54 protein-coding genes and 1 pseudogene (2 of these 55 only partly in view) are annotated in these 55,672 nt (G+C 63.6%); 24 read left to right on the top strand and 31 right to left on the bottom strand.

The window, feature by feature from the left end:
* Positions 1–336, top strand: partial view of a DUF4383 domain-containing protein gene (locus ANI01nite_RS03805; protein WP_073707006.1) — the 3' portion only. It extends 132 nt beyond the left edge of the window; 336 of the gene's 468 nt are visible here — the last part of the coding sequence; its start codon lies off the left edge, out of view; its stop codon occupies positions 334–336.
* A gap of 63 nt (positions 337–399) precedes the next feature.
* Here the strand turns inward: ANI01nite_RS03805 and ANI01nite_RS03800 are convergent, their stop codons facing one another.
* The 5 genes from ANI01nite_RS03800 to ANI01nite_RS03780 all read right to left on the bottom strand — a co-directional run bounded on the left by ANI01nite_RS03800 (position 400) and on the right by ANI01nite_RS03780 (position 4,707).
* A complete protein-coding gene (locus ANI01nite_RS03800) occupies positions 400–789 on the bottom strand; it encodes a DUF4193 family protein (protein ID WP_141356146.1) in 390 nt (129 codons plus the stop codon).
* 159 nt (positions 790–948) lie between these two features.
* Entirely contained in the window at positions 949–1,503 is a 555-nt protein-coding gene (locus ANI01nite_RS03795) for a type 1 glutamine amidotransferase domain-containing protein (RefSeq protein WP_141356144.1), read from the bottom strand.
* Positions 1,504–1,633: 130 nt separating this feature from the next.
* The gene (locus ANI01nite_RS03790; protein WP_141356142.1) at positions 1,634–3,175 is read right to left on the bottom strand and encodes a tripartite tricarboxylate transporter permease; all 1,542 of its coding nucleotides are present in this window, start codon (positions 3,173–3,175) and stop codon (positions 1,634–1,636) included.
* Entirely contained in the window at positions 3,176–3,742 is a 567-nt protein-coding gene (locus ANI01nite_RS03785) for a tripartite tricarboxylate transporter TctB family protein (RefSeq protein WP_141356140.1), read from the bottom strand.
* A complete protein-coding gene (locus ANI01nite_RS03780) occupies positions 3,739–4,707 on the bottom strand; it encodes a Bug family tripartite tricarboxylate transporter substrate binding protein (RefSeq protein WP_255314391.1) in 969 nt (322 codons plus the stop codon). The genes ANI01nite_RS03785 and ANI01nite_RS03780 overlap by 4 nt, the downstream gene beginning before the upstream one ends.
* A 236-nt stretch (positions 4,708–4,943) precedes the next feature.
* Between ANI01nite_RS03780 and ANI01nite_RS03775 the strand changes: the two genes are divergently transcribed.
* The 4 genes from ANI01nite_RS03775 to ANI01nite_RS03760 all read left to right on the top strand — a co-directional run bounded on the left by ANI01nite_RS03775 (position 4,944) and on the right by ANI01nite_RS03760 (position 9,589).
* The gene (locus ANI01nite_RS03775) at positions 4,944–6,518 is read left to right on the top strand and encodes a sensor histidine kinase (RefSeq protein ID WP_170214559.1); all 1,575 of its coding nucleotides are present in this window, start codon (positions 4,944–4,946) and stop codon (positions 6,516–6,518) included.
* Positions 6,511–7,275 (top strand): response regulator, encoded by a 765-nt coding sequence (locus tag ANI01nite_RS03770; RefSeq protein WP_141356134.1) that lies wholly within the window; start codon positions 6,511–6,513, stop codon positions 7,273–7,275. The genes ANI01nite_RS03775 and ANI01nite_RS03770 overlap by 8 nt, the downstream gene beginning before the upstream one ends.
* A gap of 96 nt (positions 7,276–7,371) precedes the next feature.
* Positions 7,372–8,859 carry an FAD-dependent tricarballylate dehydrogenase TcuA gene (gene tcuA, locus ANI01nite_RS03765; RefSeq protein ID WP_141356132.1) on the top strand — a complete coding sequence of 496 codons (1,488 nt, stop codon included), beginning with the start codon at positions 7,372–7,374 and terminating at the stop codon, positions 8,857–8,859.
* 88 nt (positions 8,860–8,947) lie between these two features.
* Positions 8,948–9,589, top strand: a complete 642-nt coding sequence (locus tag ANI01nite_RS03760; protein ID WP_255314390.1) for a GntR family transcriptional regulator — start codon at positions 8,948–8,950, stop codon at positions 9,587–9,589.
* Here ANI01nite_RS03760 and pstS read toward each other — a convergent pair.
* Positions 9,586–10,725 carry a phosphate ABC transporter substrate-binding protein PstS gene (pstS, locus tag ANI01nite_RS03755; RefSeq protein WP_255314389.1) on the bottom strand — a complete coding sequence of 380 codons (1,140 nt, stop codon included), beginning with the start codon at positions 10,723–10,725 and terminating at the stop codon, positions 9,586–9,588. The two genes, ANI01nite_RS03760 and pstS, sit on opposite strands and share 4 nt — an antisense overlap.
* A 179-nt stretch (positions 10,726–10,904) precedes the next feature.
* Here pstS and ANI01nite_RS03750 point away from each other — a divergent pair, with 179 nt between their 5' ends.
* From ANI01nite_RS03750 to ANI01nite_RS03735, 4 genes are read left to right on the top strand one after another with little or no spacing between them, the layout of a single operon-like run.
* A complete protein-coding gene (locus ANI01nite_RS03750) occupies positions 10,905–11,621 on the top strand; it encodes an ATP-binding cassette domain-containing protein (protein WP_141356130.1) in 717 nt (238 codons plus the stop codon).
* Entirely contained in the window at positions 11,618–12,292 is a 675-nt protein-coding gene (locus ANI01nite_RS03745; protein WP_141356128.1) for an ATP-binding cassette domain-containing protein, read from the top strand. Before ANI01nite_RS03750 ends, ANI01nite_RS03745 begins: the two co-directional genes overlap by 4 nt.
* 41 nt (positions 12,293–12,333) lie before the next feature.
* Positions 12,334–13,854, top strand: a complete 1,521-nt coding sequence (locus tag ANI01nite_RS03740) for an ABC transporter substrate-binding protein (protein WP_141356126.1) — start codon at positions 12,334–12,336, stop codon at positions 13,852–13,854.
* A gap of 14 nt (positions 13,855–13,868) precedes the next feature.
* The gene (locus ANI01nite_RS03735; RefSeq protein ID WP_141356124.1) at positions 13,869–15,674 is read left to right on the top strand and encodes an ABC transporter permease subunit; all 1,806 of its coding nucleotides are present in this window, start codon (positions 13,869–13,871) and stop codon (positions 15,672–15,674) included.
* Positions 15,675–15,683: 9 nt separating this feature from the next.
* On the opposite strand, the gene ANI01nite_RS03730 is transcribed toward ANI01nite_RS03735, so the two are convergent.
* Genes ANI01nite_RS03730 through arsB form a run of 3 tightly spaced genes read right to left on the bottom strand, consistent with a single transcriptional unit; the run spans position 15,684 to position 18,644 of the window.
* Complete coding sequence (locus ANI01nite_RS03730; protein WP_141356122.1) at positions 15,684–17,120, bottom strand: FAD-dependent oxidoreductase; 1,437 nt, start codon at positions 17,118–17,120, stop codon at positions 15,684–15,686.
* A 43-nt stretch (positions 17,121–17,163) separates the two neighbouring features.
* Positions 17,164–17,577 carry an arsenate reductase ArsC gene (locus ANI01nite_RS03725; protein ID WP_141356120.1) on the bottom strand — a complete coding sequence of 138 codons (414 nt, stop codon included), beginning with the start codon at positions 17,575–17,577 and terminating at the stop codon, positions 17,164–17,166.
* Positions 17,578–17,588: 11 nt separating this feature from the next.
* The gene (gene arsB / locus ANI01nite_RS03720) at positions 17,589–18,644 is read right to left on the bottom strand and encodes an ACR3 family arsenite efflux transporter (protein WP_255314388.1); all 1,056 of its coding nucleotides are present in this window, start codon (positions 18,642–18,644) and stop codon (positions 17,589–17,591) included.
* Between the two features lie 142 nt (positions 18,645–18,786).
* Between arsB and ANI01nite_RS03715 the strand changes: the two genes are divergently transcribed.
* Positions 18,787–19,161 carry an ArsR/SmtB family transcription factor gene (locus ANI01nite_RS03715; RefSeq protein ID WP_141356116.1) on the top strand — a complete coding sequence of 125 codons (375 nt, stop codon included), beginning with the start codon at positions 18,787–18,789 and terminating at the stop codon, positions 19,159–19,161.
* A gap of 45 nt (positions 19,162–19,206) precedes the next feature.
* Here the strand turns inward: ANI01nite_RS03715 and ANI01nite_RS03710 are convergent, their stop codons facing one another.
* Both ANI01nite_RS03710 and ANI01nite_RS03705 read right to left on the bottom strand, forming a co-directional pair.
* Positions 19,207–19,422, bottom strand: coding sequence for a CDGSH iron-sulfur domain-containing protein (locus ANI01nite_RS03710; protein ID WP_141356114.1), 216 nt, complete (start codon positions 19,420–19,422; stop codon positions 19,207–19,209).
* Entirely contained in the window at positions 19,419–20,447 is a 1,029-nt protein-coding gene (locus ANI01nite_RS03705) for an iron-containing redox enzyme family protein (protein WP_066142415.1), read from the bottom strand. Before ANI01nite_RS03705 ends, ANI01nite_RS03710 begins: the two co-directional genes overlap by 4 nt.
* A 303-nt stretch (positions 20,448–20,750) precedes the next feature.
* Between ANI01nite_RS03705 and ANI01nite_RS03700 the strand changes: the two genes are divergently transcribed.
* Positions 20,751–21,191, top strand: a complete 441-nt coding sequence (locus tag ANI01nite_RS03700; protein ID WP_141356113.1) for a hypothetical protein — start codon at positions 20,751–20,753, stop codon at positions 21,189–21,191.
* A 44-nt stretch (positions 21,192–21,235) separates the two neighbouring features.
* Here ANI01nite_RS03700 and ANI01nite_RS03695 read toward each other — a convergent pair whose 3' ends face one another.
* Positions 21,236–22,198, bottom strand: a complete 963-nt coding sequence (locus ANI01nite_RS03695; RefSeq protein ID WP_141356111.1) for a cation diffusion facilitator family transporter — start codon at positions 22,196–22,198, stop codon at positions 21,236–21,238.
* Positions 22,195–22,695, bottom strand: coding sequence for a transporter substrate-binding domain-containing protein (locus ANI01nite_RS03690; RefSeq protein ID WP_255314387.1), 501 nt, complete (start codon positions 22,693–22,695; stop codon positions 22,195–22,197). Before ANI01nite_RS03690 ends, ANI01nite_RS03695 begins: the two co-directional genes overlap by 4 nt.
* Before the next feature lie 59 nt (positions 22,696–22,754).
* On the opposite strand from ANI01nite_RS03690, the gene ANI01nite_RS03685 reads away from it, so the two are divergent.
* Both ANI01nite_RS03685 and ANI01nite_RS03680 read left to right on the top strand, forming a co-directional pair.
* Complete coding sequence (locus tag ANI01nite_RS03685; RefSeq protein ID WP_141356109.1) at positions 22,755–23,114, top strand: hypothetical protein; 360 nt, start codon at positions 22,755–22,757, stop codon at positions 23,112–23,114.
* A gap of 94 nt (positions 23,115–23,208) precedes the next feature.
* Complete coding sequence (locus tag ANI01nite_RS03680) at positions 23,209–24,435, top strand: MFS transporter (RefSeq protein ID WP_255314386.1); 1,227 nt, start codon at positions 23,209–23,211, stop codon at positions 24,433–24,435.
* Between the two features lie 88 nt (positions 24,436–24,523).
* Here ANI01nite_RS03680 and ANI01nite_RS03675 read toward each other — a convergent pair whose 3' ends face one another.
* Together ANI01nite_RS03675 and ANI01nite_RS03670 are read right to left on the bottom strand one after the other, a co-directional pair.
* Positions 24,524–25,567, bottom strand: a complete 1,044-nt coding sequence (locus tag ANI01nite_RS03675) for a hemolysin family protein (RefSeq protein ID WP_141356107.1) — start codon at positions 25,565–25,567, stop codon at positions 24,524–24,526.
* Complete coding sequence (locus tag ANI01nite_RS03670; protein WP_141356105.1) at positions 25,564–26,910, bottom strand: hemolysin family protein; 1,347 nt, start codon at positions 26,908–26,910, stop codon at positions 25,564–25,566. The genes ANI01nite_RS03675 and ANI01nite_RS03670 overlap by 4 nt, the downstream gene beginning before the upstream one ends.
* A 351-nt stretch (positions 26,911–27,261) precedes the next feature.
* On the opposite strand from ANI01nite_RS03670, the pseudogene glsA reads away from it, so the two are divergent.
* Positions 27,262–28,459 (top strand): annotated as a pseudogene (gene glsA / locus ANI01nite_RS03665) (glutaminase A).
* A gap of 10 nt (positions 28,460–28,469) precedes the next feature.
* Here glsA and ANI01nite_RS03660 read toward each other — a convergent pair.
* A complete protein-coding gene (locus ANI01nite_RS03660; RefSeq protein WP_170214557.1) occupies positions 28,470–30,356 on the bottom strand; it encodes a glycerophosphoryl diester phosphodiesterase membrane domain-containing protein in 1,887 nt (628 codons plus the stop codon).
* Positions 30,357–30,641: 285 nt separating this feature from the next.
* Here ANI01nite_RS03660 and ANI01nite_RS03655 point away from each other — a divergent pair, with 285 nt between their 5' ends.
* A complete protein-coding gene (locus ANI01nite_RS03655; RefSeq protein WP_141356101.1) occupies positions 30,642–31,808 on the top strand; it encodes a YkvI family membrane protein in 1,167 nt (388 codons plus the stop codon).
* 247 nt (positions 31,809–32,055) lie between these two features.
* Here the strand turns inward: ANI01nite_RS03655 and ANI01nite_RS03650 are convergent, their stop codons facing one another.
* On the bottom strand, positions 32,056–32,550 hold the full coding sequence (locus tag ANI01nite_RS03650; RefSeq protein WP_255314385.1) for a pyridoxamine 5'-phosphate oxidase family protein: 495 nt from the start codon (positions 32,548–32,550) through the stop codon (positions 32,056–32,058).
* 612 nt (positions 32,551–33,162) lie between these two features.
* Between ANI01nite_RS03650 and ANI01nite_RS03645 the strand changes: the two genes are divergently transcribed.
* Positions 33,163–33,423 (top strand): GlsB/YeaQ/YmgE family stress response membrane protein, encoded by a 261-nt coding sequence (locus tag ANI01nite_RS03645; RefSeq protein ID WP_066142438.1) that lies wholly within the window; start codon positions 33,163–33,165, stop codon positions 33,421–33,423.
* Between the two features lie 88 nt (positions 33,424–33,511).
* Here ANI01nite_RS03645 and ANI01nite_RS03640 read toward each other — a convergent pair whose 3' ends face one another.
* Positions 33,512–33,811, bottom strand: coding sequence for a hypothetical protein (locus ANI01nite_RS03640; protein WP_141356099.1), 300 nt, complete (start codon positions 33,809–33,811; stop codon positions 33,512–33,514).
* A gap of 248 nt (positions 33,812–34,059) precedes the next feature.
* Positions 34,060–34,608, bottom strand: a complete 549-nt coding sequence (locus ANI01nite_RS03635) for a MarR family winged helix-turn-helix transcriptional regulator (protein WP_141356097.1) — start codon at positions 34,606–34,608, stop codon at positions 34,060–34,062.
* 175 nt (positions 34,609–34,783) lie between these two features.
* Here ANI01nite_RS03635 and ANI01nite_RS03630 point away from each other — a divergent pair, with 175 nt between their 5' ends.
* Complete coding sequence (locus tag ANI01nite_RS03630; protein ID WP_141356095.1) at positions 34,784–35,263, top strand: hypothetical protein; 480 nt, start codon at positions 34,784–34,786, stop codon at positions 35,261–35,263.
* 134 nt (positions 35,264–35,397) lie between these two features.
* Positions 35,398–35,880 (top strand): hypothetical protein, encoded by a 483-nt coding sequence (locus ANI01nite_RS03625; protein WP_141356093.1) that lies wholly within the window; start codon positions 35,398–35,400, stop codon positions 35,878–35,880.
* A gap of 401 nt (positions 35,881–36,281) precedes the next feature.
* Here the strand turns inward: ANI01nite_RS03625 and ANI01nite_RS03620 are convergent, their stop codons facing one another.
* From ANI01nite_RS03620 to ANI01nite_RS03595, 6 genes are all read right to left on the bottom strand, one after another.
* Positions 36,282–37,775 (bottom strand): aminobutyraldehyde dehydrogenase, encoded by a 1,494-nt coding sequence (locus ANI01nite_RS03620; protein WP_141356091.1) that lies wholly within the window; start codon positions 37,773–37,775, stop codon positions 36,282–36,284.
* A gap of 16 nt (positions 37,776–37,791) precedes the next feature.
* The gene (dapA, locus tag ANI01nite_RS03615; RefSeq protein ID WP_141356089.1) at positions 37,792–38,694 is read right to left on the bottom strand and encodes a 4-hydroxy-tetrahydrodipicolinate synthase; all 903 of its coding nucleotides are present in this window, start codon (positions 38,692–38,694) and stop codon (positions 37,792–37,794) included.
* 233 nt (positions 38,695–38,927) lie between these two features.
* A complete protein-coding gene (locus tag ANI01nite_RS03610; RefSeq protein WP_141356087.1) occupies positions 38,928–39,617 on the bottom strand; it encodes a GntR family transcriptional regulator in 690 nt (229 codons plus the stop codon).
* 97 nt (positions 39,618–39,714) lie between these two features.
* Positions 39,715–41,202, bottom strand: a complete 1,488-nt coding sequence (locus ANI01nite_RS03605) for an alanine/glycine:cation symporter family protein (RefSeq protein WP_141356085.1) — start codon at positions 41,200–41,202, stop codon at positions 39,715–39,717.
* A gap of 97 nt (positions 41,203–41,299) precedes the next feature.
* A complete protein-coding gene (locus ANI01nite_RS03600) occupies positions 41,300–42,697 on the bottom strand; it encodes a flavin monoamine oxidase family protein (RefSeq protein ID WP_141356083.1) in 1,398 nt (465 codons plus the stop codon).
* Positions 42,698–43,197: 500 nt separating this feature from the next.
* Positions 43,198–43,674: a hypothetical protein gene (locus ANI01nite_RS03595; protein WP_141356081.1), complete on the bottom strand. Its 477-nt coding sequence runs from the start codon at positions 43,672–43,674 to the stop codon at positions 43,198–43,200.
* A 279-nt stretch (positions 43,675–43,953) separates the two neighbouring features.
* Between ANI01nite_RS03595 and ANI01nite_RS03590 the strand changes: the two genes are divergently transcribed.
* On the top strand, positions 43,954–44,871 hold the full coding sequence (locus ANI01nite_RS03590; RefSeq protein WP_141356079.1) for an LLM class flavin-dependent oxidoreductase: 918 nt from the start codon (positions 43,954–43,956) through the stop codon (positions 44,869–44,871).
* 42 nt (positions 44,872–44,913) lie between these two features.
* Here the strand turns inward: ANI01nite_RS03590 and ANI01nite_RS03585 are convergent, their stop codons facing one another.
* Positions 44,914–45,615: a FadR/GntR family transcriptional regulator gene (locus ANI01nite_RS03585; RefSeq protein WP_141356077.1), complete on the bottom strand. Its 702-nt coding sequence runs from the start codon at positions 45,613–45,615 to the stop codon at positions 44,914–44,916.
* A 168-nt stretch (positions 45,616–45,783) separates the two neighbouring features.
* Here ANI01nite_RS03585 and ANI01nite_RS03580 point away from each other — a divergent pair, with 168 nt between their 5' ends.
* From ANI01nite_RS03580 to ANI01nite_RS03565, 4 genes are read left to right on the top strand one after another with little or no spacing between them, the layout of a single operon-like run.
* Complete coding sequence (locus ANI01nite_RS03580) at positions 45,784–47,232, top strand: four-carbon acid sugar kinase family protein (protein ID WP_141356075.1); 1,449 nt, start codon at positions 45,784–45,786, stop codon at positions 47,230–47,232.
* Between the two features lie 28 nt (positions 47,233–47,260).
* Positions 47,261–48,154: an NAD(P)-dependent oxidoreductase gene (locus ANI01nite_RS03575; protein ID WP_141356073.1), complete on the top strand. Its 894-nt coding sequence runs from the start codon at positions 47,261–47,263 to the stop codon at positions 48,152–48,154.
* A 58-nt stretch (positions 48,155–48,212) separates the two neighbouring features.
* Positions 48,213–49,598: a GntP family transporter gene (locus ANI01nite_RS03570; RefSeq protein WP_141356071.1), complete on the top strand. Its 1,386-nt coding sequence runs from the start codon at positions 48,213–48,215 to the stop codon at positions 49,596–49,598.
* A 7-nt stretch (positions 49,599–49,605) separates the two neighbouring features.
* Entirely contained in the window at positions 49,606–50,445 is an 840-nt protein-coding gene (locus ANI01nite_RS03565; RefSeq protein WP_141356069.1) for a class II fructose-bisphosphate aldolase, read from the top strand.
* Between the two features lie 99 nt (positions 50,446–50,544).
* Here ANI01nite_RS03565 and ANI01nite_RS03560 read toward each other — a convergent pair whose 3' ends face one another.
* Entirely contained in the window at positions 50,545–50,739 is a 195-nt protein-coding gene (locus ANI01nite_RS03560; RefSeq protein ID WP_141356067.1) for a hypothetical protein, read from the bottom strand.
* 179 nt (positions 50,740–50,918) lie between these two features.
* Positions 50,919–52,142: an amidohydrolase family protein gene (locus ANI01nite_RS03555; protein ID WP_141356065.1), complete on the bottom strand. Its 1,224-nt coding sequence runs from the start codon at positions 52,140–52,142 to the stop codon at positions 50,919–50,921.
* A 689-nt stretch (positions 52,143–52,831) separates the two neighbouring features.
* Here ANI01nite_RS03555 and ANI01nite_RS03545 point away from each other — a divergent pair.
* On the top strand, positions 52,832–53,881 hold the full coding sequence (locus ANI01nite_RS03545) for a YeiH family protein (RefSeq protein WP_141356061.1): 1,050 nt from the start codon (positions 52,832–52,834) through the stop codon (positions 53,879–53,881).
* A 138-nt stretch (positions 53,882–54,019) separates the two neighbouring features.
* Here the strand turns inward: ANI01nite_RS03545 and ANI01nite_RS03540 are convergent, their stop codons facing one another.
* From ANI01nite_RS03540 to ANI01nite_RS03530, 3 genes are all read right to left on the bottom strand, one after another.
* Entirely contained in the window at positions 54,020–55,096 is a 1,077-nt protein-coding gene (locus ANI01nite_RS03540) for a M14 family zinc carboxypeptidase (RefSeq protein WP_255314382.1), read from the bottom strand.
* A 77-nt stretch (positions 55,097–55,173) separates the two neighbouring features.
* Positions 55,174–55,668 (bottom strand): hypothetical protein, encoded by a 495-nt coding sequence (locus tag ANI01nite_RS03535; RefSeq protein WP_141356059.1) that lies wholly within the window; start codon positions 55,666–55,668, stop codon positions 55,174–55,176.
* On the bottom strand, positions 55,661–55,672 hold the 3' end of the coding sequence (locus ANI01nite_RS03530; RefSeq protein ID WP_141356057.1) for a sodium/proline symporter. It continues 1,536 nt past the right edge of the window; 12 of the gene's 1,548 nt are visible here — the last part of the coding sequence; the start codon falls outside the window, past its right edge; its stop codon occupies positions 55,661–55,663. The genes ANI01nite_RS03535 and ANI01nite_RS03530 overlap by 8 nt, the downstream gene beginning before the upstream one ends.

Below are 55,672 nucleotides of genomic sequence, written 5' to 3'. Positions count from 1 at the left end.
CTCTCAGGTGCCGGCCACCACTCCGAGGCCAAGCTGCTGGGAATCTTCCAGGTCTCGTACCTGCACAATGCCGTGCATCTGCTCTTCGGTGTCGCCGGCTACCTGATGGCTCGGACCGTGCCTGCTGCCCGCAGCTACCTCATCGGCGGCGGAATCATCTACCTGGTCTTGTGGGTCTACGGGCTGGTCATTGATTTCGACAGTGCCGCCAACTTCATTCCCCTGAATGATGCAGATAACTGGCTGCATCTCGGGCTCGGTGCGCTCATGATTGCCTTGGGATTGTTCCTCTCCCGCAAGGCGGCCGGACAGCCTCGGGACCCGTACGCGGCATGACCAGACGATGAATTGCCGAAGCGGGCACCCCGGCATGCGGGGTGCCCGCTTCGTCAATGCAGTTCATGGCAAAGCCCTCAGCGCCTTCGCTACACGCAACGGTTCGAAAAGCCGAGACCGCCAGACACCGGGAATCCCAGGAATCCAAGCGAGTTCGCTGTCGCCGTCGCGGCAGATGACGCCTAGGCCAGTCTTCTGCACGGCTTGGCTGCGATGGCGGATAGTGAAGCAGCTGGCGCAGAGGAACTCATCCGCTGCTTGCGGAAGGACTTCAACGCTCAGCTCTTCCTCGACGATGGCGCCAGGGAGCTCCACGCCATCGGAAAGGTCGGTTTCTTCAAGCTCGGCCGCAACGCTCTTCGCGTCGGGGGCATCGGCTTGTTGCACGTCCTTGAGCGTCTTCTCGGACGCCGCGGCGAAATCCGGACGAACCTCGTCATAATCTGCAGCCATGTTCCTGCCTCCACAGGTGGGAAAATACGCGACAACCACAACGTAGTGGCGTGCCCTTCGATCGCCAAAGCCGTGGATGGCGGGCTTTGGTCCCAGCGCAGCGAAGCCGCCGTCCGGAAGGCTGGCTTCGACGGCGGCTTGGCCGGCTGGCGGCAATTGCTAGGAGCTGAGCTCCTCGGCAATGGCACTGCTGAACGCGTCGAGGTCGTCCGGATTACGCGAGGTAATCAGCACGTAGCCGTTCGCCGGGCAGCGGAAAACCTGTTCGTCCTTCCAGGTGCCGCCGGCATTGACCACATCGGTCTTGATCGAGGTGTACGAGGTCAAGGTCTTGTCCTTGGCCAATCCGGTTTCCACCAGCAGCCATGGCCCATGGCAGATGGAAGCGATCGGCCGGCCTGAACCGGCAAAGGACTTGGCAATGCGCTGGGCGTCGGCGTCCAAGCGGAGGTTGTCGGCATTCAGCGTTCCGCCGGGGATCAGCAGCAGGTCGAAATCCTGCTCGTCCACTGCCGCCAGTGCTTCGCTGGCTTCGAAGACCTCCCCCAGATCCCAATCGCCAACCAGCGACTTGACCTGGCCGGCCTCTGGGGCCGCGATCACCACCTCAGCACCGGCTTGGCGCAAGTGCTCCACTGGCTTCTTCAGCTCATCCTGCTCGACTCCGCGGTTGGAAACTACCGCAAGGACTTTCTTGCCTGCTAGATCTGGCATATTCATGCTCCTTTCATCGACCACTGCCCACTGTGCTTTGCGCAACCAACGAAGGCAAGCCGCACTCAGGAAGCATCAAGCTGCCGGCTGCGAATGGGGGACGTTGCCTGCTGCGCAGGGCATAGGATGCTCAGGCGTTGGCCGGCTGGCCCTGCTCCTCGGCCAGGGCTTTGGCCTTCTTCTTCTCGCGCATGTGCTTGATGCCGGTGAATGCAAGGGCCAGCGCGAGGACGGTGTAGAGGATGACCGTGATGGAGCTGTCCACCAGGATTCCAATATCGCCTTCTGACACGGTCAGCGCACGGCGCAGCTCGGTTTCGGCCAGCGGTCCGAGGATCACCGCGATCAGTACCGGTGCCAGCGGGATCTCGTAGCGGCGCATCACGAAGCCAAGCAGTCCCACGCCCAGCAGGATCCACAGATCCAGCAGCGCGGCGCTGATCGCGTAGACGCCGAGGACTGAGAGCACGGTAATGCCCGCGTACAGGTAGTGGCGCGGGACCAGCAGCAGCTTGGCCCATAGCACCGCGAACTGCATGTTCATGACCAGCAGGATCACCAGTCCGATGAACAGCGAGGCCAGCAGCGTCCACACCATGGGGCCGCTGCGCTCGAACAGCAGCGGGCCCGGCTGCATGCCGTACTGCTGGAAAGCAGCGATCATGATCGCTGCGGTAGCGCTGGTTGGCAGGCCCAGAGCGAGCAGGGCGCCCATGGCGGTGCCAGCGGTGGCGTTGGCGGCGGCTTCCGGGGCGGCGACGCCTCGGATGGAGCCCATCTGCCCGAATTCGATATCTCCGCGGCGCTGAGCCAGGCGCTTCTCGGTACCGTAGGCCAGGAAGGTCGGAACCTCGGAGCCGCCGGCTGGAATGATGCCGAAGGGCAGGCCGAAGGCGGTTCCGCGCAGCCATGCTGGCAGGGCCTTCTTGATGTCGTGCCGGTGCAGGCGCGGGCGACCGCTCGGCTTGATCTTGTCGGCTTCCGGATCGCGGTGGATCCGCGAGGCAATATGCAGCACTTCGCCCAAGGCCAGCAGACCCACGGTGATCACCACAATGGAGATACCGTCAAAGAGCTGCGGCAGGCCCAGGGTGTAGCGGATGGTTCCCGAAGGGCCGTCCACGCCAACCATGGCCAAGACCAGCCCTATGCCCAGGGCCACCAAGCCCTTGACGATGGAATCGGAAACTACCGAGGAGATGGCCAGGAAGGCGAAGACCGCCAGGGCAAAGTATTCGGCCGGGCCGAATGCGGTGGCCAGTTTCACCAGGGTCGGGGCGAAGAACACCACGACGGTGGTAGCCAGCAGGCCGCCCATGAACGCTCCAACAGCCGCGGTTGCCAGGGCCTTGGCGGCCAAACCGTTACGGGCCATCCGGTGCCCTTCGAAGGTCGAGGCGATGGCCGAGGAATTGCCTGGCGTATTGAGCAGGATGCCTGAGGTGGAATCGCCGAACAGGCCACCGTAGTAGACACCGGCGAACATGATGAATGCGGCGGTGGGATCCAGCGAGAAGGTAATAGGCAACAGTAGTGCCACGGCCATCGCCGAGCCCAGGCCTGGCAGCACGCCCACGGCGGTGCCCAGCAGGGCGCCGAGCAGCACCCACAGCAAGTTCATTGGGGTCAGTGCGTTTGAGAATCCCTCAAGCAGCAGATTGATCTGTTCCATCTAGAGCAGTCCTTCCAAGAATCCCGAAGGCAGGTTCAATCCCAGTCCTGCGTTGAATGCCAGCTGGATGACCGAGGAGAAGAGCAAGGCGATGCTCACGTCCATCAGTGCTTTCTTGCTGCCCAGCGCGCGGGCAACGATCCAGAACAGTGCCGCTGCGCTGATGATCCAGCCTGCGTAAGGCAGGACCAGGATGAAGACGATGACGCCGGCAATCACCATGCCCATGGTTTTCCAGTCCGACTGGGTCTTGTACTGCTTTGCCGTTTCAACCTTTACGGCTGCGCCACCACGCGGTGCGCGGAGGATCTGGATGGTGTGGGCAATGACCACGCCATAGAGCAGAATGCACACGATGGTTGGGAAGAACTGCGGTCCGGGGACCGACTTGCCCAATACCTCCATGGTGGCGGTCTGCCAGGTCAGGAAGAGCGCGAGCAGCAGCACCAGTGCCGGTACGATCAGTTCGCTGCGCCCGCTGAAGAAGCCCGGAGCAGAGTTGTGCGCACGGCGGGTGCCGGTAGCGTTGCTGGTGCCCTGCGTTGATTGGGGTGCTTGAATGCTCATAGTCCCAGTCCCTTGATGATTTGTGCCGTGACTTCGATTTCGCTGTCCACGTACTCTTCGAATTCCTTGCCGATCATGAAGCTGTCGGTCCAGTTGTTGCGTTCCAGTGCATCTTTCCACTGCTCGGATTCGTGGATTTCATGGACCATCTCCACGAAGACTTGCTTGTCCTCTTCTGTGATGCCCGGGGCGGCGGAGAAGCCGCGCCAGTTCGCCATAACTGCATCGACACCCTGTTCCTTGAAGGTGGGAATGTCTACGCTTGGCAAGCGTTCTTCGGAGGAAATGGCTAGCGCACGCAGATTTCCGGCTTCAATCTGATCGGCTACCTCGTTGTAGCCCGACATGCCGCCGGCGGTGGTGCCTGCAAGCATGGAAGTCAGGGCCTCGCCGCCGCCAGAGTAGGCGATGTAATTGGCCTTGGCAGGATCTATCCCCACTTCCTGGGCTACCTTGCCAGTGAGCAGGTGGTCGATGGATCCTAGCGAACCGCCGGCAATCGAGGTTCCCCCCGGGTCCTTTTTCCATGCCTCGACGAACTCGTCCAGGGTCTTGATCTTGGACTTAGCCGGAACTACCAGTGCGGCGTAGTCATCGGACATGCGGGCAATCAGCTCCACGTCCTTCATGGTGGCCTCGGAGTCGGCCAGCTCGATGGCACCAACCATGACGCCGCCGGTGGCCATGAGCATGTCATGGCGTCCGGTCATCTGCACGAACTGGCTCAGGCCGATGGTGCCGCCGGCTCCGGGGATGTTCGTTACCTGCACGTTGTTGACCGCGCCGATGGATTTCAGTGCCTGTTGCGCTTCACGAGAGAAGCCGTCCCAACCGCCGCCGGGCGAGGCAGGGGCCATGATGACCAACTTGTTCCTCGCCGAGGACTCTCCGCCCGACGCTGCTGCGTTGGTGAATGCGAGTCCCGCTACCGCCACGACGGCAACTCCGTAAAGGGAGCGGCTCAAGATGCGTTTGTTCACCATTTTCCGTAACCTCAATGCTAGTGATTCACCTCACCGATTCCCGGCGCGGCCCTTCCAAGTGTGCAAGGAAAGTGAGCCGAAGCACACCGAAAATGTGGTTCTGGTCATAACGGGCAATTAAGAAAATAAAAACAACGGGAGCAGGCAGGTCCGCGATGCAATGGATAAAGAAAAACCGACGCTTCCGCATACGCGTCCTGTTTCTGCAATTGGCCATCGTGCTGATCACGCTGTTGGCGGTGTCGGTGATCGTGATGCGTGTCGAGATCAACCGGGTGGAGAACAACGCGTTTTCCCGTGTAGCCACGGTGGCCGAGGAAACCGCCCAGCTGGCTCCTATCGGCAGCGCGCTGGCCGAGGATCCGGCAAACGCGGCCAAGGTGGTTGCCCCGTTGGCCCATCTGGCCGAGTCGGTATCGGGCGTGGATTACGTGACCATTGCCGACTTGAATGGCATCCGCGTCGCCCACCCCGACCCCGAGGCCATCGGCCAGCCGGTATCTTCCGATCATGAAACCATCCGCCGTGGCGAGACCTTCAGGGGCGTCGAAGAAGGGCCCTTGGGGGTCACCCTGCGGGTCAAGCAGCCCGTCTATGAGAATGGGGAAATCGTCGGCACCATTTCCGTGGGCATCCTCCAAAGCAAGGTGCGTGCCAGCCTCGTTGATGTCGTCTGGGCCTTCGCACCCTGGATTGTTCTGGCCGTAGCCATCGGCAGCCTCGCGGCCGCCTTGGTGGAACGGGCCATCCGCAGGATCTACCGCGTCGATCCAGAAGAAGTCGATTCGCTGAAGCAGGCGCAGCAGGCCGTGCTCTACTCAGTCAGCGATGGCGTGCTGGGCGTGGATGGCACCGGCCGGCTCTCGTTGGTCAACGATGAAGCGCGGCGGTTGCTTGAGCTTCCCGAAAATGCCGTGGGCCAGCAGGTCGAAGAGGTCCTGGACCAAAGCCTCGTGGACCTGCTGCGCAGCGACTCCCCCAAGGCCGAATCGGTGCAGAATGTGCTCTCCGGGGAACGCGTGCTGATCGCCAACCGCCGCGAGGCGATGCTGGGGCCGAAGAATTACGGACGCACGCTGACGCTGACCGACCATACCGAGCTGGAAGATACCTTGCGCGAGCTGCGCGGACAGAAATCCCTGACCGATACGCTGCGCGCGCAGGCGCACGAATTCACCAACCGCCTGCACCTGCTCTCGGGACTGATGTCCATTGGCGAATACGAGGAAGCCAAGGAGCATATCCAGCGCTTCACCGGTGCTCGCGGCGAGCATCCGGAAATGCACCTGGGCGACCCCACCCTCTCAGCGCTCTTCATTGCCAAGCAGGCGGTGGCCGGCGAAGCCGGGGTCCGGCTGGAGCTGCATCCGTTCTCCGCTGTGGCGCCCGGAAGCGCAATTGACGACGATGCCATCACCGTCACCTCGAACCTGCTGGCCAACGCCATCGAGGCCGCCGGGGATGGCGGCGAGGTGTCCTTGCAATTAAATGCAGGGCCGACCGGCGTTCGCATCGCAGTGAGCGATTCCGGCCCGGGCATCAAGGAAGGCGATGCAGCCCGCCTCGTGCAGCTCGGCGTCAGCAGCAAAACCGGGACCCAGAGCGCAATCCACGGACGGGGCATCGGCTTGGCCCTGGTTGACCGCATCCGCATCCGGCGCGAGGGCGTGCTCAAGTTCGGATCTAGCGATCTAGGCGGTGCCGAAGTCATCGCCGCGTGGCCTCCGGCGAAGCGACCTAAGGTTAAGCAGAGCGCTTCCATCCCCCTGCAAGGAGATTATTTCAATGATTAAGACACTCGTGGTCGATGACGACTTCGCAGTGGCCGGGCTGCACCGCCGCTACCTGCAGGGCATGGAGCATTTTGAAGTGGTCGGCGTGCTGGAGCGCGGAGCCGGCGTAGTCCCCTTCGTCCAGTCCGGCGAAGTAGACCTGATCCTGTTGGATGTTCATCTGCCGGATCTGACAGGCCTCGAGGTCTTGGCACAGTTGCGCGCGGCTGGTTCCGACGCGCACGTCATCATGATTACGGCCAACAATGAACGTGATGCGGTGCGCCAAGCGGTAGGCCATGGTGTCGAAGACTATCTGGTCAAGCCCTTTACCGTGGATGAGTTCAAGCAGCGCCTGGCGCTCTACGCCCAGCGCGTTTTGGAGCAGCCCGAAGAAGCGGAGAGGCCGGACGAGCGGATCGATGAACTGGGTCAGGCCGAGATCGACCAGTTGCTCAAGGCCGCCAGCGGACGCGGGGACGCGAAATCCGCTGAAGTCCTCGAGCTTTCCCCCGGGGCCGTTACCGGCATGCAGACCGAGCGCCTGCCCAAGGGCTTCACTGCCCCCACGATGGCACTCGTTGGCGAAGCGCTGCGCAGCGCTCCGGGCCAGCCGGATGGCACCTTGTCCTCATTGGAGGTTGCCGAAATCTGCGGAATCTCGCGGGTCAGCGCCCGGCGCTACCTGGACTTCCTGGTCCAGGCGGGCAAGGCCCAGTTGCGCCCGCGCTACGGTTCGGCAGGCCGTCCAGAACACCGCTACTCGTGGGTCAAGTAACTCTTCTGCACTCTACTGGCTTTTAATGCACATTAGTGTATACACTAATTTCGGATCCACGTTTTCCCACGTTCTTCATTTCCGAAAGGTCATCCCATGACAACCAATGTTCAGGAAACCAGTGCCAACGTCGCAGACGTCATTGTGGTCGGCGGTGGCAACGCCGCCTTCACCGCAGCGCATGCAGCAGTGACCCGCGGCCGCAAGGTCTTGCTCCTGGAGAAGGCTCCTCGCGACCAGTTCGGCGGCAACAGCTACTACACCGCAGGTGCGACGCGCATTGCGCACAACGGCTTGGAAGATTTGCAGGATCTGGTTGAATTCGATGAGCGCCACCCGGTCTCAGAAGTTCCTCCCTACACCGCGGCCGACTACGCCGGCGACATCACTAAGGTGACCGAGGGCCGCAACGACAAGGAAATGACCGAGGTCTTGGTCAAGGAAGCGGCTCCCGGGCTGCGCTGGCTCAAGTCCCTTGGGCTGAAGTACCGCCTGATGTACGAACGCCAGGCTTACGAGACTCCGGAGGGCGGCTACCTGTTCTGGGGCGGCCTGCACGTGGGCAACGTGGACGGCGGCGAAGGCCTGATGAAGGACCACCTCGCAGTCGCCGAGAAGCTGGGCACCGAAGTCCGCTTCGAGCAGGATGTCTACGGCTTGATCGTGGAAAACGGCAAGGTCGTGGGCGTCAAGGTCCGCGCCAACGGCGAGGAGCAGGAACTGCGCGCCGAGTCGGTCATCCTCGGTGCCGGCGGCTTCGAATCCAGCCCGAAGTGGCGCCAGGAGCACCTGGGCGAAGGCTGGCAGAACGCCAAGGTCCGCGGCACCCCATTCAATAATGGCGAGATGCTGGCCGCCGGCCTGGAGATCGGCGCCGCTAAGGGCGGGGACTGGAGCACCTGCCACTCGGTGCAGTGGGACGCACTGACCCCGAACAACGAATCCAATCGCGAGCTGACCAACCGCCTCACTCGCCAGTCCTATCCGCTGGGCATCATCGTGAACAACCGCGGAGAGCGCTTCCTGGACGAAGGCGCCGACTTCCGCAACCTGACCTACGCCAAGTACGGCAAGGTCATCCTGCAGCAGCCGGATTCCATCGCCTACCAGGTCTTCGATGCCTCGCTGCGCCCGATGCTGCGCGCCGAAGAGTACGAAATGCCTGAGATCTCCGAGGTCATCGCGGACACCATCGAGGAATTGGCGCAGAAGATCAACGTGGATCCGGCGGCACTGTCCAAGACCGTCTCGGAATTCAATGCGTCCATCGATACCTCCATCGCCTACGACCCGAATGTGCTGGATGGACGCGCCGCGAAGGTGACTCCACCGAAGAGCAACTGGGCCAACCCCATCGAGACTGGACCGTTCTACGCCTACCCGGTCACTTGCGGCATCACCTTCACCTTCGGTGGATTGAAGGGCAACACCGACGGCCAGGTGCTGAACGAGGATGGCGAGATCATCCCAGGCCTGTTCGTCTGCGGAGAGATGCTCGGCGGGCTGTTCTCGGCCAACTACCCAGGCGGGTCCGGCCTGGCAGCAGGTGTGGTCTTCGGCCGTCGTGCCGGTAACCTTGCCTAAGAACTAATTGCTCTTGTTCCGCCGGTACGCCTGTACCGGCGGAACAACAGTTTTACCCGCTAGCCAGCATTAGACGAGAATGGGAATCATGGCCAAGCTCGATTCGGATTCAATCCATGCCCAGCTCAAGGACGACTTGCTGCAAGGGGCATTCCAGCCCGGAGACGCCCTGCGCGAAGTTGCCTTGGCCGAACGCTTTGGAGTCTCCCGCACCCCGGTGCGCGAAGCCTTGACCCGACTGCTGCATGAAGGGTTGCTGGAGCGCCGTGCCCGTGGACTTTTCGTCAAGGAAATTGACCCCGAGCAGATCATGCAGGTCTACGACCTGCGCATTCTGCTGGAAGGCCAGGCCGCGCAGGAAGCCGCCTCGGTGCGCACCGAAGTGGACCTGATGCGCCTGCAGGCGTTGGTTGACCGGGACCGCTCACTTGCCGAGCCGGATGATGCCACCCGTTTGGCCACCAACATCGAATTCCACCGCGCGCTCTGGCGCGCTGCGCATAATCCGGTACTCGAAGATCTGCTCGAGCGCCTGGCCACCCACCAGATCCATGCCCCATCATCCACGCTGTCCATCGGCTCGCGCTGGACCGAATCCCTGGACGAGCACCAGCTCATTGTGAATCACGTCCGCGAGCGCGACAGCACGAAGGCAAGTGAGCTCATCCAGGACCATATGGCCACCGCCAAAGCAATGCGATTGAAGATGTTCGCCAACCTGATGCACTAGCGCACAGTGATCGAATCGATGGCCTCGCGAGCTTCCTTTGCCAGCTGCTGCGGCATCGGCGCGCTCTTGGCCGAGTCAGCCGCCGTCTTCTGCCCCTGATCACTGACCACGTACTGCCCGAAGGTCTTGACCAGTTCCACGGTCCGCGGATCCTCATAACCACTGCAGAACAGCAGGTAGGAGACCAGCACCATCGGGTACGCGCCTTCAGCGGTGGTCTTCCGGTCAAGTTCCAGGGCGATATCGTGCTCCCCTCGTCCTTCCACACGCTCGGATTCGGCCACGGCCTTGGCCGCGGCTTCCCCGCTGACGGCCACGAATTCATCTCCGACCTTCAGCTTCACCTTGCCCAGCGACTGATCCACCAGCGAATCGTCGGCGTAGGTGACCGCTCCGACAGCGCGGGTCACGGTGGTCACCACACCGGCATTGCCCTGGGCTTTCTCCAGGCCAGTGGCATCCGGCCAGCCGCCATCGGGCTCATGGGTCCATACCTCGGGAACCACGCTATGCAGGTATTCGGTGAAATTCTCCGTGGTGCCCGAGTCATCGGCACGGGCCACCCCGGTTACCGGGATATCCGGCAGCTGAACCTCGGGGTTCAGCTTGGCGATGGCAGGGTCCTGCCAGGAACGGATCTCGCCGGAGAAGATCCGGGCGATCGTTTCGGCATCCATATTCAATTCCTTGATACCCGGCAGGTTGAAGGCGATGCTGATCGGGGAAATATATGCCGGAATATTGATCGCGCCCTGCGGCCCGCAGGTTTCGATGGAACGCTGGACTTCCTCGTCCTTCAGATACGCATCGGATCCGGCGAACTCGGTACCGCCAGCCAGCAGTCCTGCGCGTCCGGCGCCGGATCCCACCGAAGCGTATTGCACCTGAACCTTGGGGTGCAGGGTGGAGAATTCGGTGCTCCAGGCATTCATGGCCGAGTTCTGCGCGGTGGATCCGCCTCCGGTCAGGGTGCCTTCCAGGTTGGAGGTATTCGCTTCGGCGGCCTTGCGCTGCTCCTCCCCCAACGGATAATCCGAACCGCAGCCCGAGAGCAGCAAGGCCAAGCCAAGGCTGGAAGCGGTGATTGCTCCTGCCCGGCGGGCAAGTGAATGACGGGCAAAGCGGGTGGGGCGCACAACAGCTCCTGGATCATCGGGGTGCATTTCAACTAGTTCGTAAACTCCAGTCAAACATCATCCCAACATTTTTGCGCTTCTCAAACCCGTCGGCACCTATCCCACCGCATTCCCAACCGCTCACGCTCGTCCGGGTGATTTGCCTCGCCGCAAAAGCTTAAGTGATAATGATTCTCATTATGACTTATGTGGATTCCCCATCGGCCGGCCCGCCTGGCGCCCAGCAACCGCCTGCTCCGGTGTTCCGCCTGCGCAACGCACGCCTGGGACTGCGCGCGGAGAACCGCGCACTGCTTGAAATCGAGGAGTTCACGCTTCTTCCCGGCGAGCGCGTGGTCATCACCGGCCCCTCGGGTGCTGGCAAGTCGCTGCTGCTGTCCATGATCACCGGACACTGGGCACCCGGATTGGAATTCTCCGGCACCCGCGTTGCCGGCTCGCCCCGCATTGGCTGCATACCGCAACGCGGCCAAGATGCCCTGCACCCCCTGCTGCCGCTGGGACGGCAGCTTCGCAAGGCCACCAGCGCAAGCACGCAGCAGGTTGCCAGCACGCTGGACGCCGTGGGACTTGGTGATCCGTCATTGCTCGCACGGCGTCCCGCTGAATTATCCGGAAGGCAGGCGCAACGCGCCGCCATAGCGCTGGCAGTGCTCAGCCAGGCCCCGGTGATCATTGCCGATGAACCAACCAGCGCACTTGATGACCGCTCCCGCGATCTGGTCCTCGACCTACTGGGTACGGTCCTGGATGAACGGCAGGCACTGGTGCTGTCCACCCATGACGCGGCCGCAGCCCGGGCACTGGCCACCCGGCACCTCGTTCTGGACTCCGGAAAGATCGCCAGTGCCAGTCCCAGTGCGAGCGCACCGCGCGGGGAACGAGTTCCAGCTTGAGCATCCCCGCACTGGAAGCATCCAACCTCAGCGCACGGCGCGGGCACGGCGAAGCCCGCCGGCTGGTCCTGGATCCCATTGGATTCACGCTGGCGCGGGGCGAAGCCGTGGCCATCACCGGGCCCTCCGGCGCCGGCAAATCCACCCTGGCCGACATCGTGCTGGGCCTGGGGCTGCCGGACTCCGGGGAGATCCGGGTGCTGGGCGAGCCGTGGAGCACACCGAAACGCAGCCATGCGGCGGCACGCCGCCGGCTGGTCCAGGGCGTGCCGCAGGATCCCGCCGCCGCCTTCGTGCCGCGCTGGAGCATCCGCACGTCGCTGCAGCACGCCATCACCCGGCTGTTCCCCTCCGCCCACCCGGCAACGCTCATTGCCCAGGCCGCCGAGCTGGCCCAGTTCGACCCCGGGCTGCTGGACCGCCGCCCGCATCAGCTCTCCGGCGGGCAGCTGCAGCGGGCCGCGCTGGCCCGCGCCGTGGCGGTGAAGCCGTGCGTGCTCGTGGCTGATGAACCGACCAGCGCCCTGGATCCTGGCACCGCCCAGGCCGTTGCCGGCCAGCTGCTCTCCACCGCCGCAGCTTCAGGCATTGCCCTGCTGCTGATCACCCATGACCCGCAGCTGGCGGCGTACTGCGCGCGCACCATCAGCATCCAACCGCCCGCCCAATAAGCCACCTGACCGCTCCCTTATCTTCCAAGGACACCGCACCCATGAATCGACTCCGCAAGAAAACACTGGCCTTGCTCGCCATCCCGCTGGCCGGGACGCTGGCCCTCAGCGGCTGCTTCTCCGCAGCGGCCGAGCAGGCCGGCAGCACTGGCCGCATCTCCGTGGCCCACATGCAGCCTCCCCGCTCCGGGCTCAGCCCGCTCAGCGATGACGCGTTCAAGCTCTCGCGCTGGTCCACCGCCGAAACCCTGGTCACCCTCGATGAGTCCGGGGATGCCCAGCCGGCCTTGGCAACCAGCTGGGAACGCATCGATGACCTGGTCTGGGAATTCTCCATCCGGAAGGGCGTCACGTTCCATAACGGGCAGCCGCTGGGTGCTGCGTCGGTGGCGAACTCCCTGCAGCGGGCCATCGATTCCACCCCGGTGCCGCGCATCCTGAACGGCACCGCGCTGGACGTGGAGGTGCTCGGGGAGCACGGGCTGCGGATCACCACCGCGGATCCCGACCCGCTGCTGCCCCAGCGGCTCTCCAGCCCGCAGCTGGCCATCTTCGCGCCCGAGGCCTACACCGACAGCGGGGTTGACCCGGCAGGCCACGGCACCGGCCCGTTCCAGATCACGGCCGTGGACGGGATGTCCGGGGCCACGCTGGATCGCTACGAGGATTATTGGGGAGACAAGGCCGCGGCTGCCGGCATCGACGTGAAGTTCGTGCCCGATGGCACCGCGCGCACCGCCGCGCTGCGCACCGGGGAAGCGGATATCGTCGAGGCCATCCCGGCCGGCCAGGCCGCCTCGGTGGATCAGGAGCTGCTCACCGAAGTGCCGATGCCGCGCACCAATACGCTGTACCTGAACACCGCCAAGGGGCCTTTCGCCGACCCGGCGGTGCGCGCCGCGGCCCGCGAGGCCATTGACCGGGCCGCCATCATCCAGTCCGTGTACGAGAACCGGGCGGACCGCGCCGACGGCCTGCTCGGCCCGGCCCTGCCCTACGCCGCCGGCCTGCGCGAAACGGAAGAATACCGGCAGCTGCTGGCCCAGCGCGCCGAACCCGCGCAGGTCCAGGACGTGGAGATCACCCTGGGAACCTTCACCGACCGCGCCGAACTGCCGGAAGTCGCGGTGATCCTCCAGCAGCAGCTGGAAGCTGCCGGATTCATCGTGAAGCAGGATGTGCGCGAGTACCAGTACATCGAAGCCGATGCGCTGGACGGGGCCTTCGATGCCTTCATCCTTTCCCGCGCCACCGTGCTGGATTCCGGGGATCCGGTGGCGTACTTCGCTTCGGACTTCACCTGCGAGGGCGGCTTCGCCATCGCCCAGCTCTGCGACAAGGACGTGGAGCAAGCCATCGACCGGGCCGCGCAAAACGATGCCGGGGCCAAGCGCCAGCAGCAGATCATGCTCGCCGAGGCCCGCATCCTGGGCACCGACGCGGCCATCCCGCTGCTGCATGAACGGGTGATCCAGGGCGAGAGCCCTGCCGTGCACGATGCCGCGCAGGATCCGCGCGAACGCGAGCTGGTCACCGCGCAGACCCGCCTGGGCAGCGAGTAGGGGCCGGGCTGCCGATGAACTGGTTCTCCCGCCGCAGGCGGCGCATCGCCTGGGCGTCCTTCGCCTCCTGCCTGCTCAGCGCGCTGGCGCTGCTGCTGGTGGCCGGCGCCCTGCCCTGGCTTTCGCGCACCGATCCGGCCGCGGCGGTGCTCCGTGCCCGCTATGCCGAACTGGAACCCACCGCACAGGCTCTGGCCGCCGTGCGCGCGCAGCTGGGCCTTGACCGCGGACCGCTGGCCACCAGCTGGCACTGGTGGTCCGGGGTGCTGCACGGGGATCTGGGCAGCTCCTGGGTCAGCGGGGCGCCGATCGCACCCGGAGCCTGGCGGGCCCTGTCGGTCTCCGCCACGCTCACCGCCTTCGCCGTCCTGGTGGCGCTGGCCGTGGCCTTTGCCCTGGTGCTGCCGGCGGCGTTGCGCGTGCTGCGCAACCAGCGGCAGTCCGGGTCCGGTCCGCTGGGCGTGGCGCTGACCTCGTTGCCGGAATTCCTGCTGGCCAGCATGCTGCTGGTGCTGGTGGCGGTGCAGCTGCAATGGCTGCCGCCCTATGGGTGGACCGGGCTGGAAACCGCAATCCTGCCCGCGCTGGCGCTGGGCATCCCGGCCGGCGGGTTGCTGGGCCGGCTGCTGGCGGATGCCATTGCCGCGGTGGCCGGCGAACGCTGGGTCGGGATCTGGCACCTGGCCGGGGCGCCGGCGCCGGCCATCCTTTCCGGGGTGCTGCGCCGGGCCGCGGCCGCGGTCATCGACCAGCTTGGCCTGGCGTTCATCGGATTGCTCGGCGGCGCGGTGGCCGTGGAGCAGGTCTTCGCGATCCCCGGGCTCGGCCGCTACTTGCTCGGGGCCGCCAATGCGCAGGACATTCCCGCGTTGCAGGCCGGCCTGCTGCTGATGGCGGCCTCGGCCGTGCTGATCGGGGCGCTCACCGCGGCGGCTCGGCGCACGCTGCGCAGAGGCGCCCTGCCGCCCGGGTCGCTGCCTGCCCCGCCCGAGGCCCGCGGCACCGGCAGGATCCAGCGCTGGACCGCGGGGATCACCTGCGCCGCGCTGCTGGCCATCCTGGCTTCCGGGTTGCCGCGCGATCCCTATGCCATTGCATTCGGGCGGCTGCAGGCCCCGGAACCGGGCCTGCCTTTCGGCGCGGATGCCAGCGGCAGGGATCTGCTGGCACGGGTAGCCCACGGAACCCTGGGCACGGTGGGACCGGCACTGCTGATCGTGGCCGGCGCGATCCTGCTCGGCCTGCTGCTCGCGGCGGCAGGCGAGATCTCGCGCGGACCGGCGGTAATTGCCAACGCGACGCCGCCGATTCTTGCCGGGGTCGTCATCGCGGCCCTGGTGGGCCCATCGGTGGGCGGTGCCGCGCTGGCCGTGCTCTGGGTGAGCTGGCCGCCGCTGGCTACCCATGCGGCCTCGCTACTTGATGAGGCGCGGGCCATGCCGCATATCCGCTGGCTTCCGCTCTCGGGGGTGCCGCGGAGCAGGATCTGGATCCAGCATTTGCTGCCGGCGGTGATTCCCGCATTGCTGCGGCATGGGATGCTGCGGCTGCCCGGGGTGGCTTTGGCCTTGGCTGCCCTGGGATTCCTCGGGCTCGGGGCGCAGCCGCCCACCCCAGAGTGGGGGCTGCTGCTGGCCGAAGGCATCGGCTACGTCGAGCGGGCTCCGTTCACAGCCATCGCCCCGGCTGCCGCACTGGTGCTGACCTCCGTGTGCGCTGTGGCGCTCGCCGGGATTCCTGTGCCACGGCGTGCCGGTTCCCGCGGCCCTTCGAAGAAGCCGGAGGCGCAGTCCGGGAGCTCCCAGGTGCTGGTGAGCTGAACGGCGGGACTACCGTCCGGCCGCCAGTTCGCTGTTGCCGTGCAGCGTTCCGGTGGACATCCCAAGGCTCACCGGCTGCGGCGAACTGCAGCAGCCGCTGGATTCGGCAGGCTCGGCCGGTTCCGTTCCGCAGGAGTTTTCGCTGGCCGGAGCGTCGCAGGAGCCGCCCAGATCCGTTGAGCAAACACCTGTTTCCGGCAGCTCCAGTTCCACCCGGCCGGCCGCCTCCGCATCACCGGAGAGGGCGGCGGCAATGGAGCGCACCTGCTCGTAGCCGGTAGCCATCAGAAACGTCGGGGCCCGCCCATAGCTCTTCATGCCAACGATGTAGAAGTCCTTTTCCGGGTGCGCCAGTTCCTTGGCGCCGTGCGCGCTGACCGTTCCGCAGCTGTGGAACTCCGGATCGATCAACGAACCGAGCTGGCGCGGGGCCTCGACGCATTCGTCCAGCTCCAGGCGCAGTTCGGAAAGCATCTGCAGATCGGGGCGGAAACCGGTGGCGGCGATAATGCGGTCAACGGCCAGCTCGCGGCCATCAGCCAGCACGACTGCCAGCTGCTCCCCTGCGTTCATCGACGCGACGGAGACATTCTCCAGCAGTTCCACGTGGCCGTTTTCCACCAGCCGGCGCAGCGAGGTGCCCAGCTGGCCCCGGGCCGGAAGCTGGTCGGACGCTCCGCCGCCGTAGAGCCGGATCGGGTTGGCTTCCCCGCGCAGGCCCCAGCGGATGCGGGTATCCGGATACTGCTTCTGCAACCGGCCCAGGGCGATAATGGTGTTCGCCGCCGAATGCCCGGCGCCGAGCACCAGCAGGTCCTTGCCTGCCAGCTCGTGCTCATCAGCGCCCAGCGGATCGGGCAACCCGCTGATGATGAAACCCTGTTCGCACGCTTCGGCTTCGCCAATCGCCTCGATGCCGCCCCGGCCAACCGGGCTTGGCTGGTTCCAGGTGCCGCTGGCGTCAACTACGGCGCGGCCGAGCAGATCCACCAGGCCGCCAGGGGTTTCGGTGCGCACCAAAAACGGTGCGTCGTCGCGGTTCGCGGTGCGGGCCTTGTCGGCGCCGCGGCCGTCGGCCAGCACGCGGCTGATCTTCACCACGCGGTGGCTGTAGCGGATGCGTGGCGCCAGTTCCGGGTGGACTGCCAGCGGCTGCAGGTACTGGCTGACCAGTTCCGCGCCGGTGGGCAGTTTGGTGATCCGCGGCGCTTCCCAATCCCCTGCGTATCCTTCGTTGGGGGTTTCCAGCAGCCGTCGGGAAGCGGCATCGATATTGAAGCGCCATGGGGAGAAGAGCTTGATATGGGACCACTGGGCAATGGCGGCGCCGGCGCTGTCCCCGGCTTCCAGGACGAGCACGTCCTGCCCGCGCTCGCGCAGGTGGGCTGCGGTGGCCAGCCCGATGGGGCCGGCGCCGATGACGATCACTGGAAGGTTCTGGTTCATGGCGTTCTCCTTGGCTGCTGGATTCCGGGGGGGCGGGTGGCGCTTAGCTGGCTGGCAGCAGTTCGGCGATGAGCCGCTCTATCCGGGTGCGGATTTCATCGCGGATCGGGCGCACGCCATCGATGCCCTGGCCTGCAGGGTCCTCCAGCTTCCAGTCCTCGTAGCGCTTGCCCGGGAAGAATGGGCAGGCGTCTCCGCAGCCCATGGTGATCACCACATCGGAGTCCTGCACCGCTTCGGTGGTCAGCACCTTGGGAATTTCCGCCGACATGTCGATGCCGACTTCCTTCATGGCCTCGACCGCCGCGGGGTTAACCGAATCAGCGGGAGCCGAGCCGGCCGAGCGGACCTCGATCCGCCCTTCGGACAGGTGGTAGAGGAAGGCCGCGGCCATCTGGGAGCGTCCGGCGTTGTGCACGCAGACAAAGAGAACTGAAGGCTTCTCGGTTGCAGTCATGGTTATTTTCCTCAGGCAGAAGTTGTGACGGTGCTGGATGCGGGGAAGAATTTCCGGGTCCACAGGGCGACATAGACCAAGGCGACCAGGATCGGCACCTCGATCAGCGGGCCGACCACGCCGGCCAGGGCCTGTCCGCTGGTGGCGCCGAAGGTGGCGATGGCCACCGCAATGGCCAGCTCGAAGTTGTTCCCGGCCGCGGTGAAGGCCAAGGTGGTGGTGCGCGGGTACCCCAGCTTCAGCCAGTGGCCAATGAGCATGCCGGCGCCGAAGACCACCACGAAGTAGACCAGCAGCGGGATCGCCATGCGCAGCACATCCAGCGGCTTGGAGATGATGTTGTCCCCCTGCAGCGCGAAGAGCAGGACAATGGTGAACAGCAATCCGTACAGCGCCCACGGGCCGATCTTCGGCAGGAATTTGCCCTCGTACCAGTCGCGGCCCTTGGCCTTTTCGCCCAGCGTGCGGGTCAGGTAGCCGGCCACCAGCGGGATGCCCAGGAAGACCAGCACCGAGGCGGTGATCGCGGCGATGGAGAATTGCGCGCTGGTGGTTTCCAGTCCCAGCCAGGAAGGCAGCACCTGCAGGTAGAACCAGCCCAGGGCACCGAAGGCGATGACCTGGAATACCGAGTTGATGGCCACCAGCACGGCGGCCGCTTCGCGGTCCCCGCAGGCCAGGTCATTCCAGATGAACACCATGGCGATGCAGCGGGCCAGCCCCACGATGATCAGCCCGGTGCGGTATTCCGGCAGCTCGGCCAGGAAGATCCAGGCCAGCACGAACATGAATGCCGGGGCGAGGATCCAGTTGATCACCAGCGAGGTGACCATCAGTTTCTTGTCGGCCAGCACGCGGCCGGTTTCGTTGTAGCGCACCTTGGCCAGCACCGGATACATCATGACCAGCAGGCCGATGGCGATGGGCACCGACACCCCGGCCACGGTGAAGCGGTCCAGCAAGGCGCCGAGCTGCGGGAAGATGCGGCCCAGGCCCAGGCCGACGGCCATGGCGAGCAGGATCCACAAGACCAGGTAGCGGTCCAGGAAGGAAAGTTTGGCCGCCACGGGGGCCGTGTCTAGCGCAGGGGCAGGTGCCACTGAATCATCACTCCAAGAATAGACATCGACGATTATCGATGTTTTGAGTATGATGAAACATATCGACGTTTGTCAATCTCTAGCGCCCGCCAAGAAAAGAGCCGAGTCCATGAGCACAGCCACCGCGAATCCTGCCGACGGCACCTGCACCGCTCCGGCTGCCGATACCTGCTGCGTGCCATCCCCCGGGGAGGCAATCCTGAACGCCGAGGAAGCCGAACTGCTGGCACTGCGATTCAAGGCGCTGAGCGACCCCAATCGTCTGCGCATCCTGTCCATCGTCTCCAGCAGCGAGTCTGCCGAGACCTGCGTCTGCGACCTGTCCGAGCCGCTGGGCCTCAAGCAGCCCACCGTCTCGCACCATTTGAAGATCTTGGTGGATGCTGGGATCCTGCACCGCGAGAAGCGCGGGGTCTGGGCCTACTTCTCCGTGGTCCCCGGCGCCTTGGAATCCTTGGGCGCCAGCTTGGCACCTAAGCCCTAGGCGGTTTTGCCACGCGGCCCTTGCTTGCAGGCACGGGCGAGTGCCCTATTTCGGGCGCTCGAACTTCATGAGCTTGTGCGTGCCATCGCAAAAGGGCTTGATGGCGGAGCCCCCGCAGCGGCATAGCGCTACGGGCCCTTGCCGGGCCTCGATGGATTGCCCCTCGGCATCCACAATTTCAAAATCGCCCCTGAGCAGCAATGGGCCCTGCGGGCAAACGGTAATGGTGGCTGCGTCCGGAGCGCGGTGCTCGTCGCTCATGCGGTTACCCCTGCCCCGGCATGCAACGCCGATCGGCCCGCTTCCCACGCGTCCAAGTACTTTACGCCAGCCAATGCGTCAACTGCTGCCGCTGCGTACGCTCCGAAGAGGATGTCTGGCACCAGCTCCGGTTCGGATTCAGCCAGTCCGCCAGCCAGGTCGCGGCCGGCGATTTGCTCATGGACCGCATCAGCTTCCACATGCTCATCGAAGTAGTCGGTCACCGGGGATTCATACCCAAGGCGCCGGAACCCGCGGGCATAAGCCGCCTGGGGTATCGAAGATGTCATCTCGTACAGTGCCAGGTGGCCAGTGATGGCTCCGCGAAGGCGCCGGTGCATGCCGAAGAGCGAAATCATGTTGACGGCCGCCAGTGTCACCGCGGGAATGCGGTCGACGTACGCGCCGAAGTCATCTCGCAGGCCCATGCCCCTCATCGTTTGCCTGAACAGTTCGCTATGCATTCGCGGCAGCTGCCCGTTTCCGTATTCATCAGCCTGGATCTCCACCATTGCGGCTTTTGCACGGCCCTGGAGTTTCGGGATCGCCCAGGTATGCGGATCAGCTTCCTTCAGCTGGTAGATCGACTTGAGAATCAAGAATTCGCGTGCTTGGGCGGCATTGGCCTTGCGCTGGATGAACTTCGAGACCGACGGTCCATCATCATTCGCAGCGAGCGCGAACAAGGCTTCGGCCACCTTGGATGAGCTCGGCGCCACGCTTGGAAGAGGGCCTGCCGCTTTGCGTAGCTCCTGCTCGAAAGCCTCCTCGATCTGGGCCCGGACCGAAATGAGCCCAGGGTTCCATTCCCAATGATCATCGACTTCTGCGAATCCCCGATAGTGCAACTCGTAGAGCACGAAAAGGCTCAGCTGCAGGTCCCCGTCATCCAGGACATTCGTCGTCGCAGCCAATCGTTCCTCTGCGGCCGTTGCCAGATATTCTGCATATTCTCCCGAGGGGTCGCACAGCAGCGCGTTGATCAGCGCTCGGGACAGTTCTCCGCGGGGTACGGGCAAATGCATGATGCTCCTTAGGTCTCGCTGGACGCACAGTCGGCACTAGTGGCCTGAGGACGATCGTGCCAGCATCCTGTGGATATAACCACCATTGGGAGGAAAGCCCAAGGTAAGCCTCCGGCACCTTGCACCGGACTCGATTGCGAGCCGTGGATTTTACGTGGTTCTGCGCAATAGGAGGTATCCTGAGAAGAACACTCCACGATGATCACCGAGCGCCAATGGCGAAACCCGGGGATCCCTCGGCTTCGCGCCACAGGGTTTCGTGGGCGGTCACCTTTCGGAGAGCTGCCATCAGCGGAGGATTATATGAACATGCCCGAACGCCGTACTCGCGCCATGCAGCGCGTCGAAGAACTTTTGCATTGCCCTGAGGCAAGAACCCTTCTCACCTCGTACGGCTGGTTCGAGGGGACGCCGGTGGTATTCGCCCAATATGCCGATCCAGTAGATGAAGTCATGGGCTTCGTATCGGTCCACGGACGGGCAGTGCTCATGGTTGTCGATGACGGCCAAACCGATGAGCTGCAGCTATGGCACATCACGGTGCCCAGCCCGCTTTTTCCCAAAGTTCCGCCACTGCCAGCGGGAACCACAATCAGCGAACTCTGTTCCAGGCGCCGCACAGAGAAACTGATGCCGTTTCGCGTCGCATTCTGGTCCCATAGCGCGGCAATCCATGAGATTCCCTGCTTCGTCCGCAGCGACTGGCCCGGGCAAGTAACCCCGCTGCCGACGGATATCGGCTAACCCGGCGGGGCAGCCAAGGCGGGCGATGGCCGGAAACTCGGTTTTCAGTCCTGCTTGAGGAATTCAGGCAGCTCGGGAACTATCGTCACCACCACGTCATACGCTTTCCAGTCGGTTCCTTCAAGCGCTTTCCGCGCTTCCTCTGATTGGGCAAGCGTCACGGTTTCCGCTTCCGGAACGATGAACGCTTCGGTGTGCTGGACCTGGCCCAGTTCGCGGACCCTCAAGCCCGCAGTCCGAACCCACTCCAGGGACTGAAGCTGTTCCTCCATGGCCGCGATCAGCGGGTGCGGATCCGTGCCATCGACGCCTTTGGAACGGCGGTCCAGCAAATCCGATGTTGCGGATCTCGTGCTGTCCCAGCCGTCTTTGAGAATGCCCGCAGCGATCACCAGAGCCGCTGTGGAATCCAGCCACCACAATCCAATGCCGATTCCGGCCACGCCGACGATCGAAGCAGCATTGGTCTGCCAGTCGGCCTTGGCCATCTTGGAGTCAGCGTAGAGCAGCTTATTGTGCAGAGGTTGGGCAATCTTGATTTTCAGCCGTCCCAGCACCACGGCCGGTGCCGCGATTAGCGCCATGACCGCCATCATGATCCATCCTTGCCATACCGTATGGCCAAACAGGTTCATGGTACCGATCGTCGGGTGCTCCAATTTAACTAGCGCCGAGACCGATTCGTAAGCGAGCATCGCTCCGACGACCAGCAACGCTACTCCTGCGACCAGATGCCCGGCTCCCATGGACCGGTGGTAGCCGTAGGGGTGGGAGTACCGACGGGCCTTGCGGGTGAACTGCAGCGATGCTAAGAAGGCCAGCTGCGGCAGGACTGAAAGCATGTCTTCTATCCACGCTGTGCGCATGGCCTGCGAATTTCCCACCACTAGGGCAACAAGGGTAATAGTGAGCGCCGTGTATCCGATGCTGATCAACTCGAGCCTTGCGGCGCGAGCCATGAGTTCGCGTTGCTCGGGAGGCAAATGGGTTCCCGCAGCGTTTTTCATGGCATCTCCTGCGTCTGGTCCAGGAAGTATTCCACCTCGGACAGGAAAGCGTTTTCGCCCGGAGGCACGAGCAGGACTATTTTCATTTCCTTGCCTTCGGCGTCAGTGGCGGTCCTATAGGGACGGGTTACCCCAGCTTTTTCCGACCACGGCGTCTTGGAAGTGATACCTCCTGCCACCAGATCCAGCTGGCCTGCTTCCAGCTGCTTCACTAGCTGCTCCTCGCCACCAATGGTCCATTGGATTTCCGCTCCTGCATGCTCCGCAAAGTCTTCTATGAGCATTGCTTCGGCGCCCTGGGGCTCACCGTCCCTTATTTCCACGAAATCCGAAGCAGGAGATACGCCGGCCCGAAGTGTCCCGGAACGGACCGTGTCGAGGGTTCCCTCGGGGTCCACCGGCACCGCTGGGAAGCAGGCTGTCGCCAAGAAGACGCTTCCAAGAACCGCAGCCCCCTTCACCTGCCGGGCGCGGAACGGACGTTGCCGGAACATCATTCCTCCTGAGCTTGATCGGCCGAGTTGGACCCCAAACTACTCCGAGGACTCGATTCGCAATGGAACGCCCAGGAAATATCGGCGAACTCCCAGCTCGCTCCTGCGACCTGCCGAAGGATTGGACCGTGAAGACCCGGCATTCCCGAGGCCACAGGCAAGCTCGACGTACGGCCCGGGCTCCCGGCTTTTACGGGACTATCGTGGCCGGTTGCGCAATCATGATCCGTTTGGCCGTGCTCTCCAAGCGGCAGCTAAGGACCACCGGGAAGGTTTCGGCGATCATCCGGGTGACCGCCATCGGCTCCTGTATCTTCTATGCTTGGTATTCCGCCGGGCATGTGCTGGCTTCGGCCGCCGGAATTCTTCTTGGGCTGGCGGATCCAGTCCGGATTGCCGCAGGCAGGTATTCCATTCAATGACATGAATGCCGGATCGTTGCCCTGCGCGTGCCACAATCCGAAGTGGACAATAGCGCCCGAAACCAGTTTGCGCGCAATAGGCAAGGAGGCATCGGTGGCAGTGCAAGCCAAAATGGACCAGGCCCAGCAACGGACCAACGCGGCCTGGATCATCATCGTGGCCTCCGGCGTAATGGCAGGGCTGCACATCTGGAAGCTCGCTCCAGCACTGACCGTCATCCAGAACGAGCTGGGCTTCTCGCTGCTTTTCTCCGGTGTGCTGCTGGGCGTGGTCCAGATTGCCGGCATGGCCGGCGGGCTGGCAGTCTCCCTGCTCTCGGAAGTCATCTCCCAGCGGCGCACCCTGATCCTCGGCCTGCTGCTGCTGGTGCTCGGCAGCGCGCTGGGCGCCGTGGCCCCCAGCGCGCCGCTGCTGCTGGCTACCCGCATCCTGGAAGGCGCGGGTGTCATCATGGCCACCGTCATGGGGCCGGGACTGGTCCGGCTGCATGCACCCATCAGGAACCTGAATATGGCCGTGGGATGGTGGGCCGCCTACATGGGCATGGCCACGTTCATCGGAGTCTTCTCCACCGCCTTGGCGCTCCAGCATCTGTCGTGGCACCTGTGGTGGGGTATCCTCGCGTTCATCACCCTGTTGCCCATTCCGCTGATCTTCAAGTTCGTGGGCGCGGATCAGCCTTCGGGTCCGGCAGCCCTGCGCGAAGCGGCCCGGCGCATTACCATTACCGCCCGGGCACCGCGCGTGTGGATCAGCGGACTGATTTTCGGCTGCTATACGGTGCAATGGATGGCGGTCGTGGGGTTTTTGCCCACGATCTACGAGGAATTCGGCCTGGATCCGGTGGCCGGTGGATTGGCCTCAGCCGTGATCGGCGGGCTGAATGCGGTGGGTGCGATCGTCTGCGGCGCGCTGCTCCAGCGCGGCGTGAACGGACGCACCCTGCTGTTCACCGGCTTCGCGCTGATGTCGCTGACCTCCATCCTGACCTTCGCCGTCGACTATCCCCCGGGGCTGCTGCTGATCCAGATGCTCTGCGTCGGCCTCTTCTCGCTGGCCGGCGCCACCATCCCGACCACCATGACCCGGGTCGTGGTCGACCTGGCACCGCCCGGCGGTTCGGCCCCTGCCTCGATGGGCTTGACCCAGCAGATCTTCAATATCGGCAATTTCACCGGCCCGATGCTGCTCGCAGCCACGGCGACGCTCACCGGAGGGTGGAATGCCACCTGGTGGCTAACCACGTTCTTCGCACTGCTCGGCGCGTCGCTGACACTGGTGCTCTCGCGCTGGAATTCGCCGTTCGCCAAGGCGCACTGACGCCCTCTATCGGCAAGGGGCTGGAGGCAGGACGGTTTCCCGTCCTGCCTCCAGCCCCATTTCCCTGCATTCTTTCTGCGCTGTGCCGCTAGTGCGCGCTGCGGCGCTCATCCCTGATCTGGCCGACCAGCTCTGCGAGCATGTCCTCCAAGGTCACCATGCCGGCGACCTTTCCGGTTCCGCCTTCGCGGACCAGCGCCAGGTGGGCACCGGAGAGCTGCATTTCCTGCAGCGCGGTGCGCACGCTTTGCTGCGGGGCAAAGGACGGCAGCTTTCGGATGTCGCTGGGCTGCAGCGGCCGCTCGCGGGTGTGCGCATCGGCACCCAGCACGTCCTTCACGTGGACATAGCCCACCGGGGTGCCATCGGCCTGCACCAGCGGGAAGCGGGAGAAGCCGTGCGCGGCCGCCGACTCGATATCGGCCACCGTGCAATCCACCGGCAAGGTCTGCACCTTCCCGAAGCTGATCGCCACCGACTCGATGCTGCGCGCATCGAAGTGCAGGGCGCCCATCAGCAGCTGCTCGTCCTGCTCATCCAGGACACCGCCCTCACGGGATTCTGCCACCATGGAGGAGACCTCGTCGCGGGTGAAAGTGCTGGCCACCTCGTTCTTCGGGGCCACCCCGAAGATCCGCAGGACCAGGTTGCCCATGGCGTTCATCAGCCACAGCACCGGGCGCAGGATCTTCACCAGCACCACCATGCTCGGGCCGAGGATCAGCGCCATGCGCTCCGGGCCGGCCAGCGCCATGTTCTTCGGCACCATCTCGGCGAGCACCACGTGCAGGTAGGTGACCACGATCAGCGCAATCGCGTAGGACAGCGCATCGATCATGCCCTCCGGAATCCCGATGGCCTCGAAGGGACCTGCTACCGCGTACTTCACCAGCGGCTTGGTGACGTAGCCCAGTGCCAGCGAGCACACGGTGATGCCCAGCTGGGCGCCGGCCATCACCAGCGAGACGTTCTCGATGGCCCACAGGGTCAGCTTGGCGCTGCGGCTGCCGGCCAGCGCCTTGGGCTCGATGATGCTTCGGCGCGCAGAGATCAGCGCGAACTCGGCGCCGACAAAGTAGAAGTTCGCCGCAAGCAGCAGGACCGTGACAAGAATTCCGATAAGATCGCTCATCGCCCGGCCTCTTCCTCATCAAGTTCGGACACTTCCACGTCAACGATCGCGATCCGCTGCTCATCGGTGGCGTGGATGGTGAATACCAGCTGCTTGTCCGGTCCGCCGGGAACGCCGGGCACCACGAGGGTGACCACGTCGCCGACCTGGCCGAAGCGTCCCAGCTGCACGGTCAGCAATCCGGCCAGGGTCTCATAGTCCGAGTCCTCGGGGATCTGGCAGCCCAGCAGCTCGCTGGCTTCATCCGGGCGCAACGCCGCATCCAGTCGCCATCTATTCTCCGAGAGAACCTGGACGCTGGAGTCCTGCGGGTCATGCTCATCGCGCACTTCCCCGACGATCTCTTCCACGAGGTCTTCGAGGGTCAGCATGCCGGCGACGTCGCCGGTCTCGTCGATCAGCACCGCCAGTTGCATGCCGCCGCTGCGCAGCTGGTCCATCAGCTCATCGAGCTCGATGGTGTCCGGGACCAGCAGTGCATCCTGGGCGTAGTCCCCCACCGCGGTGTGCGCGCGCTGCTCGAAAGGCACGGCGAGCAAGGCGCGGATATGCACCAGTCCCAGCACCCGGTGGCCGTCCTCGGCCACCAGCGGGAAGCGCGAATGGCCGGTTTGCGCGGCCAGCTGCAGCACGTCTTCGACGCTCTGCTGCGCGGTCACGGTGATCATCCGCGAACGGGCGGTCATCACGTCGTGGCCACGGCGGTTGCCGAAGGCCACGGTGCGGCGCAGCATCTCCGCGGTTTCCGAAGGCAGCACGCCTTCGCGGGCGGAGTGCCCCACCAGCGCGACGAGTTCCTCGGCGGAGCGGGTGGAGGCCAGTTCTTCCTGGGGCTCGATGCCGAACCGGCGGACAATCCAGTTGGCGTTGCCGTTGAAGAATGAGAGGAAAGGCTTGGTGACGGTGCTGAAGCCGCGCTGGAAGCCAACTACCGCCTTGGCGGTGGCAAAGGGCTTGGCAATGGCCAGGTTCTTGGGGACCAGCTCGCCGAAGACCATGGTCAGGATCGTGGCCAGCACCAGCGCGATGGCAACGGAGACCGTGCGGGCCAGGGCCGCGTCGAGGCCTGCATCCTGCAGCGGGCCCACCACGAGGGCGGCGATGGCGGGCTCGGCCAGGAAGCCGATGCCGAGGTTGGTCAGGGTGATGCCCAGCTGGGCACCTGAAAGCTGTGTGGACAGGGTGCTCATGCCCTTGAGCACGCCTTGGGCGCGGCGGTCGCCATCGGCGGCGGCCTGCTTGACTTGATTTCGGTTAACCGTGATCAACGCGAATTCCGCGGCTACGAAGAGCCCGCATCCGAGAATGAGGAGCACAGCCAAAGCCAGAGAAATCCATTCCATTATCTGCACCCCCTGTCCTTCGAAGCCTGGCCGGCAATTCTGCCGGGCAGAGGGCTGGAACTATGAGATCTACTGTCGCCTGAAGCGTCCATCATTCCCTTCCGATCGGAGTATCTTCCCCCGATCTGCTGTGTTCCAATAATTATCCAGCATGCTGCTGCCCATTTTGCTTGAAAGTTCCATTTGTTTGCCAGATCCCCGGCATCCGCATAGCAATTTCACAAGATTGCGGCGCATCCGATTCCCGGTTCAGCAAAGAGAACACCGCGCAACCCGCCTCGGGCGGCTAGATTGGAGTCAGCACCGGTACGGCTGGAGCTGACGTCCGATTCGATCTTGAGGATTGCACCCATGCAGAATCCGATTCCCGATTACCTGCGCGAAGTGCTCGACGCGTTGCGCGATGACACCAGCGGCGAGCGTGCCGGCTACATTCCCGAGCTGGCCGAAGCCCATCCCGACTATTTCGCCTTGGCCGTGACCACCGCCATGGGCAGCACCTACACCGCCGGGGATGCAGGCATCGAGTTCACCATCCAGTCGATTTCCAAGCCTTTCGCCTACGCGGCGGCGATCATGGACCGCGGCCTGGACCAGGTGCTGGAGCGCATCGGGGTGGAACCCTCGGGCGAGGCGTTCAACGAGCTGTCGCTGGAAGCCGGGACCAACCGGCCGAAGAACCCGATGATCAATGCCGGGGCCATCGCCGCCCACGGGCTGCTGGTCGGCACCGATGCCACCGGCGAGCAACGGGTCGACCGGGCCCTTCAGCTGTTCTCGGCACTGGCCGGACGCCAGCTGCGCATCGACGAGTCGGTTTTCGCTTCGGAGCTGGGCACCGCCGACCACAACCTGTCCATGGCCCATATGCTGCGCAAGCACGGGATCATTGCCGATGACCCGCATGAGGTGGTGGCCGGCTACACCCGGCAGTGCTCCATTCTGGTCACGGTGGCCGACCTGTCGGCGATGGCCGCCACCCTGGCCAACGGCGGCGGCCACCGCCCGGCAGGTCATGTCGGTGATGGCGGTGGCCGGCATGTATGACGGGGCCGGCGACTGGCTGACCCGGGTCGGGATCCCTGCCAAGAGCGGGGTGGCCGGCGGGCTGGTGGGCGTGCTGCCGGACCAGGTGGGCATCGGCGCGTTCTCGCCGCGACTGGATTCGCACGGCAACAGCCAGCGATCGCGGCGGGCCTTCGAAAGGCTCTCCACGGATATGGGCATGCATCTGTTGGCTCCGAGCCATGGACGGCTCGACGTCGTCGATGTGCGGCGCGGGGGCACCCGCGAGACGTTCACCTTGCAGGGCAATGTGCAGTTCACCGCCGCAGCCGAGCTGCTCGACCTGTTCGCCGCATCGGATTTCGACGGGCCGGCACACCTGGATATCTCCCGGGTGTTCTCCTTCACCGACGTGGCCCGGCGGATGACGCTGGAGGGGCTGCGCCGGCTGCGCAATGAGGGGCGCCGAGTGTTCTTGCATGATCCGCTGCAGTCCCTGGCGGATCCGGATCTGGGTGATGGCACCTATCCGGAGACGCCCTGAACAGCGGAGGCTAGCGGAAGATGTCCAAGTAGGCCAGCGTGGAGCCCACGCGGTAGTCCGCGGCCGGGTAGTTAGCCACCAGGTAGCGGTCGCGGATGGCCAGCTCGACGTTGTCGGTGACGATGCCGTCCACGCCGGCGCCCAGCAGCTCGCGGATGCTCGACTCGTCATTCACCGTCCAGATATGCACCTCGCGGTCCAGCGCATGGGCCTGGGCCAGGAACTCGGGGGTGAAGGATGCCTGCTCCAGCGTGTAGAAGTCGGCCTTCGTCTTCGGCAGCCCGCCCATGCTCATCGCCACGGTCAGCCCGACCCGCAGCTCGGGTCGCCGTTGCTTGATTTCCTTGACCGCACGGGGGTTCAGCAAATGGTAGATATTCTCCGTGGCGGTTCCGGCGGCGTCGGCCTGCGCAAGGAAGCGCGTGAGATAGTCCCTGGATTCATGTCCGGTGACCTTCAGTTCCACGAGCACCTGGATGCCCAGCTGCTCGGCGCGCTGGAGATATTCCTGCATGGTGGGGATGCGCCCGGTGAAGCCGCCTTCGCGGACCGTGACCTTCCGGACTTCGGCCAGGGTCATCTCATGGATGTTCTGGTTCACCCCGGCCACCACCAGCAGGTTGGTGTCATGGCTGGCGACGAAATGCCCATCCGCGGTTTCCTGGAAATCAGCCTCGACGATATCGGCCTGATGCGCTGCCGCGGCGTCCAGTGCGGCCAGCGTGTTCTCCACCCCGCCGGCGGAATAGCCGCGGTGGGCCAGGATCTTGGCCTCCCCGGCTCCGGTTGCGGTCTGTCCCAGGGCCGGGGAGGCGGCAAGGCTGCCCGAAAGCACCAGTGCGGCGGCCGCGGATCCGGCCGCTGCCTTCAGCACGAGGGACTGAGTCCGGCGATGCCGTTGCGAGCGTTCCTGCAGGGTGACCGGCAACTGCAGGTGCTCGCGGCCCAGGGCCACCACGACCTGGATCGCCATCACGGTTGCCGCCCCGATCAGCAAAAAGCCCAGCGTGTGGCCCACGCCGATGCACAGGGTCGCCACCAGCGCCGAATCCTGCTCGCTAAGCAGCCCGGTGGCCAGATCCGAGATCCATACCAGCGCCTCGACCAGCAGCGAGGCGCATAAGGCGCTGGCACCCAGCGGGATCCCGATCAGCAGCAGGTAGCGCAGGCTGTTGCGGCGGGTGGCTTTCAGGCTGGCGCCCAGGGCGGCCAGCGGCTTCTTCGGGCCGACGGCCAGCAGCGGCAAGGTGAGCACCAGGCGGAGGTTGGCATAGATGATCGCGCCGATCATCAGCAGGTAGAGGGCCGTGCTCAACGGCGCCTTGAGGTATTCGCGGGTGATGAACGGCGGGATGCCCACACCTTGGATCAGCACGGACGACAGACCCAGGCCGCCCAGCGGCAGGGCGAGGAAGAAGTACGCCATCATCAGCGGCGAGGGATACGACAGCATCCGGCGCAGGCAGGAGGCGGTTTCGCGGCATACCGCCCGAAGATTGGGAGGCTGCCCGGATTGCTGGCGGTTGACCATCACTATCAGCGCCACGAACTGCACGCTCACCGCACCCAGTGCCAGCACCGCAATGGCAACCAGGAGCAGCACCGAGACCGGGTGGGCCAGCAGCGCGGTGTAGGTCCGGTCGGTGACGTTGCCCAGGTTGCTATTTTCCAGCGCCAGCCCGAAGAGGTACTTGATCGCGGGGATCACCAGCAGGCCGTTAACTGCCTGCAAAGTGGTGATCACCGCGAGGTAGCGGAGCACGCGCACGTGGCTGAGCTTCAGCACGCGCAGCAGGAAGCTGAAAATCTGCTTCAGGAAGGGCAGCCCGCGGCCCGAGGGCAGCGCAGCGGCAGGAAAGTTCGCACTGTGCTTGCTCGATGGAATCCTGGGGGCCACTGCTTGATTTGCCTTTCCGTCCGCCGGGAACGCTTCGGCGGCTAATTGCAATTCTATCGCCGCCATCTTCCGTTCGCTGTGCGCCTGCTGGATGGAAGCTGGACGACTCGGCCACCCCCGTCAGCCGGCGCCGCCTCCCCTGCTGGCACCACCTGCGCGTAATCTTCCGCAGACCCATTGACCGCTAGCTCGATGTTCCCTACTGTGTGAACTAGATCACTGATATATCAATAGGATATTAATCAATATCCCCAGTCAACTAGAAGAAGGCAGGTCGGATTCAGCATGACAGACAGAACCGCAGTGCAACCGCTCGGAGCCAGCACCCGTAGGCTGAGCCCCAAGCGCGTCCTGACATTCGCGGGGGCAATCATTGCCTTCCTGATCGGATCCGGGTTCGCCACCGGCCAAGAAATCCTGCAGTACTTCACGTCCTACGGCTACTGGGGAATCTTCGGCACCGGCGCCCTGGTGCTGGCGCTCATGTCCTACGTCATCATCGAGTTCTTCTTGGTGGGACAAGCCAAGAAATTCGACAAGCCCTCGCAGATCTTCCACTACTACTGCGGGAAGCACTTGGGCAGTTTTTTCGACTACTTCTCGATTCTCTTCGTCTTCCTGAGCTTTGCCGTCATGGTCGCCGGCGCCGGCGCCGTGTTCGAGGAGCACTACGGACTCTCGCGCTTCATCGGCGGCGGCGCCCTGGCCATCGTGGTCGGTGCCAGCGTTTGGTTCGGCCTGCGTTCGCTGGTGGACATCATCGGCAAGATCGGCCCGCTCATTGTCGTGATTGCCATTGCCTTGGGCATCATGGGCATTGTCCGCGGCAGCGACGGCATCAGCGCGGGCAATGCGCTGCTGCCGGGCCTGGATGTCACCCAGGCTTCCAGCAACTGGGTGCTCTCCGCCCTGTCCTACGTCGGGTTCTGCATGCTGTGGTTGGCCGCGTTCCTGACTGCCTTGGGAAAGACGGCGCGCAGCCGCAAGGAAGCGGTCGCCGGGGGAAGCCTGGGCGCCATCGCCTTCTCGCTGGCATGCATCATCGTGGGCCTGGGCCTGCTGGCCAACATCACCAAGGTGGCCGGGACCGAGATCCCGATGCTGGTGCTGGCCACCGATATCAGCCCGGTGCTCGCCTCCGGAATCTCGGTGATGATCCTCGCTGGCATCTACACAACTGCGGTTCCGCTGTTGTGGACGGTCTCCTCGCGCTTCTTCGTGGACAACACTCCTCGATTCCGCTACAGCACCGTCGGCCTCGCGGTTCTTGGAACCGTCATCGGCCTGTTGGTGCCGTTCAGCCAGATGGTCAACGTGGTGTACGTGGTCAACGGCTATGTGGGCATCCTGCTGCTCGTGCTCATGCTGGTCAAGACCACCACCCGCGCGTGCCGCGATAGGCTGGCGCCGGCAACCGGCCGCAATGCGAAAACTAGCCGAGATCTCCTCTAATGTTTCTTGGGGGACCTGGGCTCGATGAGATGCCTTGCAACCTACCGTTCACGTTTCCTGAATTGCCCCTCGGATACACTCCCCTGATACCCGGTGGGGCATGACCGGCATGAAGATGCCCAACCGCAGATAGGTCGTCGAAAGCGAAAGACAGCCGTCCTCATAGCCGCAACATCATACAACGGCCAAGGGCACGCAAATCGCAGTTCATGCGAATTCCGCGCCCTTGTCGCTCACACCTTCACGGCTACAGATCTACGGTTGCCGAATCCCCGGGATGGGCCGGTTCTCCGGCTACCTTGCCCTTGACCCAACTGGCGGCCAGGCTCAGTACCCCGCCGGGGTTTTCCCAGTATTGCGCGGAGTCGGATTTCAGGTGGATGAGCACAACCTCCGGGGATTCGGGCTCCTGGCTGAAGAAGGCTGCCACCGCCGAATTCCACAGTTCCTTCTTCTTGGCAACGTCCGTGACCAGATTGGCCTTGCCGCTGAGCGACACCCAAGACTTGTCGTTCGAGAACGCGGCGTTAACTTCCTGATCCTTGGAGACCTGCTCGGCAACATCCGAAGAAGCAGCAGTGAAGAACCACACGTCCGCGTCGTTGCCCACCTCGGTGACACTCAGCGGACGACTTTCCAACCCGTCCGGTCCATGAGTCGTTAGCATCGCAATCTTGATGTCCTTGATGATTTCCACAAGCTTTTCCACTTCGTCAATGTGTGCTGCTTTATCGTGCGCCACGGCAATCTCCCGTTCAACTTGTCCATCAGGTACACACGCCACGCTACCGGGCCCTTGGCACCGCGCAACGGACTTCCAGCGAAAACGCAGGTTCTCGTACCGGACCGGAACTTGTATCAGTCACTGGAACGGCGTCGAAAGCCGTAAGCTAGCCTCAACTCACGCTGAGGCATCAGACCAGGTGTAACTGTCAACGGCGTTGGTGCTTGCACGCAACACCCTCGAGGAATAGGGGCGAGCTGATTTTTTCACTCCATGCACCAGTGATCATTCCTCCGGCATCGGCCACCTATCAAAGCATGCCTGCCAGGATTCTTCTTTATGAATCATTCTCAGGCTCACACAGTGCTTTTCTTTTCCGAGAGGGCCAGATAGCGTCCTACTAGCCCAGCAGCCGGGTCATGTTGCTCTTTTTACAGCGTGAGGACTTTTGCCTCCCACCCACTGAACGTGGTAGTACGCAATGGCGTTTTCGCCCCTTTCGCATTCCCTCAACCATCAGGAATCTTCCAGCAATCAGCCAGTGGCTCTAACTTGCGGGTAGCTTACGGGACAAGGGGCGAGTGTCGCCACCAAAGAACTAGACCGCTACAAAATAGTCGAGGAGAGCTCATGGGTATTTTAGGTTGGATCGTACTGGGACTGATAGCCGGTGCTATTGCCAAGGCCATCAAACCCGGAGAGCAGGGCGGCGGATGGCTCGCTACTTTACTGCTGGGCATCGTCGGCGCGGTCGTAGGTGGCTGGATCGGCTCAGCCGTCTTCGGTGAAGGAGTGGATCAGTTCTGGTCCCTGTCCAGTTGGCTTCTGGCCATCGGCGGCTCGTTGATCGTACTGGTTATTTGGGGAGTGCTCACGCGCAAGCGTGCCTAACTGCACTTGCAGAGCAACGGTCCACCACGGAATCGCGGTGGACCGTTGCCGTGCGAGGAAGCGCATCTGGCATGCCTGCGCCGGATGTTCATTGACGAGAATCAGACTCGAAGTCCCGATCCCGAGCCGAATCGACCTCGGGGCCAGTGTCCGCTTCGCTGGTGGAAGACTCGCCCTGTTCGAGCTCGTCAGTACTGTGCTCGTGAATCGTCTCGCGCAGACCCTCGACTTCCGCAGCTCGCCCTTCCCAGTATTCCGGTTCCAAACCGAAGCCATTGGCCGCCTCTTCGGCCATCCTCTTGAAACCATCTCGATGGTCCTCCAGAGCGTTATTCAGATCTTCGAACTCGTCATGGCTGACACTGACGTCAAGGTGCTTTCGTCGCATTTGCATCATCCTAACTTGTTAGACAGGCTAAATAATTTTGATGCTCCCACCCTACGGCCCTGGGTTATCCATGGCAGCAGCCATAAGCTTTTCCCCAGAAACCCGGAAATGGGCCCTTTCGCACATCTGGCACTCGCCAAATAAAAGCAAGAGTCGACCAGCCAGGGTCGCCCCCGCGGCAAGGCTGGCACTCAAGCCGGCAGCCAAGTCACGCGCCGTGGGCGAATCACATGCCCTGCGCCTTGCGCCTACCGCGAAGGCAGGGCACCCTCCCTCACCACGCCCTTCCCCGCGGATGGCCGGCTTGGCTCGTCATCGATCTCGACACTGCGGATCATAGCCTCCAGGAACTTGGCTGCCGCAACCCGCTCGTCCTCGGAGAGCGTGCCCACGGCATCCATCATCTGCTCATGCATCCGATGCAGCGTTCCACGAACCTCCGTATCGCTGTAATCAGTGGGCACAATTCCCACAGACCGCCGATCCGCAGGATGCACAACACGCTCGGCATACCCATCGCGGCATAACCGGTCGATCAATACCGACACCGAAGCATTGGAGATCCCCAGTTCCTCAGCAAAATCCCGCTGGCGGGGAGTCACCCCTTTGCGGTGCTCGGCGAGCAGGAATCGCAGCGCGGACATATCGGTCTCATTCATCCCCATCGAACCGCGGGTCGCAGCTCGCATCCTGCGCTCCGCCTCACGGTACCTGCGCATCAGATTCAACAAATCCACTGCCTCGGGCACCGAACGGCCCTCGCCATACCAATACCCGTTGGCTTGATAGCTGCTCATGAGAAGAACTCCTTCCGCCGGATACGAACGCCATGCCCGCAACCCCCGGGGCTTCCAATGCCCGTTTCCGCGAGGTCCAGCTTGCCCAACACCGAAAAATTCATGTAACCTAGCTAATAGTTAGCCTGTCTAAAGATATTCTACTACGAAACAGCTATCAGTACCGGAGTGAAAGATGAAAGAATCCTTAGCAGTTCCCGTAGAAACCTCCCCGCGGCAAGGCAGCGCGTGGAGCACGCGAATCCAGAAGATCGCCGCCTTCGCCTCTGAACAGTGCCGGAGCCGGGATACCGTGCATTCAGCAATATGCACTATTACCGGCTCCCCGGAGCAGCTGGTCATCAACTTGGCATGCACGGCAAAAAGCGAAGACCAGGTGCCCGAGTTGATGCAGTACGTCAACGACACCCTCCTGCCGCAGATGGAAAGCGCGCTCGGTGTCCGCTTCGAGGTGAAGAATCTGCAGTTCGCCGTCGCGGGCAAGGAGAGCCTGCTCGCGGCACCAGAGCACGCACCCGAGGCCGAACTCCCCGCGCATTGGCTCGATCAGCCTTTCGCCGCACCGAAGCAGACCCCCACCCCCGGGTCAGGGCTCGAACCTGCCAGTTCGGGAAGTCAATCAGATGCCTCCCCTGCAGATTTGAGCATGGCCTAGGACCTGCAGCACCCGCCGCCCGCCAAGAGCGGCAGCACCAAAACGAAAGGACCTTTCCACAGCGCATCCCGCTGCGGAGCCTTACGTCAATATCGCTATTTTCATGAGCAGTGCAAGAAAGGGAAGTATCTAAAATGCCAGGTCGAATCGTACGAACCCGAACCGCAGTCAGAGTCGCTGATTTTCTCGCCACCCGTGAAGGCAAAGCCCACCTGTCCGACTACGGCTGGGCGCAGGGAATGCCGATCGTCATGACCCAGCCGGCCGAAACGCTCAACGATGCCATGGGAATGGCATCGATCCATGGCCGCGCAGTGCTGGTGGCCATGCTCGATCCGCAGACCGAGGAACTGCACATGATGCATGTCACCGTCCCCCAAGCAGCACTGAAAGTCACCAAGGCCTGCACTGATCGACTCACCATGGGAGAGTTCTTCGAACGCCTGTCGACCGAGCTCATTGCTGAGTTCCGTGTGAAATTCTGGAAGAACACTGCCGTCGCCCATAAGATCCCGGCCTGCCCCGCGATGCAGTCGCGAACCACCTCAGTGGCTCGATATCCACTGCCGGATCGTTGCCACATAGACGCTCCCCTCGCGGCGCGCGCGAGCAAGTAGGCACTTCGTCCCATCGGCCCTGGCTCATTCTCATGGCTGGCCACCGACCATATTGGCTCGGTCCGCTAATGAGCCAGAACCGGGCTCCTTTTGTGTCTAGCTGCTGGTCTCGGTCCTCTCTCCAGGTTTGCGGATTCCAGGACCCCGAACAGCCAAGAAGCCACAACCGGATGCGCAAAGCGTGATGGCATCACCCATAAAGCGTGATGCCCATTGTTGAGAAATCGAGAATCACAGGTGAAGACCTGTTCAGCGCCCGAGGCCTGAAAACACCTTTCCCGCAGTCGCTCATTCGGTAGCTTGCTTCCCCGAGGCATGGAAATGCTCCCCGAAGGTTGTTGTAGTTTGTACAGTCCAACTCTTGGGGAGCAATTCTCCAACGGCGATTTGGTGTTAGGCGCTTAACGGCCAGTGTGGTGCATGACGTGCTTGGTGCGCGAGTAGTCGTCAATGGCATAAGCGGAAAGATCCCGCCCGTAGCCCGAGCCCTTGAACCCGCCCCACGGCATTTCGGTGGCCAGCGCCAGATGCGAGTTCACCCAGACGGTTCCGGCATCAAGCCGCGATGCCACGAAGTGGCTGCGCTGGGCGTCCTTGGTCCACACCGATGCGGCCAGGCCGAACGGCACCTCGTTGGCCCGGTCCAGTGCATCCTGCTCGGTGCTGAAGGTCTCCACGGAAACCACCGGGCCGAAGATTTCCTCCTGGGTGCATGAGGCTCCCTGCGGAGCATCGATCACGGTCGGCTCAATGAAATAGCCCGGGCCTTCCATCGCCCCGCCACCTGTAACGAAGCTGGCGCCCTCGGCCTTGGCCTTCTCCAGGTGCTCCAGGACCCGGTCATAGTGGGCTTTCGAAATCATCGGGCCGATCTCCACCTCGTCACCGGCTCCGGGCTCGCCCACCACCAGGCTGGACACTGCCTCGCCCAGCCGCCGGGTGAATTCCCCGGCGATGGATTCGTGGACAAGCACCCGGCAGGCGGCTCCGCATTCCTGGCCCGAGTTCCAGTAGCCTGCGGAACGGATCCCAGCAACTGCTGCCTCGATATCTGCATCCTCGAAGACCACCACCGGGGCCTTGCCTCCCAATTCCAAATGGACGCGCTTGACCGATTGCGCCGCCACGCTGGCCACGGAGATTCCGCTGCCCACCGACCCGGTCAGCGCCACCATGGCCACCTCCGGGTGCTCGGACAGGCGCGTTCCGATGACCGAGCCCTTGCCGGTGAGCACGTTGAACACGCCCGCAGGCAGCAAGTCTGCAGTGAGCTGCGCGAACTTCAGGGTGCTCAGCGGGGTCGTTTCCGACGGCTTGAGCACCAGGGTGTTGCCAGCAGCCAGAATCGGAGCGATTTTCCATACTCCCATCAGCAGCGGATAGTTCCACGGGGTGACTGCCCCGATGACCCCCAAGGGCTCGCGCACGATCATCGACAAATGGTCCTTGGCGTACTCCCCGGCGGACAGGCTGGTGCCCGAACGCAGGGCACCGGCCATGAACCGGAAGGAATCAATGGCGGAGCTGACGTCGTCTTCGGCCACCGCTGACGGCTTGCCGGTATTCAGCGACTCCAGCGCCATCAATTCGGCCTGGTGCTCTTCGAGGCGGTCGGCGATCTTCAGCAGAACGGCTGCGCGTTCGCTGGGCAGGATCCGTCCCCACTCGGTGAAAGCTTCCTTGGCCGCGAGCACTGCCTGGTCGACTTCCTCAACCGACGCCCGCGGGATCTCCAGGATGCCCTTCCCCGTGCTGGGGTCCACGACGGTGAAACTGTCGCCGCTGGCGCCTGGCACGAAGCTCCCGTTGATGAACAGCTGGTTCTCGGGCAAGCTGGCGGCAGCTAGCGCCTCGGAGGTGCCGCGCTTGATTGCAGCTCTGGTGGACAATTCCATGATGGCTCTCCTCGGTTCAGTTGGCCACGGCTTTGGCCGATTCGAGCTGGCCGAGCAACTGGCTGATGCGCTGCACGGTCGCCTGGCTGGCTGGGTGGATAGGCAGGCGGGGTTCGCCCACGCTGTGCCCCTGCTGGCTCAGCGCGACCTTGATCGCCGGGATGAACGGCTCGGTGATCAGCCCATCGACTACCGGGTAGATCCGGTTCCAGGTGCTGCGGGCGGCGGCGAGGTCGCCGGCCTGCACGGCGGCGTAGACTTGTGCCAGTTCGGCCGGAACCACGTTGGCAGCGCCGGCAACGATGCCCGCCGCGCCTTCCAGCAAGCCCGAGAGGGTCAGCACGTCCCAGCCTACGAAGGTCTGGATCTTGCCGGAAAGATGGTGGATCAGCTGCACTGCCTGTTCCATGTTCGCCGAGGAGTCCTTGATGTACTTGACGTTCGGGATCTCGTCGGCGAGGCGGCCGACCAGCTCGGGATCCAAGTTGATGCCGGTGGCTGGCGGGATGTTGTAGAGCATGACCGGGATGGATACCGAGGCGCAGACGGTCTTGAGGTAGTCGACGGTTTCCTCTTCGGAGATCGGCTCGTAGTACGGAGTCACGATCATTGCCACATCGGCGCCGACCTGCTGCGCATGCTGGGTGAGTTCAATGGCTTCGCGGGCAGTGGTGGCTCCGGTCTGCGCTACTACCGGGACGCGGCCGGCGGCGGCTTCGACAACTACCTCGACCACGCGCTTGCGCTCGTCGTGGGTCATCGCGCTGAATTCTCCGGTGGAGCCATTGGCGACAACGCCGTTGACTCCGCCGGCGATGCTACGCTCCACCAGGGAGCGCAGCGCGGTCTCGTCGAGGCTTCCGTCGGCCGTGAATGGCGCGACAAGCGCGGTCAGGATGCCATGAAGATTTACAGACATGAGCAGTGCTCCCTTGCTGAATATGATGTGCGTTTGAATTGAGAATGCGCGGCACGCTCCAGGGCGTCCCGCTGCCGGATCTGCCGCGGGTGCGGCGTGTGGCTTCGTGCCGGAGATGTAACCGGCGTCTCATTCAATCGTAATCTGTGATCACAAATCACACAATGGGTGACAGCAAGTATTTCAGCGGAAGAAGCAAAGGATCTTTCAGGAGACTGGAGGAAGCAATAGCGCTACGACTCCTGGGGCTCCTCGGACTCGGAGAGCGCAGTGCGGATGCGCTCCATGGCCGCCATGATCGAGGCGTCATTGAGGTCGGCAATTTTCTTGGCGTCCCGGGATTCGGCAGCCTCGAGCATCTGCTGCTGGAATTCCCACAGCATCTTCTGCCGGCCACTGGCCACGGCCCGGCGGGCACCGATGACCTTGTACGCCCGGCATTGGGTCCACAGCCGCTCAATGCTTTCAATGAGAAAGGGGTTGCCGGAGGCGGCGTACATCCGCGACAGGAAAGCCTCGTCCTGGGCCAGGCAGTCGTTGATGTCCTCCCGCTCCAGGGCCGCGATCATCTTGTCGTAGTCAGCATGCAGCCCTGCAATGTCAGCATCGCTGAGGTTGGGGGCACCCAGCTTGGCGGCTTCGACCTCCAGCAGGCGGCGCACCGCATAGATATGGAGCAATTCCTGGGCGGTGAAGCCCTTGACCACAGCGCCGCGGTACGGAATGGTCTGGACCAGTCCGCCTTCCTCGAGGCGCCGCAGGGCTTCGCGCACGGGCATGACGCTGGTGCCGAGCTGCTCGGCCAGGTCCCGGATGCGCAGACGCTGCCCCGCCTCAAGTTCACCGTTGATGATGCTGCGGTGAATGGCGTCGTAAACCTGTTCTCCCACGAGTGCGCTGGGTTCAAGTTTGTTCAGTGTCATGATGCTCATTCTATCCATGGCACTGCACGGGAAAATTCTCGGACGCAACACGGAAGGCCCTGACACGCTTCGGCAGAAGCGCATCAGGGCACTGAGGCTAGTTCGCCTCAACCTTGTTCTTGTTGTTCTCTTCGACCCAGAAGTCAGCACCGGTGATCCCGAGTGAAACGGGATCAAAGACCGGATTGAGGCCCATTCTCCGTTGCCGTTCGTAATCGCGGTGGATCTTGCGCACCGTAGGGAAGAGCAGCGCGAGGCAGATGAGGTTGACCCAGGCAATCAAACCGAGCCCAATGTCTCCGGCGGCCCAGATCAGCTTCGCGTTGGCGATGGAGCCGACGAAGACGATGAGCATTGTGCCGATCTTCAGCACAAGCTTCCAGCCATTGCCGGTTCGCCCGTCGAGCAAATACAGCAGGTTCGAGTTCGCAACGTAGAAGTAGGCGAGCAGGCAGGCGAAGCCGAAGAGCAGCACCGCCACCGCCACGAAGCCGGCACCCCAACCGGGGATCACCGAGTCGATGGCTTCCTGCACCCAGTTCGCTCCGGCGGCCACGTCCGGCACATTATTCGCGAGGAATCCATCCGCGCCATCTGAGACGTTGAATTTGCCTGACACCACCATCATCAGCCCGGTAGCCATGCAGATCAGCAGCACGTCGATGTAGATGCTGAAGGTCTGCACCAGTCCCTGCTTTGCCGGGTGCGAGGTGCGGGCGGCCGCCGCGGCGAATGTTGCCTCGCCCAAGCCGTTGGAAGAGGCGAAGACCGCACGCCTCACGCCCCACGCGATTGCCGCGCCAGCGATGCCACCGAACACCGGTTCCACGCCCATGGCCGAGTAGAAGATCAGCGAAACGGCTTCGGGAACCTTGCTGATGTTCAACGCAATCACCGTCAGCGCGAGCAGCAAGTACCCGATGGCCAGGAACGGCACCAGCAGCTGGGTGACCTTGACCAGGCGGGTGGTGCCACCGAAAATCACCGCGGCGATCATGGCAGTTACAAGGATCGCCGGGATCCACGTGGGAATGTCGAATGCCAGTTCTGCGCTGGCCGCAATCGTGTTGACCTGGAAGCCGGGGAACACCACGCCGTAGCCGATGACACCGAGAACCGCCACAAGCGCGCCAATCTTCGGCAGCTTGAGACCGTGCTTGATGTAGTAGGGCATGCCGCCGATATCCTCGTTGGCCGCCCGCCGGTCCTCGTCAAGCACCTGCCGCTTGAAGGCCTGGGACAGGGTTGCCTCGGCGTAGCCAACGGTGCATCCCACCAGCCCGGTAACCGCCATCCACAGCAGCGCCCCGGGGCCGCCGGCGAAGATTGCCGTGGCGACACCGGCAATGCTGCCGACGCCAACGCGTGACGCCAGGGCCAGCACCAGCGCCTGGAACGAGGACAGGCCGCCCTGGCTGCCGTCGTTCTCGCGCAACTGGCGGAACATGTCGGGAATGCGGGTGAACTGCACTCCTTTGGTTGCCACCGAGTAGGCCACGCCAAGACCCAGTACTACATAGGCCATCGGCCCCCAGATGACGTCGGAAATTCGTGATAGGAGTTCTGCAAAGTCAAAGCTTTCCATGTCAACCCCTCCTTAAGATTTCTTCGTGGTGATTGGTTAGATGCAAGTCCCGGCTCTGGATTCCCGGCCTTGCGCGAATGCTTCGTGCGTTTTGGAATCAGGCAGAGGCAATCGTCAGTCCGGTGAAGCGGCCATGGCCGTTCTTCTGCCGTTCGGTGGCCAGCAGGCTGGCTGCCGACTGGGCAGCGGAGAATCCGGACGTAATCGAGCTTTCGGTGTAGAGGGTTCCCATGAAATCGCCGGCCAGGAATACGCGGTCGCCTCCCCGCGTCAAGGTGGACTGCAGCTTGGCGCGCCCCGGGAAGGAATAGGGAGAAGCGTTTTTCCACGACGAGACCTTGGCCTCGACGACGCTGTCTGCGAACTTGCCGCCCAGCACCTCGTCAAGATCTTTCAGGTGGGTTTGGATCACTTCATCCTCGGGCTTCTCCAGCAGTGCTTGGCCCAGGGCCGCGGGAGAGAAGGTCATCATGCTGCCGCCGGGCTGGCGCTCGGATTCGGCACCACGAACGATGCTCGCCTGGTTCAGCGCAATCGCGAAGGAGCGCTTGGGTGCGGCAATGGCATAGATGTCATCCCATGGACGCGGGCCGCTCTCGTTGGTCAGGAACGCGGTGCTCACATGCGGGCCGTACTTGATCTGGGACAGGGCATCGCGCAGCTCCCCGGGCAGGTCCACGCCGACACGGTGGCACACATCGGCGGTGGTGGCCAGCACGACCGCGCGGGCCTCGACCTCGTGCTCGCGCCCGTCTTGCACGTAGCGGACCACCACGGAATCCTTCTTGTGCACCACTTCGTGCACCGCGGCGCCCAGCTGGACACGATCGCCCAAGGAGGCGGCGATGGATTCGGTCAGGGTGGATGGACCGCCCACGATGCCATTGCTCAACCCCTGGCCGAAGCCGAGCACCAGGCTGAAGTAGCCGATGCCTGCACCGGCAGCGATCTGGTCCATGTTGCCGGCCGAACGGGTGACGGTGGTCTTGAACAGGGATGCCGCGTCTTCGGGCATCTCGCCGATGAAATCCTCGAAGGTCCGCTCGTTCTCGAAATCGTAGATGCGCTGCTGGCGCATGGCTCCGGACTCCCCCGGACGCTTCTTGACCACCTGCGTGTAGCGCGCAACTCCGGCCACGACCTTCAGACCGGCGCGCACCGTGGCGATGCGGTCAGCCAGCGGCATCGGCAGGCGTAGCGGGTACGTTGCGATATGGCCGCTGCGCAGGAACTTGCCATTCAAGCTCATGGCCTGCAGCGAGCCCGGGATAGCTACGGCGGTGACCCCGACTTCGCTCAGCAGGTTTTCGGTGGAAGATCCTTCCCCGGCAAAGACATGCCCGCCCCAGTTGAGCCAGTAGTTTCCGCGGCGCTCGGACTTAATGCGTCCGCCAATCCTGGTGTCGGCTTCCAGCACCAGGCTGTCCCAATGACGCAAGCGCCACCCTGCTGAAAGGCCAGCAAGCCCGGCACCTACGATCACGACGTCTTTCATTTTTGGCTCCTCGATTTTGGACAGGGCAAGCCCACGGCAGGGTTGCAGATTTGGAAGTGCGCGGCTGTTAGGCACGGCCGAGTTGGGCATCTGTCAGCCCTTTGCATGCTCGTGGCGCCAAGGACAAAGCTAGATGGTGAGCGAGCAACGGCATCGCCTGAATCACAAGGCCATGTAATCGCCCTCACATTTACTACTGTAATTTGTGATCACATATCACGCAAGAGTTGAATTCGATTTTTCTTGAACTCGCTTTTGCGGGGCCAGATTGCTTCGCGTCGAGCTTGCATTCGTGGGCTCTCAGGGTGCCACGGAAGCCGCAACGGCGAACGCCACCCCCAGCAGATGAATCTGCTGGGGGTGGCGTGTTGTATTGCGTTCTTAAGGGTGCGCTTGAACGGCGGATCCGTGGCTCCGGGGCGATAAACTCAAGACCTGCTGGCCTGCTGGCTTCGGCTGCAGTCCGGTAGCTAGATCCTCATGTCGGGTGATGCCGTGCTCTATTTTTCGCCGAAGGCAGGGGTCGTGACCGCGCATTCCACGCGTTCTCCGGGCTTGCCGGTCTGTGCCGCGATTTCCTTCACCCCGTCAAGCAGGATCCGGCAGGTGGCAGTGCTGCCTTCGGCAGGCGTGGCCGCAATGGCTGCGTCTTTTTCTGCGGTGATGACGCTTTCGGTGCTCCAGCTCGTTTCGTTCTTCTTGCCGGCGTCGCTGGTAGTGGCCACCGACTCCTCGGTCACCTCGGCAGAGTCTTCGCCACGGCTGGACGAATCGAGGTAGGACACATCGCTCAGCGCATCAGCGTTTTCCCCGCTCACGGTCACCTGGTAGGTCACTGCCCAGGCATCCGCAGTCGCTTTGTCCCAATCATCAACGGCACCGCAGCCGGTCAGGCCCATGCCGAGGACGAGTGCCGCGGAACTGGCTGCCAGCCAAGTCGAAGTGCGATTGATTGCCGAACGGGAAGTGCCGTGCATGGTTTTCCTTTTTCCGAGGTTGAAGCGGGTAATGCTCTATCTACTGATCAACACTAGTTTTTTACGCACCTGCTGTCCTCAACGCCGAGAATGATCTCTGCTCGTTGGCGTCCGCCTCTAGGTGGAGACTTGCATCGCCAGCATCGCACGGGTCCCGCGTCGTGGATGCCTTGGGACCCGGTGCAAGCGGGTAAACTCGCCCACGGATCCCCGCCATTGAAAGGACTTGATCATGCAGCAGCAGTTTGCCCCTGATAATCACGCAGCAGGGCTGCCGTCATGAGGCTTTCCATCCTTGATCAGGTTCCGCTCACCGAGCATGCCACTACCGTGAGAGATGCCTTGTCCAGCGGCCTGCAATTGGCGCAGGATGCCGAAGCACTGGGCTACCATCGCATCTGGTTTGCCGAGCACCACCATTCCAAGTCCTTCGCCAGCGCCGCCCCTGAAATGATGACCGCACTGGCGCTGGAACGTACCTCCCGCATCCGGGTTGGCACCGGAGCCATCCTCTTGCCCTACTACCAGGCGCAGAAGGTCATCGAAGCCATGGGCCTGCTGGCCGCTGTGCATCCGGACCGGGTGGATATCGGCGTGGGCCGCGCTGCGCTATCCGACCCGTACTACGCGCAGAAGATCGCCGCGCTCGTGCAAGACCTTGATGCAGTCCACGAAGCCTCGGACACTGAGCCGGCAGGCCGGGTCTGGGTGCTGGGCGCTGGCGGTTCCACCGCTCCCCTGCCCGGAACGCTCGGCGCTGGCTACGTGCACGGCCACTTCCTGCGGCCTGCCGGTGGCGAGCCTGCCACCCGCGCCTACCGCGAGGCCGCGGCCAACTCCGGGCACGCCGCCCATACCGTGCTGGCGGTTCGCTTCGCCACCGCTGACACCGAGGAGAAGGCCCAAGCCTTGGCCAACGCGCTCTTGCTGTGGCGTGTGCGCAAGGATCTCGGACACGATGGACCAATCCCCTCGACCGCAACGGCAGCGAACTACGAGTGGAACGCGCAAGAACGTGCCATGGCTACGGAACGCAGCCATGCGCTGATCGTGGGCACTCCTGAGAAGGTCCGCGATGAGCTGCTGGCATTGGCGCAGTCCCACGGTGCCGATGAACTGATGCTCAACACCCTGGTCAGCGACCCGGCAGACCGGCTGCAGTCCTATCGCCTGCTCGCAGAGTGCTTTAACGCCTAGCTCTCAGGGGTGCACCTCGCCAACTCCAATGCGCTGGCTCGCTTACTGCTTGAGCACGTAAGTGTTCAGATCATCGAGCGTTTGCTGCATGTGGCTGTCCATGGATTGGCGGGCTTGTGTACTGTCGCCCTGCCGAAGCGCGGCAAGGATCTGCTCATGTTCCGCTATTGCATGCTTCTGAATCTGCTCGAATGCGCTGGTTTCGCGCCTGCGTGAAGAAAGGACGCGGCCCAGCGGCTCATAGAGCGCCGAAACGAAAACATTGCCCGAAGCCCGCAGGATCACATCATGGAATTCCAAGTCGGCTTCGACAAACCCATCCAAATCCGCAGATGCATGGGCAGCACGCATGGCATCAAGCAGTTCGCCCATCGTTGCCAGCTGCCCTTCGGTGATCCGTGAGGCAGCCAGTTCGCAGGCGCCGGTCTCCAGCATCCGGCGCAACTCGATCAGCTGCACAGCGGCCGCGGCGGCACCCACGCCGGCGGTCGTGGCACGAACGACAGCCTCCAGTGAATTCCACATATTGATCGGATTCACAAACGTTCCACGGCCTCGCTCGACGCGGATAATGTTCTGCGCCGCCAGCGTCTTGATCGCCTCGCGGACCGTCATCCGGCTGACGTCCAAGGTTTCACAAAGTTCCAGCTCGCCAGGAATCAACTCGTCAACCGGCAGTTCACCGCTGACTATGCGGTCCAACACGCTGTCCGCTACCTCTACGACCAGTGACTTCCGGGCCACGATTCCTCCATCCCCGGGACTGCTCATCCCGCCAAAGACCTGTCTAGTCTATGTCCCGCAGGCAGTTGCAGCAGACCACGATCCGTGTAAAACTATTCGTCATGACAGATGTCTGACATCTTACCTATGATGCAGATGTGGTGCCCAATGACGAAGGAGTCCTTGACCATGCTTGAGTCCGAGTTGCTCGCCGGATATCTCCCGGAGCGCGAAATCGCGCCCGCGAAGATTGCCGAGACGGCGCGTTCCACCGGCAGCGTGCTGGTGGTCCTGGATGACGACCCGACCGGAACCCAGTCCGTGAGCAACCTGCCGGTGCTCACTCGTTGGGACGTCGAGGATTTCCGCTGGGCTTTCGACCTGCAACTGGATGGCGAACGCCCATTGGCCGTCTACGTGCTGACTAACACGCGTTCCCTGGATGCCGCCGATGCCGCACTGCGCAATGAGCAGGTAGCCCGGGCTGCCCTGCAGGCAGCTGCAGAAGCCGGCCTCTCGGTATCCTTCGTCAGCCGCAGCGATTCCACCCTGCGCGGGCATTTCCCGCTGGAAACCGACACCTTGGCGGCCACCACGGCGTCCGTTGATCCGTCTTCCTCGGTAGATGCAGTGCTGATGGTTCCCGCCTTCGGCGAAGCCGGGCGTATCACCGTTGCCGGCGAGCACTACATGCGCACCACCGACGGCCAGGTCGCCAAGGTCAGCGAGACTGAATTCGCCAAGGATGCCACCTTCGGCTTCAGCACCAGCTACCTGCCTGACTACGTCGCCGAGAAGACCGGCGGGCGCATCGCGCCCGAGGACGTGATGATCCTGGACTTGGACACCATCCGCTCCGGCGCCGCAGCCATCGCCGGCCGATTGGCCGAAGCATCCAACGCCCAGGTGGCCACCGCGGATATCGTCACCGAAAACGACTTGCTGGCCTTGGCCGAAGGCCTGCAGCAGGCCGAAGCGTCCGGAACCCGCGTGCTGTACCGCGTGGGCCCGCCATTCATGCGCGCCCGCATCGGGCAGGAAAAGCGCCAGCCGCTCACCGCAGACGAGATCTACGCCGAGAACGGTGCCGAGCAGCGCACCGCCGGCGGGCTGATCGTCGTGGGCTCCCACGTGGGCGTGACCACCCGCCAGCTGGCCGACCTGACCGGCCAGCATTCGAATGCCACGGTCATCGAGCTGGATGTCCCGGCCATCCTCGCCGAAGGGGCCGAGGCCTACCTGGCAGGCAAGGCCGAGCAGATCGGTGCCGCCTTGGCCACCCAGGATGTCATTGTGCACACCTCGCGCAAGCTGGTGAAAACCGACGACGCGGCGCAATCGCTGGACATCGCCCGCACCGTGAGCGCCGCGGTGGTTTCGGTGGTCAACCAGATCCTGCACGCTACTCCCCCGCGTTTCGTCATCGCCAAGGGCGGGATCACTTCTTCGGATGTCGCCGCGCATGGCCTGGAAATCCGCCATGCGATCGTGCGCGGACCGATGCTCCCGGGCATTGTCTCGCTCTGGGAATCGGTGGACGGGCCTGCAGCCGGCATCCCCTACATCGTCTTCGCCGGCAATGTGGGCGATGACGGTTCGCTGACTGCCGTCACCGCCAAGCTGAGCGCCACTTTCTAACCATCTTTACTACTCCTTGGAGATTTCAATGAGCACCACTACAGTTGCAGTCCTCGGCCTGGGCGCCATGGGCCTGCCCATGGCCACCCGCTTGGCCACCGAGCTTCAGGTCAACGGATTCGACATCTCGGCTGAACGCATGGAACTGGCCAGCAACGCGGGCATCGCCACCTTTGCTTCCGCCCGCGAAGCGGTCACCGGCGCCGATGCGCTGCTGCTGGCCGTGCGCAATGGCGAGCAGCTGGACGCCGTGCTTTTCGGCGAGCAGGGCGTGGCCGGGCAGCTGAAGGCCGGCGCGGTGGTCATCCTGACCTCCACCGTTGGCTTGGACGCGGTACCTGCCACCGCCAAGCGCCTGGCCGAACTGGGCGTCGGCCTGGTGGATGCGCCGCTGTCCGGCGGCCCGGTGCGCGCCGGCGAAGGCGACCTGCTGATCGTGGTCGGCGCCGAGCCGGCGGAACTGGCCAAGGTCCGCAACGTGCTGGACCTGCTGGCTTCCACCCTGAGCATCGTGGGCGACAAGCCGGGCGATGGCCAGGCGCTGAAGACTGTGAACCAGCTGCTGTGCGGCGTGCACATCGCAGCCGCCGCCGAGGCCCTGGCCCTGGCCGGCAAGCTCGGCCTTGACCAGACCACCACCCTCGAAGCGCTGCAGGCCGGCGCCGCGAATTCCTTCATGCTCGGCAACCGCGGCCCGCGCATGCTCGAAGCCTACAGCGAGGACGGCGCCGAGGTGCTCTCGCGCCTGGACATCTTCGTGAAGGACATGGGCATCGTGACCAGCGCGGCCCGTTCCCTGCACCTGTCCACCCCGGTGGCCTCCGCGGCCGAGCAGCTCTACCTGCTGGGCGAAGCCCACGAGCTGGCCGCCGCCGACGATTCAGCAGTCATCAAGGCAGTGGCCCCGAAGGCTGCCCAGTAAAGTCATCAGCGCGCGGGTTCGACACCCGCGCACTGCGTCAAAGGAGACGACACAACCCATGAGCCCGCTAATGCTCGTACTGATTGCAGTGGCCGGAGTGGCCCTGCTGCTGCTCGGCGTCATCAAATTCAAGATGCCCGCTTTCATCGTCCTGCTGCTGGTCAGCATCCTCGTGGCCTTGGCTGCCGGTATCCCGATCCAGGAGGTGGCCGGCCTGGTCACCGAGGGCATGGGTGGCACGCTGGGCAGCGTCGCCGTCCTGGTGGGCTTGGGCGCCATGCTCGGCAAGGTCATCGAGATCTCCGGCGGAGCCCAGGTGCTCTCCACCCGCTTCACCGCGCTCTTCGGCCCACGCCGGGTGATCGCTGCGCTGACCACCGCTGCCTTCCTGCTGGCCATCCCGGTCTTCTTCGACGTGGGCTTCATCGTGCTGGTGCCGATCATCTACGGCTTCGCCAAGGCATTGGGCGTCTCCCCGGTGAAGATCGGCCTGCCGGTCGGCGCGATCATGCTGGCCATCCACGTGGTGGTTCCTCCTCATCCAGGCGTGGTCGGCGGTGCCGAGATCCTCGGCGCCGACATCGGCTGGGCCACCATCCTGGGCTTGGCTTTCTGTGCCCCGCTAGGCGTGCTGAGCTACTTCGCGGCCAAGCGGATCAACCGCCGCGAGATCCCGATGCTGGCCGAAACCGCCGAGCAGTTCGAATCCTTCGGCGCAGGTTCCAGCGATGACGGTGCAGTGGCCACCAAGACCAAGGCCCCGACCTCCTCCATGGTCATTTCCATGATCCTGCTGCCGATCGTGATGATCATGCTCGGCACCGTGGGAGGCTCCCTGGTCCCCGCAGAATCCACTGCGGCGAACGTCCTGGGCTTCATCGGCTCTCCATCCATCGCACTGCTGGTCACCGTGCTGGTGTCCTACTACCTGCTGGGCGTGCGAAGCGGCTGGACCAGCGAGCAGACCGGCAAGGTCATGGACTCGGCGCTGGCCCCGGCGGCCATCGTGATCCTGGTAACCGGCGCCGGCGGCGTGTTCGGCAAGGTGCTCACCGAATCGGGCATCGGCACCGTGCTGGCCGAATCCCTGGCCGAGGCCGGGCTGCCGGTCATCGTCATGGCATTCGTCCTGGCCGCGATCCTGCGCGTCTCGCAGGGATCCGCCACCGTCGCAATCATCACCACCACCGGCCTGCTGGCCACAGCCGTGGAAGCCGGCGGCTACTCCACCGTGCAGACCGCGCTGATCCTGGCTGCTGTGGGCTTCGGCGCCTTCGGCCTGAGCCACGTGAACGACTCGGGCTTCTGGATTGTCACCCGCTTCCTGGGCCTGTCCGTGGCCGACGGCCTGCGCACCTGGACCGTGCTGACCACCATGCTGGGCGTGGCAGGATTCGCGCTCACCGCCATCACCTACGCCATTATCACCGCTGCAGGAGTGTAATTTCCCGATGCTCACCCCCATGAACCAGATGGTCGCCGAGGCCATTGCCGCCGGACAGGCCGTCCCCGCGTTCACCTGCTACGACTTCACCACCGCGCTGGCAGTGGTCGCCGAAGCCGAAAACCAGGGCCGCGCGGTCATCCTGAATGTCGCGCCGAAGACCGCCGGAAACACCGCGGGACTGCGGCTGATCTCGGCCCTGCGCACCTTGGGCGAGCAGGCAGCCGTGCCGGTAGCGGTCCAACTGGATCATGCCAGCGACGCGCAACTGATTGCCCGCGCCGTGCAGGCCGGCGCCACCGCGGTGCTGGCCGACGGTTCGGCCGGGACGCTGGAGGAGAACATCGCCTTCGTCCAGCAGGTGCGTTCACTGATCGGCCCGCAGGTGGTACTGGAAGCCGAGCTAGGCGCCCTGCCTGGCAACGAGGACAAGGCCTTCGAGCAGTCGGCCTCGCAGCTGACCGATCCGGCCCAGGTGGCCCGCTTCGTCCAGGACAGCGGCGCGCAACTGCTGGCAGTGGCCATCGGCAACGTCCACGGCAGATACAAGGGCGAACCGAAAATCCACTGGGACGTGCTGGAAGCCATCCACGCCGAATCAACGGTTCCGCTGGTACTGCATGGAGCATCGGGCATCGCGCCTGCGGACCTCTCGCGTTCCATTTCCTTCGGAGTGGGCAAGGTCAACTTGAACACCGAGTTGCGCACTGCGACGCTGGCCGCACTGGCCGGGCAGGTGGAAGCCCGCCGCGCCGACGGACAGAATGTGCTGGGCTTGATGGGCGACTGGGAGCAAGCGGTCACCGAGGTCTCCTCGGCGACCTTCAACTCCTTGAGAGCCAAATAGATTGCTGCCATTGAAAGCCGCGGCGAAGGAACTCCCTTGTTCCGGCGCCGCGGCCTTCGGCGTATCCGGCTGCGGCAGAGCCAACGGCCGGGGACAATGCTATCGCTTCGCTTCGCGCCGCGCTTCCTGGCTCAAGGTCATCACGAAATCATCGATGTCAGTGTGCTCGAGTTTGGTACATCGGCCAGCGTCGATATCCACGGCGCCGGCAAGGACGGGCTCGCGCAGGACTGCAAGCCTGATCTCATGTTCTTGCTTCCGGCGCTCGGTCAGAACAACATTTCGAATTTGCATGATGAGCTCCTCCTGATCCTTCCAAGCTACAGATAATTGGCATATTAGGCCATACCCTGCGACCCGGCTCCTAGCTGGCTCTGGTTCTGAACGAGCACCTGTCAGTTCCCATTTCCCTGCTCGGTTAGAGAAGAGTAGGGTCCGGATTCTGCGCGAACCGCAGGGAAACTCCTCAGTAGCTAATAGGCAGTCTCAACCGACAGCACCTTCAACCCGTCGGCCACCACGCGACCGTCGTGGATGACGGTGCGGTCGGTGCCCCGGTCCATCACGGTGGAGGAAATGCTCTCGCCATCCACCAGCACCAAGTCTGCCCGGTCTCCTGCAGACACCCCCGGGCGGTCCGCCACCGAAGCCAGCCGCGGCACCGCGCGGTCCATGATCGAGGCACCGCCCATGGTGGCCACCGCGAGCGCGTGCTCGATCAGCTCGTCCTTGCGGAATCCGTTGACGAAGGCCAGCTGCCAGGTCCGGTCCAGCAAATCGCAGTTGCCGTAGGGGCTCCAGTAGTCCCGCTGCCCGTCCTCGCCCAGACCGAAGCGCACCCCTGCTTGCACCAAGTCCACCAGCGGCAGATGGCTGGAGGTGCTCGGCGCCACCGAGGTCAGCGAGATGTCCAGGTCGGCGAAGGTCTCGATCAGCCGGCGGCTGGTCGCTTCGTTGATGCTGCCCAGCTCGTAGGCGTGGGACAGGTTGACCCGGCCCTGCATGCCCAGTGCCCGGGTACGTTCGGCAATCAGCTCCGTGGAGAAGACGGCGAGCGCACCGGGCTCATGCAGGTGCACGTCGATATCCACCTGGTACTTCTCGGCCAGCCCGAACACCGTATCGAGGTGGCGGACCGGATCGCGGTCCAGTGCACAGGGGTCGATGCCGCCCATGGCATCCGCACCGGCTTTCAGTGCATCCTCCAGATACTTTTCGGTGCACGGTTCGCGCAGAATCCCGGCCTGGGGGAAGATGATGATCTGCACTTCGGCCTCGTTGGAGAACTTCTCCTTCGCGGCCACCACTGCCTCGTATTTCTCCAGCTTGGAATCCACATCCACCTGGGCGAAGGAACGCACCCGGGTGGTGCCGCGGGCGATCATCCGTTCCAGGGTTCCGGCAACGCGCTCGGGCAGCGGAATTTCGGCATCCCGCCAGTTTTCGCGGTCGTTGCTCATCATTCCCCACACACCGGGCCGGCCGGTGTGCTCGCGGAAGGGCAGGCCGATGCGCGTGGAGTCCAGATGCACGTGCACGTCCGAGAAGGACGGGATCAGGATGCGGCCCCTGCCATCCACATCAGTTGGTTCCGGGATCCGCTGCGGATCATGGGCGGCGATCGAGGTGATCTTGGCGCCCTCGATGAGGATGTCGCTGGGCGCTCCGCCCCAAGGGCGGGCATTGCTGATGAGCATGAAATGAAGTCCTTTGCCCGATTACCGAGTTCTCGTACGAGGGTATCGCACGCCGAGCTGCCCGCCAGCGTCCCTGGGCAGAGCCTCGACCGCCAGTGCTCTTCCGGGCTCATGGCCCTCGTCGCCGCCGCCAATCAGTTCCGGGGGGCTCGATCCGCCGCTAGCAATCCGCGCCCCGGCTGTTTTCTAGTGCCACGACGGCGACCGCCTGAACGGCCTCATCAACGTCAATCCCTCCGCTCAGACTTTGCTCTAAGGGCCCCCTTCGTCCATTGCATCAACTCCACTTCGGCACTCCAGCGCATTGGCCCAATTTCGCCCGCGAAGTACCAGTACTCGCATCCGCAGAAGACTAAGTGATAGTAAGGCGAGTCGTTAACTATCACCTAGGATGCACGAAGCGATGAAGCACAACGACAGCGACGACCGCATTGAGATTCCTGTCCGCTGCTCAGCAAAGCACCACTGGCGCCCGCGGCGAAGGAGAAGTCAGGATTGCGCAAAAAGCGCGTCTGGCAGCATGATCACATCCTGCGCATTCTGGACGACTAGGAGCAACGATTCGACGGGACTCGGTGCACTAAGCCCGGATGCCCATACGACAAGCCTCGGGCCATATGAATGTGATATGACAGTGATAGCCAAGTGGGCCTCACTGCTCACTGGCCAGTCATGGAAGAGTCAAAAGCATGGCCCCTGAACATTCACAGCGAACCCAAACCCCGACTTCCGCCGAGCCCAAGCCGTCACTGTCGACGCGTGTAGGCGGATTCATGCCCGGCATCCTCCTGTGCCTGGTGATGGGCGGCGTGGCACTGGCCGCGGCGAAGCTCATCCCCGGGATGAGCGCGCTGCTGATTGCCATCCTGCTCGGCGCGCTGTGGCGCAACCTGGCACCGGTGCCCGCAGTCTTCGCGCAGGGCGTGGCGTTCTCCGCGAAGAAGCTGCTGCGCGCCGGCATCGTGCTGCTGGGCTTCCAGCTCTCGCTCGGCGCCATCCTGGCCCTGGGCCCGGGCGTGCTGGCCATCGTGGTGCTCTGCGTGGGCGTGACCTTCCTGGCCACCGTGTGGATCGGCGGGCGCATGGGCATTGAACTGCCCCAGCGCCTGCTGATCGCCGCCGGCTTCTCCATCTGCGGCGCGGCCGCGGTGGCCGGCGCAGAGGGCGCAACCCGCGCCAAGCAGGACCAAGTGGCCACGGCCATCGGCCTGGTGGTGCTCTTCGGCACCTTGATGATCCCGCTGACCCCGGCACTGGGTGCGCTGCTGGGCCTGGACGAAACCAGCACCGGTGTGCTGATCGGCGCGTCCACCCACGAAGTGGCCCAGGTCGTGGCCGCCGGCGGTGCCGTGGGCGCCACCGCGCTGGGCGTGGCCGTGACGGTCAAGCTGGCACGCGTGGTCATGCTCGCGCCGATTATGGCTGGCCTGACTCTCTACATGAGCCGCAAGCACCATATCGAGGGCGGCAAGCGCCCGCCGATCATCCCGCTGTTCGTGGCATTGTTCCTGGTCGCCATGCTGATCCGCACCACCGGCATCCTGCCCGAGTCGCTGCTGCAGCTGGCCTCCACCGCGCAGACCGTGCTGCTGGCCGCGGCGATGTTCGCCCTGGGCCTGGGCGTGCACCTGAAGTCGATCGTGAAATCCGGTGGCCGCTCGCTGGTCCTGGCGCTGCTGTCCACGCTGGTCATCCTGGTCATCGCGGTGGTCGGCGCGCTGCTCTACCGCCCGCTGTAAGCGGCAAGCCAACCAGCCGTTCCGCTCGCGGGGAACGGTTCTGATCTTCGAAGCTGGAATCGGCCGAACTACAACTAGATAACCTGCTCCAGACAGGCAAATGGCGGACCTTCAAGGGTCCGCCATTGGCCGTTCCAGCTACTCGTCGTCCGCTTCGCCTGGCAGACGCTCCTGCTCGGGCAAGCTGTCCCACATAGAGGTATCGATGGTTTCCACGGAACCGTCGGCTACCGCCTTGATAGTGCTTTCCAAGGTCAGGATGGTTTGCTGACGCAGGTAGCCATTCGACTTCTGCCCCAGCACATAATCCGGATTGCTGTGGTCGCTCATTCCGCGCATTTCGAAGAGCAGCGTGGAAATGCCGTATTCAGCCGCGATGCCATTACGCGCAATGGTGTTCGCGGTTCCTCCCACGTACTTGCCCAAATGGCCCCAACCGGTCCGGTCCACATTCTGGTAGACCACTGCGCCCAGCCGCTTGGAGCCTTCACGGACTTCTTCAGAGACATCCGGAGTTGTCGGGTAGAGGATCGAGCCGGAAACCAGCTTGCCGTCCACCGCCGAGCGAGCGCCCTGGTGGTGCAGGTCGATCATGTAGTCGATGTCGTAAGTGGAGAGCACGTTGTTGTGCAGCGCCTGGATTTCAGGTTGGGTCTTGGCGACGTGGTCCCGGTTGATATCCTGGTTATTCGCGTTGTAACGAGTCAGGTGGCGGTCACCCGAAGCGATGTAGTCATCGAGCGGGAAATCCACATCTCCCATGGCGCCATCCGGGTTCAGCATCGGCACAATCAGGATGTTGACGTTCTCCAGCACGCCCTTCATCCGGCCGCTGCCCAGGTGCTTGATGACTTCCAGAGTTCCCTCGGTGGTCAGCTGCTCGTTGCCGTGCTGCTGGGTGAGGAACATGATCGTCGGGTTGTCCGGGTCGGAGAGGTATTTGGCAAGAAACAGATCGCGCCCCTTGACCGATTGGCCGATGACTTCAAGTTCCATCGCCGGCTGCTTGGCATCCTGCTTTTGAAGTTCGGCGGCCATCGATTCGTGCGTGTGCAGGATCGAGGTGTTGATGGTTTCGTTTCCGTTGAAATCGGGTCCGTTGCCCACGGCGTTGGCCGGGACCAGCCCCAAGCCGAGAAACAGTGCCGAGCCAGCAACGATGCAGGTGCCCTTTTTCAGCATCCGGACGGGGAACTGCCTTGAATCATTCTTCATTGAATCTCCAGTGTCTTCCTGTGATGGGGTGGGGGTGGAATCTTGGGTCATGCAGGCGATACGCGCCGTTTCCGGCATCAACTTCCGATGAAGAAGTAGCCGCCGTTCAGTCCATCCACCATGATGCGGTAGGACTTTCCTTCCAGCTTCGCTTCGATCACCCAGTTGGGTTTCCAGACCTTGGCGACACTGCTCGTTTCGCGGATTCCACCGCGCCAGGCCAGCCGGGCACGGCGCAGCACCGCGGTGGACAGCAAAGCCTTGGCCCGCTCGCGCGCAGTGTCGAAATCGATGGTGTTCCACTTCGGATCCGCCACGAGGTCCATTCGCTGGCCAGCTTGGGCGTCCTGGACTTGCCACGGGTCGGTGACAAAGGCCTTGCCCGAGTAGTAGTCCACCAAAGCATGCGCTTGCGCGATTCGCCCGGCCAGTTGCGGAACCTCGAAGACGAACCCCGCGAAGGGGTGATGCCGCAGCTTGGCCGACGTGACCGCCAGCCCCGGCGCCTTGGCGGCGAGGATGCGCTGCGCATCCTGGCCATCGACCAGCGTGCGCAGCACAAGTTCACTCATGGCG

Source organism: Glutamicibacter nicotianae (genome assembly GCF_006539525.1).
Taxonomy (GTDB): domain Bacteria; phylum Actinomycetota; class Actinomycetes; order Actinomycetales; family Micrococcaceae; genus Glutamicibacter; species Glutamicibacter nicotianae.
This window is presented reverse-complemented; position numbering and strand designations above follow the sequence as displayed.

Coding starts and splice junctions, on each gene's coding strand:
- ANI01nite_RS03800 (WP_141356146.1), bottom strand. CDS start 789: ATGGCTGCAGATTATGACGAGGTTCGTCCGGATTTCGCCGCGGCGTCC.
- ANI01nite_RS03795 (WP_141356144.1), bottom strand. CDS start 1,503: ATGCCAGATCTAGCAGGCAAGAAAGTCCTTGCGGTAGTTTCCAACCGC.
- ANI01nite_RS03790 (WP_141356142.1), bottom strand. CDS start 3,175: ATGGAACAGATCAATCTGCTGCTTGAGGGATTCTCAAACGCACTGACC.
- ANI01nite_RS03785 (WP_141356140.1), bottom strand. CDS start 3,742: ATGAGCATTCAAGCACCCCAATCAACGCAGGGCACCAGCAACGCTACC.
- ANI01nite_RS03770 (WP_141356134.1), top strand. CDS start 6,511: ATGATTAAGACACTCGTGGTCGATGACGACTTCGCAGTGGCCGGGCTG.
- tcuA (WP_141356132.1), top strand. CDS start 7,372: ATGACAACCAATGTTCAGGAAACCAGTGCCAACGTCGCAGACGTCATT.
- ANI01nite_RS03760 (WP_255314390.1), top strand. CDS start 8,948: ATGGCCAAGCTCGATTCGGATTCAATCCATGCCCAGCTCAAGGACGAC.
- ANI01nite_RS03750 (WP_141356130.1), top strand. CDS start 10,905: ATGACTTATGTGGATTCCCCATCGGCCGGCCCGCCTGGCGCCCAGCAA.
- ANI01nite_RS03740 (WP_141356126.1), top strand. CDS start 12,334: ATGAATCGACTCCGCAAGAAAACACTGGCCTTGCTCGCCATCCCGCTG.
- ANI01nite_RS03735 (WP_141356124.1), top strand. CDS start 13,869: ATGAACTGGTTCTCCCGCCGCAGGCGGCGCATCGCCTGGGCGTCCTTC.
- ANI01nite_RS03730 (WP_141356122.1), bottom strand. CDS start 17,120: ATGAACCAGAACCTTCCAGTGATCGTCATCGGCGCCGGCCCCATCGGG.
- ANI01nite_RS03725 (WP_141356120.1), bottom strand. CDS start 17,577: ATGACTGCAACCGAGAAGCCTTCAGTTCTCTTTGTCTGCGTGCACAAC.
- ANI01nite_RS03715 (WP_141356116.1), top strand. CDS start 18,787: ATGAGCACAGCCACCGCGAATCCTGCCGACGGCACCTGCACCGCTCCG.
- ANI01nite_RS03710 (WP_141356114.1), bottom strand. CDS start 19,422: ATGAGCGACGAGCACCGCGCTCCGGACGCAGCCACCATTACCGTTTGC.
- ANI01nite_RS03705 (WP_066142415.1), bottom strand. CDS start 20,447: ATGCATTTGCCCGTACCCCGCGGAGAACTGTCCCGAGCGCTGATCAAC.
- ANI01nite_RS03700 (WP_141356113.1), top strand. CDS start 20,751: ATGAACATGCCCGAACGCCGTACTCGCGCCATGCAGCGCGTCGAAGAA.
- ANI01nite_RS03695 (WP_141356111.1), bottom strand. CDS start 22,198: ATGAAAAACGCTGCGGGAACCCATTTGCCTCCCGAGCAACGCGAACTC.
- ANI01nite_RS03690 (WP_255314387.1), bottom strand. CDS start 22,695: ATGATGTTCCGGCAACGTCCGTTCCGCGCCCGGCAGGTGAAGGGGGCT.
- ANI01nite_RS03685 (WP_141356109.1), top strand. CDS start 22,755: ATGGAACGCCCAGGAAATATCGGCGAACTCCCAGCTCGCTCCTGCGAC.
- ANI01nite_RS03675 (WP_141356107.1), bottom strand. CDS start 25,567: ATGAGCGATCTTATCGGAATTCTTGTCACGGTCCTGCTGCTTGCGGCG.
- ANI01nite_RS03670 (WP_141356105.1), bottom strand. CDS start 26,910: ATGGAATGGATTTCTCTGGCTTTGGCTGTGCTCCTCATTCTCGGATGC.
- ANI01nite_RS03655 (WP_141356101.1), top strand. CDS start 30,642: ATGACAGACAGAACCGCAGTGCAACCGCTCGGAGCCAGCACCCGTAGG.
- ANI01nite_RS03645 (WP_066142438.1), top strand. CDS start 33,163: ATGGGTATTTTAGGTTGGATCGTACTGGGACTGATAGCCGGTGCTATT.
- ANI01nite_RS03640 (WP_141356099.1), bottom strand. CDS start 33,811: ATGCGACGAAAGCACCTTGACGTCAGTGTCAGCCATGACGAGTTCGAA.
- ANI01nite_RS03635 (WP_141356097.1), bottom strand. CDS start 34,608: ATGAGCAGCTATCAAGCCAACGGGTATTGGTATGGCGAGGGCCGTTCG.
- ANI01nite_RS03630 (WP_141356095.1), top strand. CDS start 34,784: ATGAAAGAATCCTTAGCAGTTCCCGTAGAAACCTCCCCGCGGCAAGGC.
- ANI01nite_RS03625 (WP_141356093.1), top strand. CDS start 35,398: ATGCCAGGTCGAATCGTACGAACCCGAACCGCAGTCAGAGTCGCTGAT.
- ANI01nite_RS03620 (WP_141356091.1), bottom strand. CDS start 37,775: ATGGAATTGTCCACCAGAGCTGCAATCAAGCGCGGCACCTCCGAGGCG.
- dapA (WP_141356089.1), bottom strand. CDS start 38,694: ATGTCTGTAAATCTTCATGGCATCCTGACCGCGCTTGTCGCGCCATTC.
- ANI01nite_RS03610 (WP_141356087.1), bottom strand. CDS start 39,617: ATGACACTGAACAAACTTGAACCCAGCGCACTCGTGGGAGAACAGGTT.
- ANI01nite_RS03605 (WP_141356085.1), bottom strand. CDS start 41,202: ATGGAAAGCTTTGACTTTGCAGAACTCCTATCACGAATTTCCGACGTC.
- ANI01nite_RS03600 (WP_141356083.1), bottom strand. CDS start 42,697: ATGAAAGACGTCGTGATCGTAGGTGCCGGGCTTGCTGGCCTTTCAGCA.
- ANI01nite_RS03595 (WP_141356081.1), bottom strand. CDS start 43,674: ATGCACGGCACTTCCCGTTCGGCAATCAATCGCACTTCGACTTGGCTG.
- ANI01nite_RS03590 (WP_141356079.1), top strand. CDS start 43,954: ATGAGGCTTTCCATCCTTGATCAGGTTCCGCTCACCGAGCATGCCACT.
- ANI01nite_RS03580 (WP_141356075.1), top strand. CDS start 45,784: ATGCTTGAGTCCGAGTTGCTCGCCGGATATCTCCCGGAGCGCGAAATC.
- ANI01nite_RS03575 (WP_141356073.1), top strand. CDS start 47,261: ATGAGCACCACTACAGTTGCAGTCCTCGGCCTGGGCGCCATGGGCCTG.
- ANI01nite_RS03570 (WP_141356071.1), top strand. CDS start 48,213: ATGAGCCCGCTAATGCTCGTACTGATTGCAGTGGCCGGAGTGGCCCTG.
- ANI01nite_RS03565 (WP_141356069.1), top strand. CDS start 49,606: ATGCTCACCCCCATGAACCAGATGGTCGCCGAGGCCATTGCCGCCGGA.
- ANI01nite_RS03560 (WP_141356067.1), bottom strand. CDS start 50,739: ATGCAAATTCGAAATGTTGTTCTGACCGAGCGCCGGAAGCAAGAACAT.
- ANI01nite_RS03555 (WP_141356065.1), bottom strand. CDS start 52,142: ATGCTCATCAGCAATGCCCGCCCTTGGGGCGGAGCGCCCAGCGACATC.
- ANI01nite_RS03545 (WP_141356061.1), top strand. CDS start 52,832: ATGGCCCCTGAACATTCACAGCGAACCCAAACCCCGACTTCCGCCGAG.
- ANI01nite_RS03540 (WP_255314382.1), bottom strand. CDS start 55,096: ATGAAGAATGATTCAAGGCAGTTCCCCGTCCGGATGCTGAAAAAGGGC.
- ANI01nite_RS03535 (WP_141356059.1), bottom strand. CDS start 55,668: ATGAGTGAACTTGTGCTGCGCACGCTGGTCGATGGCCAGGATGCGCAG.